50 protein-coding genes and 2 riboswitches (2 of these 52 cut by a window edge) are annotated in these 57,671 nt (G+C 64.0%); of the genes, 17 read left to right on the forward strand and 33 right to left on the reverse strand.

Going from position 1 to position 57,671, the window contains the following annotated elements:
• Both H6718_30930 and H6718_30935 read right to left on the reverse strand, forming a co-directional pair.
• On the reverse strand, window positions 1–966 hold the 5' portion of the coding sequence (locus tag H6718_30930) for an acyl-CoA dehydrogenase family protein (protein ID MCB9589870.1). It extends 237 nt beyond the left edge of the window; 966 of the gene's 1,203 nt are visible here — the first part of the coding sequence; its start codon is at window positions 964–966; the stop codon falls past the left edge of the window.
• 15 nt (window positions 967–981) lie between these two features.
• The gene (locus H6718_30935; protein MCB9589871.1) at window positions 982–2,283 is read right to left on the reverse strand and encodes an acyl-CoA dehydrogenase family protein; all 1,302 of its coding nucleotides are present in this window, start codon (window positions 2,281–2,283) and stop codon (window positions 982–984) included.
• A gap of 315 nt (window positions 2,284–2,598) precedes the next feature.
• Between H6718_30935 and H6718_30940 the strand changes: the two genes are divergently transcribed.
• Together H6718_30940 and H6718_30945 are read left to right on the forward strand one after the other, a co-directional pair.
• Window positions 2,599–3,546, forward strand: a complete 948-nt coding sequence (locus H6718_30940; protein ID MCB9589872.1) for a hypothetical protein — start codon at window positions 2,599–2,601, stop codon at window positions 3,544–3,546.
• A gap of 198 nt (window positions 3,547–3,744) precedes the next feature.
• Window positions 3,745–4,266 (forward strand): AgmX/PglI C-terminal domain-containing protein, encoded by a 522-nt coding sequence (locus H6718_30945; protein MCB9589873.1) that lies wholly within the window; start codon window positions 3,745–3,747, stop codon window positions 4,264–4,266.
• On the opposite strand, the gene H6718_30950 is transcribed toward H6718_30945, so the two are convergent.
• The 6 genes from H6718_30950 to H6718_30975 are packed head-to-tail and all read right to left on the reverse strand — an operon-like array spanning window position 4,267 to window position 13,114.
• A complete protein-coding gene (locus H6718_30950; protein MCB9589874.1) occupies window positions 4,267–5,253 on the reverse strand; it encodes a protein kinase in 987 nt (328 codons plus the stop codon).
• Window positions 5,254–5,263: 10 nt separating this feature from the next.
• Window positions 5,264–7,288, reverse strand: a complete 2,025-nt coding sequence (locus tag H6718_30955; protein ID MCB9589875.1) for a protein meaA — start codon at window positions 7,286–7,288, stop codon at window positions 5,264–5,266.
• 19 nt (window positions 7,289–7,307) lie between these two features.
• A complete protein-coding gene (gene meaB, locus H6718_30960; protein ID MCB9589876.1) occupies window positions 7,308–8,321 on the reverse strand; it encodes a methylmalonyl Co-A mutase-associated GTPase MeaB in 1,014 nt (337 codons plus the stop codon).
• A gap of 5 nt (window positions 8,322–8,326) precedes the next feature.
• Window positions 8,327–10,513: a methylmalonyl-CoA mutase gene (scpA, locus tag H6718_30965; GenBank protein MCB9589877.1), complete on the reverse strand. Its 2,187-nt coding sequence runs from the start codon at window positions 10,511–10,513 to the stop codon at window positions 8,327–8,329.
• Between the two features lie 20 nt (window positions 10,514–10,533).
• The gene (locus tag H6718_30970; GenBank protein ID MCB9589878.1) at window positions 10,534–12,645 is read right to left on the reverse strand and encodes an acyl-CoA mutase large subunit family protein; all 2,112 of its coding nucleotides are present in this window, start codon (window positions 12,643–12,645) and stop codon (window positions 10,534–10,536) included.
• Entirely contained in the window at window positions 12,638–13,114 is a 477-nt protein-coding gene (locus H6718_30975; protein MCB9589879.1) for an acyl-CoA thioesterase, read from the reverse strand. The genes H6718_30970 and H6718_30975 overlap by 8 nt, the downstream gene beginning before the upstream one ends.
• A 131-nt stretch (window positions 13,115–13,245) precedes the next feature.
• Here H6718_30975 and H6718_30980 point away from each other — a divergent pair, with 131 nt between their 5' ends.
• The 5 genes from H6718_30980 to H6718_31000 all read left to right on the forward strand — a co-directional run bounded on the left by H6718_30980 (window position 13,246) and on the right by H6718_31000 (window position 21,085).
• Window positions 13,246–14,697, forward strand: coding sequence for a DUF2083 domain-containing protein (locus tag H6718_30980; protein MCB9589880.1), 1,452 nt, complete (start codon window positions 13,246–13,248; stop codon window positions 14,695–14,697).
• Between the two features lie 19 nt (window positions 14,698–14,716).
• Window positions 14,717–15,002, forward strand: a riboswitch (cobalamin riboswitch).
• A gap of 204 nt (window positions 15,003–15,206) precedes the next feature.
• On the forward strand, window positions 15,207–17,636 hold the full coding sequence (locus H6718_30985; protein MCB9589881.1) for a ribonucleoside-diphosphate reductase subunit alpha: 2,430 nt from the start codon (window positions 15,207–15,209) through the stop codon (window positions 17,634–17,636).
• Entirely contained in the window at window positions 17,633–18,700 is a 1,068-nt protein-coding gene (locus H6718_30990; protein ID MCB9589882.1) for a ribonucleotide-diphosphate reductase subunit beta, read from the forward strand. The genes H6718_30985 and H6718_30990 overlap by 4 nt, the downstream gene beginning before the upstream one ends.
• A gap of 84 nt (window positions 18,701–18,784) precedes the next feature.
• Window positions 18,785–18,999, forward strand: a riboswitch (cobalamin riboswitch).
• A 46-nt stretch (window positions 19,000–19,045) separates the two neighbouring features.
• Window positions 19,046–20,326: a hypothetical protein gene (locus H6718_30995; protein ID MCB9589883.1), complete on the forward strand. Its 1,281-nt coding sequence runs from the start codon at window positions 19,046–19,048 to the stop codon at window positions 20,324–20,326.
• A gap of 6 nt (window positions 20,327–20,332) precedes the next feature.
• The gene (locus H6718_31000) at window positions 20,333–21,085 is read left to right on the forward strand and encodes a pseudouridylate synthase (protein MCB9589884.1); all 753 of its coding nucleotides are present in this window, start codon (window positions 20,333–20,335) and stop codon (window positions 21,083–21,085) included.
• On the opposite strand, the gene H6718_31005 is transcribed toward H6718_31000, so the two are convergent.
• The 5 genes from H6718_31005 to nhaD all read right to left on the reverse strand — a co-directional run bounded on the left by H6718_31005 (window position 21,039) and on the right by nhaD (window position 26,189).
• Window positions 21,039–22,199: a di-heme enzyme gene (locus tag H6718_31005; GenBank protein ID MCB9589885.1), complete on the reverse strand. Its 1,161-nt coding sequence runs from the start codon at window positions 22,197–22,199 to the stop codon at window positions 21,039–21,041. The two genes, H6718_31000 and H6718_31005, sit on opposite strands and share 47 nt — an antisense overlap.
• A complete protein-coding gene (locus H6718_31010; protein ID MCB9589886.1) occupies window positions 22,196–23,161 on the reverse strand; it encodes a metallo-mystery pair system four-Cys motif protein in 966 nt (321 codons plus the stop codon). Before H6718_31010 ends, H6718_31005 begins: the two co-directional genes overlap by 4 nt.
• A gap of 246 nt (window positions 23,162–23,407) precedes the next feature.
• Entirely contained in the window at window positions 23,408–23,737 is a 330-nt protein-coding gene (locus H6718_31015) for a hypothetical protein (GenBank protein ID MCB9589887.1), read from the reverse strand.
• A gap of 271 nt (window positions 23,738–24,008) precedes the next feature.
• A complete protein-coding gene (locus H6718_31020) occupies window positions 24,009–24,746 on the reverse strand; it encodes a YdcF family protein (protein ID MCB9589888.1) in 738 nt (245 codons plus the stop codon).
• 51 nt (window positions 24,747–24,797) lie between these two features.
• Window positions 24,798–26,189, reverse strand: coding sequence for a sodium:proton antiporter NhaD (gene nhaD, locus H6718_31025; protein MCB9589889.1), 1,392 nt, complete (start codon window positions 26,187–26,189; stop codon window positions 24,798–24,800).
• Window positions 26,190–26,369: 180 nt separating this feature from the next.
• On the opposite strand from nhaD, the gene H6718_31030 reads away from it, so the two are divergent.
• The gene (locus tag H6718_31030) at window positions 26,370–27,233 is read left to right on the forward strand and encodes a hypothetical protein (GenBank protein MCB9589890.1); all 864 of its coding nucleotides are present in this window, start codon (window positions 26,370–26,372) and stop codon (window positions 27,231–27,233) included.
• On the opposite strand, the gene H6718_31035 is transcribed toward H6718_31030, so the two are convergent.
• Both H6718_31035 and H6718_31040 read right to left on the reverse strand, forming a co-directional pair.
• On the reverse strand, window positions 27,234–28,901 hold the full coding sequence (locus H6718_31035) for a hypothetical protein (protein MCB9589891.1): 1,668 nt from the start codon (window positions 28,899–28,901) through the stop codon (window positions 27,234–27,236).
• A gap of 68 nt (window positions 28,902–28,969) precedes the next feature.
• Window positions 28,970–31,084 carry a glycoside hydrolase family 3 C-terminal domain-containing protein gene (locus H6718_31040; GenBank protein ID MCB9589892.1) on the reverse strand — a complete coding sequence of 705 codons (2,115 nt, stop codon included), beginning with the start codon at window positions 31,082–31,084 and terminating at the stop codon, window positions 28,970–28,972.
• A gap of 76 nt (window positions 31,085–31,160) precedes the next feature.
• On the opposite strand from H6718_31040, the gene H6718_31045 reads away from it, so the two are divergent.
• From H6718_31045 to H6718_31070, 6 genes are all read left to right on the forward strand, one after another.
• Window positions 31,161–31,730 (forward strand): methyltransferase domain-containing protein, encoded by a 570-nt coding sequence (locus tag H6718_31045; GenBank protein MCB9589893.1) that lies wholly within the window; start codon window positions 31,161–31,163, stop codon window positions 31,728–31,730.
• Between the two features lie 51 nt (window positions 31,731–31,781).
• On the forward strand, window positions 31,782–33,983 hold the full coding sequence (locus H6718_31050) for a low temperature requirement protein A (protein ID MCB9589894.1): 2,202 nt from the start codon (window positions 31,782–31,784) through the stop codon (window positions 33,981–33,983).
• Between the two features lie 155 nt (window positions 33,984–34,138).
• On the forward strand, window positions 34,139–34,864 hold the full coding sequence (locus tag H6718_31055) for a CBS domain-containing protein (protein MCB9589895.1): 726 nt from the start codon (window positions 34,139–34,141) through the stop codon (window positions 34,862–34,864).
• Window positions 34,833–37,523 carry a cation-translocating P-type ATPase gene (locus H6718_31060; GenBank protein ID MCB9589896.1) on the forward strand — a complete coding sequence of 897 codons (2,691 nt, stop codon included), beginning with the start codon at window positions 34,833–34,835 and terminating at the stop codon, window positions 37,521–37,523. Before H6718_31055 ends, H6718_31060 begins: the two co-directional genes overlap by 32 nt.
• Window positions 37,524–37,590: 67 nt before the next feature.
• Window positions 37,591–38,886 carry an acetyl-CoA hydrolase/transferase family protein gene (locus H6718_31065; protein MCB9589897.1) on the forward strand — a complete coding sequence of 432 codons (1,296 nt, stop codon included), beginning with the start codon at window positions 37,591–37,593 and terminating at the stop codon, window positions 38,884–38,886.
• Window positions 38,887–38,970: 84 nt separating this feature from the next.
• Window positions 38,971–39,444: a universal stress protein gene (locus H6718_31070; protein ID MCB9589898.1), complete on the forward strand. Its 474-nt coding sequence runs from the start codon at window positions 38,971–38,973 to the stop codon at window positions 39,442–39,444.
• Between the two features lie 15 nt (window positions 39,445–39,459).
• Here H6718_31070 and H6718_31075 read toward each other — a convergent pair whose 3' ends face one another.
• Window positions 39,460–40,710, reverse strand: coding sequence for a hypothetical protein (locus tag H6718_31075; protein MCB9589899.1), 1,251 nt, complete (start codon window positions 40,708–40,710; stop codon window positions 39,460–39,462).
• A gap of 72 nt (window positions 40,711–40,782) precedes the next feature.
• Window positions 40,783–41,193, reverse strand: a complete 411-nt coding sequence (locus H6718_31080; GenBank protein ID MCB9589900.1) for a CBS domain-containing protein — start codon at window positions 41,191–41,193, stop codon at window positions 40,783–40,785.
• 265 nt (window positions 41,194–41,458) lie between these two features.
• Between H6718_31080 and H6718_31085 the strand changes: the two genes are divergently transcribed.
• The gene (locus H6718_31085; protein MCB9589901.1) at window positions 41,459–41,929 is read left to right on the forward strand and encodes a universal stress protein; all 471 of its coding nucleotides are present in this window, start codon (window positions 41,459–41,461) and stop codon (window positions 41,927–41,929) included.
• Window positions 41,930–41,937: 8 nt separating this feature from the next.
• Window positions 41,938–42,360, forward strand: coding sequence for a CBS domain-containing protein (locus tag H6718_31090; protein MCB9589902.1), 423 nt, complete (start codon window positions 41,938–41,940; stop codon window positions 42,358–42,360).
• Window positions 42,361–42,364: 4 nt separating this feature from the next.
• On the opposite strand, the gene H6718_31095 is transcribed toward H6718_31090, so the two are convergent.
• The 16 genes from H6718_31095 to H6718_31170 form a co-directional block, all read right to left on the reverse strand.
• Window positions 42,365–43,090, reverse strand: coding sequence for a CBS domain-containing protein (locus tag H6718_31095; protein ID MCB9589903.1), 726 nt, complete (start codon window positions 43,088–43,090; stop codon window positions 42,365–42,367).
• Between the two features lie 239 nt (window positions 43,091–43,329).
• Window positions 43,330–43,893 (reverse strand): adenylyl-sulfate kinase, encoded by a 564-nt coding sequence (locus H6718_31100; protein MCB9589904.1) that lies wholly within the window; start codon window positions 43,891–43,893, stop codon window positions 43,330–43,332.
• The gene (locus tag H6718_31105; protein MCB9589905.1) at window positions 43,890–45,002 is read right to left on the reverse strand and encodes a phosphotransferase; all 1,113 of its coding nucleotides are present in this window, start codon (window positions 45,000–45,002) and stop codon (window positions 43,890–43,892) included. Before H6718_31105 ends, H6718_31100 begins: the two co-directional genes overlap by 4 nt.
• An 8-nt stretch (window positions 45,003–45,010) precedes the next feature.
• Window positions 45,011–45,586 carry a hypothetical protein gene (locus H6718_31110; protein ID MCB9589906.1) on the reverse strand — a complete coding sequence of 192 codons (576 nt, stop codon included), beginning with the start codon at window positions 45,584–45,586 and terminating at the stop codon, window positions 45,011–45,013.
• The gene (locus tag H6718_31115; GenBank protein ID MCB9589907.1) at window positions 45,583–46,044 is read right to left on the reverse strand and encodes a universal stress protein; all 462 of its coding nucleotides are present in this window, start codon (window positions 46,042–46,044) and stop codon (window positions 45,583–45,585) included. The genes H6718_31110 and H6718_31115 overlap by 4 nt, the downstream gene beginning before the upstream one ends.
• A 52-nt stretch (window positions 46,045–46,096) precedes the next feature.
• Complete coding sequence (gene ccoS / locus H6718_31120) at window positions 46,097–46,240, reverse strand: cbb3-type cytochrome oxidase assembly protein CcoS (protein MCB9589908.1); 144 nt, start codon at window positions 46,238–46,240, stop codon at window positions 46,097–46,099.
• Window positions 46,237–48,768 carry a heavy metal translocating P-type ATPase gene (locus H6718_31125; GenBank protein MCB9589909.1) on the reverse strand — a complete coding sequence of 844 codons (2,532 nt, stop codon included), beginning with the start codon at window positions 48,766–48,768 and terminating at the stop codon, window positions 46,237–46,239. Before H6718_31125 ends, ccoS begins: the two co-directional genes overlap by 4 nt.
• Complete coding sequence (locus H6718_31130) at window positions 48,758–49,534, reverse strand: sulfite exporter TauE/SafE family protein (GenBank protein MCB9589910.1); 777 nt, start codon at window positions 49,532–49,534, stop codon at window positions 48,758–48,760. The genes H6718_31125 and H6718_31130 overlap by 11 nt, the downstream gene beginning before the upstream one ends.
• A 19-nt stretch (window positions 49,535–49,553) precedes the next feature.
• Complete coding sequence (locus H6718_31135; protein MCB9589911.1) at window positions 49,554–50,129, reverse strand: FixH family protein; 576 nt, start codon at window positions 50,127–50,129, stop codon at window positions 49,554–49,556.
• A complete protein-coding gene (gene ccoG / locus H6718_31140; GenBank protein ID MCB9589912.1) occupies window positions 50,126–51,490 on the reverse strand; it encodes a cytochrome c oxidase accessory protein CcoG in 1,365 nt (454 codons plus the stop codon). The genes H6718_31135 and ccoG overlap by 4 nt, the downstream gene beginning before the upstream one ends.
• Before the next feature lie 18 nt (window positions 51,491–51,508).
• Complete coding sequence (locus tag H6718_31145) at window positions 51,509–52,225, reverse strand: c-type cytochrome (GenBank protein ID MCB9589913.1); 717 nt, start codon at window positions 52,223–52,225, stop codon at window positions 51,509–51,511.
• Window positions 52,222–52,425: a cbb3-type cytochrome c oxidase subunit 3 gene (locus tag H6718_31150; GenBank protein ID MCB9589914.1), complete on the reverse strand. Its 204-nt coding sequence runs from the start codon at window positions 52,423–52,425 to the stop codon at window positions 52,222–52,224. The genes H6718_31145 and H6718_31150 overlap by 4 nt, the downstream gene beginning before the upstream one ends.
• A 1-nt stretch (window position 52,426) precedes the next feature.
• The gene (gene ccoN, locus H6718_31155) at window positions 52,427–54,697 is read right to left on the reverse strand and encodes a cytochrome-c oxidase, cbb3-type subunit I (protein MCB9589915.1); all 2,271 of its coding nucleotides are present in this window, start codon (window positions 54,695–54,697) and stop codon (window positions 52,427–52,429) included.
• 579 nt (window positions 54,698–55,276) lie between these two features.
• Window positions 55,277–55,726 (reverse strand): OsmC family protein, encoded by a 450-nt coding sequence (locus H6718_31160; GenBank protein MCB9589916.1) that lies wholly within the window; start codon window positions 55,724–55,726, stop codon window positions 55,277–55,279.
• Window positions 55,726–56,073, reverse strand: coding sequence for a ribosome-associated translation inhibitor RaiA (locus tag H6718_31165; GenBank protein MCB9589917.1), 348 nt, complete (start codon window positions 56,071–56,073; stop codon window positions 55,726–55,728). The genes H6718_31160 and H6718_31165 overlap by 1 nt, the downstream gene beginning before the upstream one ends.
• Complete coding sequence (locus H6718_31170) at window positions 56,027–57,010, reverse strand: acyl-CoA desaturase (protein ID MCB9589918.1); 984 nt, start codon at window positions 57,008–57,010, stop codon at window positions 56,027–56,029. The genes H6718_31165 and H6718_31170 overlap by 47 nt, the downstream gene beginning before the upstream one ends.
• 284 nt (window positions 57,011–57,294) lie before the next feature.
• Between H6718_31170 and H6718_31175 the strand changes: the two genes are divergently transcribed.
• Window positions 57,295–57,671, forward strand: partial view of a ferritin-like domain-containing protein gene (locus H6718_31175; GenBank protein MCB9589919.1) — the beginning only. It continues 601 nt past the right edge of the window; only the first 377 of its 978 coding nucleotides appear in the window; it begins with the start codon at window positions 57,295–57,297; its stop codon lies off the right edge, out of view.

Raw genomic sequence — 57,671 nt, forward strand, 5'->3', positions numbered from 1 at the left:
GTTGTCCGCCATCCACGCTGCGCGCAGGGTGAGCAGCCGCGCGGCCTCCCATTCTGCTTCCATGCGGCAAAGCTCTGCCTCGGCTGCGCTACGCGACCAAATGGAGCCGCGGTAGGTCTGCTTGATGCCTTCTTGCTTCAGGATGTCGCGGGTCAGCTCCAGCGCGGCGCGCGCCACACCGATCGCCATGCCCGCCACCACCGGTCGCGTGTTGTCGAAGGTCTGCATGACCCCGGCAAAGCTCTTCTGGGTGTCGATCTCCGGGCTCCCCAGGATGTTCTCGAAGGGGATGCGGCAATCCGTGAAGGCGATGGTCGCGGTGTCTGAGGCGCGAATACCGAGCTTGTGCTCCAGGCGCAGCACCTGCATGCCCGGCGTGCCCTTGGGCACGATGAACGACTTGATCGCCGCGCGCCCGAGGCTCGCATCTAGCGTCGCCCAAACAACGACGCTGTCACAGCGTTCCCCTGCGGTAACGAAGATCTTCTCGCCGTTTAGCACCCACTCGTCACCGTCACGCACCGCCGTCGTGCGGATCGCGCCAGAGTCGGAGCCAGCTCCAGGCTCCGTGATCGCCATCGCAGCCCAGGTGCCGTTGAACTTGGCTTTCTGCTCTGGGGTGGCAACCGCCGCGATAGCGGAGTTGCCCAATCCCTGACGCGGGATCGACAGCGCCAGGCCAACGTCGCCCCAGCAGAGCTCGGTGAGACCAAGCACCGTCGCCATATTGGCGCCGTTTTTGACCCCAGCATCGCCGGTTTGCTTACGCGAGAGTTCGCCGGCGCCGGCACCCACACCTCCTGCGGAGTTCATGCCGTCCATCGCCGCAGCGAGCAGATCGAGCTCCTTGGGGTAAGCATGCTCCGCCAGGTCGTACTTGCGAGAGATCGGGCGAAACACGAAGTTTGCCACCTGGGTGGCTTGTTCGACGAGAGGCTTCAGCTTCTTCGGTACTTCTAGGTTCAACATCTCAGAGCCTCCTCACACGTAGAGTGCGCCCTCGAGCACACCGATGCCTCGAAGCTGCCGATACCAAAGCTCGACCGGGTGCTCCTTGACGAAACCGTGACCACCCAGGAGCTGCACACCGTCGCTGCCGATCTTCATGCCCTTTTCGCTCGCCTGGAGTCGAGCCAGATAAGCCTCGCGAGTAAAGCTCAAGCCATTTTCCGCGCGGCTAGCGGCGCGTTGCATCAAGAGCCGCATACCGTCGAGTTCGAGCGCCATGTCGGCGATCAAGAACGCAACGGACTGACGATTCGTGATCGGCTCGCCGAAGGCAAAGCGCTCATTGCAGTAAGGGATCACGTAGTCGAGCACCGATTGACCGCAGCCCACCGCCATCGCGGACCAGCCGATGCGCGCGCGATCGATCACCTCGGAGTAGCGGAACGCGACCTGGTCTCCGCCGATCCGCGCCTCACGTGACACGCGCACGTCTTTTAGCTCGAGCCGCGCCAGGTCTGCAGCGCGAAGCCCCATGCAGTGGTCCTCGAAGATCTCGAGGCCCTTCGCATCGCGCTCGACGATGAACAGCTCCGGTTCCCCAGAGTCGCTGAGCGCCGCAACCAGGAACAACTCAGCCCGACTTCCAAGCGGCACCAGCGTCTTCACGCCATTGAGCACGTAGCCGCCGTCAGTGCGCTGCGCACGGGTACGCAGGCGATACGCATCGAACAGCGGTGTCGGCTCACTCACAGCGAGCGCTGAGCCAACGAAGCCAGCCTCGGCCAGTGGCGAGAGGTACTTAGACTGCTGGGCCGCTGTGCCGAAGTCGACCAACAGGTTCACGACCGCAAGCGGCGCGAGCACCGCGAGCGCGATCCCCATATCACCGTACGCCAGGTCTTCCATCACCAGGGCGTTGGAGACCGGCGAGCGTTCCGTGCCGGCGCCGCCGAGACTCTCCGGCAACGCCATCAATGTCAGACCGAGATCCATGGACTCATCGAGCAGTTCCTGAGGCGTGCTGCACTTGTCATCGGAGGAGCGCGCTGCGGGGCGCATCACGTCCTCTGCGAAACGACGCAGCGTGTCCCGCGTCATCTGCTGCTCGTCCGTGATGTTCAGATCGAACAACGCCGGCTTGCTCGCCGGGCGGTCGAGGCGCGACGGCTGCACCAGCTTCAACACTGGCTTGAAGCGCTGCCCGGCATTCTGTGCCGCACGGAAACCTACCCGCGCTCCGTTCTCCACCAGACGCGTCGCCTGGGGCCGCAAGCCCCAGCGGTCGATCCACTCGGCTCCACCGAGCTCTCCAAGGAAACGCAATCCGCGCCCCATGGCCATACTTGCAACGTTCTTCATGATCTTCTCCTGCGGTGGGCGCCCGAGCCCCGGGTCGCCCCCGACTTCACGCAGTCTAGTTACTGCGACTGATGGGTGTATACATCATGTATACATGCCGAGCCAGGACATTCAGCCCACGGGCCGGTCGCTCGAAAAACACACCTAGTTTCCACAGCTTACCACTCGCGCTTTGGACCTAGCCTGCACGGGTCAGGCGGCACCCACGAGTTTTTGAGCACTTACGAAGCCGCCGCTCGGTCTGCAGACTGGTCCACGCCAATAGCCACGCAGAAACGAGAGAGGCGACCCATGCAGTTCGTTTTCCCGACGCCGCAAGAAGCCGAGCCTGGTATCCGCGCCCTGAAGACCGTGCTCGAGAGCGACGGCCGCTTGTCGATCGTCGAGCGCCAGCTCCTCGAGGCAGGCAAGCGCAACATCCTCAAGCAGGACTTCGACTTGGACGCACTCAAGCCGATCACGCCGGAGGCTCTCCGCACGGCAATCGAGCGCCCGGAGATCCGAAGACAGCTCGTCACGGCGATGGTGGTCGCGAGCCTAGCGAGCGGGGAAGCCAACGAGCACCAGCTGAAGGCCGTCGAAGACTTCGCGCAGGCGCTCGCGGTCGATCTTCACGAGATCGAGCAGCTGCGCAAGTACGTGAAACACGAGTACGCGCTCCTGCGTCTAGACGTGCTGCGGCATATGTACATCGGCGACAGCATCGGGCAGCTGTACGAGCAGCAAGGGGCCATCGGCATCCTGAAAACCCTTGGCACCTTGCGAGGCGCGCTCGAGAACAAGGAAACCGCAGCCAAGTATCAGGCCTTCGAGAAGCTCCCCAAGGGCACCCTTGGACGCGAGTACTTCGACCACTGTCGGGAGCGCGGCTTCGCACTGCCGGGCGAGCGCTACTCCGCACCAGAGATGATCTTGCCCCACGACCTCTCGCACATCCTGGGCGACTACGACACGGATCCCAAGGGCGAGCTGCAGGTGGCGGCATTCACCGCCGGTTACCGCAAGGAACAGACCGCCAGCATCCTGGTGTTCGTGCTCTGCCAGTTCGACCTCGGCATCCGCATGGTGCCCCAAGCTCAGCCTGAAGTCGGCGAGCTAGACATCGACGCCTTTCTCAAGGCATTTCTGCGCGGAACTCAGTGCAACACGGACTTCTTCGACCACTGGGATCACTGGGCCGTCATCGACCGCCCCGTGGCAGAGCTTCGCGAGGAGTACAACATTCTGCCGAAGGCTTGAGCGTTCGAAGCCTTTCGCAGGTTTCCCGCGGCTATCCGCCGTGGGTTCTTGCTTGCTTGGGGGAGAGGTGCACCGCACAGCCCGAATCAGGGCGAACACGTGCCGCACAGCCGTGGAAGCAACCGCGATCATTCCGCACGGCACTCAATTCAGTAGGCACGACTGGAGTCGCTCGCGCACCTTCGATAACCTCGCCCCATGTTGAAGCAGCGCTGGGGCCTAATGGGATTGATGCTCGTCGCTTGCGGGGGAGCACCACCCGCTGAGGCGCCACCGTCGGAACCCCTGCCTGTAGAAGCACCGCCAGCTACCCCTGAATCCGCAGCTGCCGAAACCGCTGAAGCGCCCCCACCAGAGGGGCCCACAGCAGAGCCAGCGAGCAGTGAAGCCCCCAAGTTCGACACTCAGATCCGTTTGGGCGCCGTGACCGTGGTCGGCGACACCAACAAGGATGCAATCACTGAGGCCATCAAGAGCCATCTCAGCGAGGTCGACAGCTGCTACCAGTCCGCCTTGAGCGCCAACCCGAACCTGAGCGGGCGCATCACGCTCAAGGTAGACGTCCCGGCTAGCGGTGCCCCCTTCTTGATCGCTGGTCCGCAGAGCGACATCGAGGACGATAGCCTGATTGAGTGCGTGTCTCAGGCGGTGCTCGAGATGCCTCTCGTCGAGCATGCACCCGGCTCCAAGCTGAGCATCCCGATCGTGCTGATGAAGTAGCTAGCAGCGGGCAAGGGCTGCGATGAAGCGCTCTCCGAACGCCGTCTGCGCCTGATCGTAGCCTTTCGATTCCTCGAGGAACTGTTCGGCGCCGCCGAGGGAGTCCTCGAGGTAGCGCTTGCCCTGACGCCCCCACTCGCGCTCCACCCAGCGGCGGTAGAAGTAGGCTTCGCGATCGTGGTTGCGCTGCGCGGCGCTCGCCAGATCGCTACCGGACCCCAGCGCCACCACCCGCTGGTGTACGTGCGCAGCGAGGTCATCCAATCCCTCCCCGCTCGTACAACTGGTGCGGAAGATCTCCACCCGGTCCCCGTCGAACGGCCGCGCGAGCTGCAGGCTGGCCTTCAGCGAGTGGTAAGCCTTGCGCGCGGCCTGCTTTGCGTCGCTCTTGTTGAGGATCACCGTGTCAGGGATCTCCATCACCCCGGCCTTGAGGAACTGGACCTCGTCGCCGCCAAGGGGCGTCATCACGAGGTACACGCGATCCGCCAGGAAACGAATATCTACCTCGCTCTGCCCTACCCCAACCGTCTCCACGAAGATGCAGTCGTAGAGGTGCATGAGCAAGCGACACACGTCGAAGCTCGCGGGGCTGAGGCCACCGAGCTGGGTCTGGGAGGCCTGAGAGCGGAAATAGAAGCGTCCCTCCCGGCTATCCACCCTCACCCGCGTGCGATCCCCGAGCAACGCACCGCCCGATATATGGCTCGACGGATCCACCGCCAACACCGCAACCCGGAGCTCCGGGTCCGACGCCAAGAGGCGCCGCGCAAGCTCGCCAAGCAGCGTGCTCTTTCCGGCGCCTGGTGTGCCGGTGATCCCAATGAAGACACCGCGCTTGCGATGCTCCGCTGCGAGCAGCTCACTCAGCACCTGAGCTCGCCGCTCGCGCGCCGCCGGACGCTGATCTTCAAACTCGCTCACCAGCATGGACACGCCCAAGCGGTCCAGACGGGTGAGCAAGTCGGTGGGACTTTGAGACCTCAAGCGTTGTCTCTCACTCGGCCGCGGCAGCCGGGCTCTCGATCAGGCTGAAGATGCGCTCCATGATGTCGATCAGCTCGTAGTCCTTGGGCGTGAACACCGCGCGGATGCCGATCTGAGCGAGCCGCTCGAAGTCCCCCTGCGGGATGATCCCGCCGAAGATCACCTGGATGCGCTCCCGCGCGCCCGCTTCATCGAGTAACTTCATCAACTGCTCCGCAAGCTCGACGTGTGAGCCGCTGAGCACCGAAGCGCCGATCACATCGGCGCTCTCCTCGATGGCGCTGGTCACGATCTCATCCGGGCGCAGACGGATCCCGGAGTAGACCACGTCGAACCCGACATGCCGCGCGGAAACTGCGATCATCTCAGCGCCGTTCGAGTGCCCATCGAGGCCCGGCTTGCCGACGACGATGCGGGGACGACGACCGCGCTCATCGGTGAAGCGCTGGATGCGCTTGCGCAACGCCTCGACGCGCTCACCCTCGAGTCCGAGGCGCTGGCCTTCGATGCCGGTCACCGGACGGTACTCACCGAACACTTCACGCAAGGCGCCTGCCCATTCGCCGGTCGTCACGCGAGCCAAGGCGCACTCGACACTGGCTTCCATCATGTTGGCTCCGCTCTTTGCCGCCGCCTTGAGGCTCAAGAGCGCTGCCTTCGCGCGCTCAGCGTCACGCTTGCCGCGCACCGCCTTCAGCGCCTCGAGGGTCTCCTTCACACTCTCGCCGTCGATCTTGAACAGACCGCCATCGTCACCGCTGACCAGTGGAGACTCGATGCCCTCTTGCCACTTGTTGACGCCAACGACCGTGATCTCATTCTTCGCGATCCGCGACACACGCTCCGCCATCGAGCGCACCAAGGAGGTCTTCATGTAACCGCTCTCGATGGCCGAGCGCACACCGCCCATGCCGTCGATCTTCTCGATCTCCGCGCGCGCCAGGGCCTTCAGGTCCTCCACCTTGCTCTGGACCACGGGGCTGCCATCGAACAGATCAGGGTACTCGAGCAAGTCCGTCTCGTAGGCCAGGATCTGCTGGAGCCGCAGCGACCACTGCTGGTCCCAGGGTCTCGGCAGGCTCAGGGCCTCGTTCCAGGCGGGCAGCTGGAGCGCACGGCAGCGCGCGTTGCGGCTCAAGGTCACACCCAGTGTTTCCAGGAGGATACGCCAGGCGTTGTTTTCGGGTTGGTTCTCTGTGAGCCCGAGCGAGTTGACCTGCACGCCATAGCGAAAGCGTCGGAACTTGGGGTTCTTCACCCCATAGCGTTGCTCGGTGATCTCATCCCAGAGCTCGCCGAACGCGCGCATCTTGCACATCTCTTCGATGAAGCGGATGCCTGAGTTGACGAAGAAGCTGATACGCCCGGTAGCGCGCTCGAACTGTTCGTGGCTGAAGTGACCACGCTGCTTCAGCGAATCGAGGATGCCGATGGCCGTGGAGAGAGCAAACGCCAGCTCCTGCGCGGGAGTCGCTCCTGCCTCTTGCAGGTGATACGAGCAGACGTTCGAGGCGTTCCAGTTGGGGATCCGCTCGAGGCAGTACTCGTACATCTCGGAGATGATGCGCAAGCTCTGTTCCGGGGGGAAAATGTAGGTGCCTCGCGCCAGATACTCCTTGATGATGTCGTTCTGGGTGGTGCCCATCAACTTGGCTTCGTCTTCACCTCGCTCACGCGCCAGGGCGACGTACAGCGCCAGCAGCCACATCGAAGTGCCGTTGATGGTCATCGACGTATTCATCTGCTCGAGGGGGATCCCTTCGAAGAGCAGATGAAAATCATCCAGCGAGTTGATCGGCACGCCGACCTTGCCCACTTCGGGCAAGGCGATCGGGTCGTCGGAGTCGTAGCCGCACTGCGTGGGCAGGTCGAACGCGATGGAGAGGCCCGTCTGGCCTTTCTCGAGATTGCTCCGATACAGCTCGTTCGAGGCGCGGGCGCTGGTGTGCCCAGCATAGGTTCGGAAGATCCACGGGCGATCCCGAGTGGCTTCGCCGTCTTGATCCGTCAGCTGATGCAGCTTCTTCTCCGCCATGATTGCCTCTCCTTGTTGATCACACCGGGTCGAGTCCGAAAGCTCTCAGTACTCGCTCGGCGGCCACAGTTGGGGTCAAGGTGCCCTCTCGGATGCCGCTTTCGACTTCGCTCCGCAGGGCCTTGACCCGGGGGTGTTCGTGCAGCGCGCGCTTCACCCGATCGTCCACCATGGACCACATCCAACGCAGGAGCTGATCCTTGCGCTTGTGATCCAGCTGACCGTTGTCGGTCATGGTCTTTCGGTGACGCTCGATCTCACTCCACAGCTCATCAAGCCCAGCGCCCGTGAGTCCGCTAACGGTCAGCACCGGCGGACTCCAGTCCGCGTCTTTGGGATGCATGATGCGGAGCGCGGCGCGATAGTCGCGCGCGGCCATTTGAGCGCGTTGCTGGTTGTCGCCGTCTGACTTGTTCACGGCGATCAAATCAGCGAGCTCCAGCACGCCCTTCTTGATGCCCTGGAGCTCGTCACCCGCGCCGGGGAGCATCAACACCAGGAAGAAGTCGACCATCTCCGCGACGACGGTCTCGCTCTGCCCAACTCCGACGGTCTCCACCAGCACGACGTCAAAACCCGCGGCTTCACACAACAGCAACGTCTCGCGCGTCGTACGCGTGACACCGCCCAGTGCCTGCCCGGCCGGAGAAGGCCGAATGAACGCCTTGTCCAGCATGCTTAGGCGCTGCATGCGGGTCTTATCCCCGAGGATACTCCCGCCGCTGCGACCGCTGGTCGGGTCCACCGCGAGCACCGCAACAGACAGCCCCGACTCCACCAGCTTGCAGCCGAGCGCCTCGATGAAGGTGCTCTTACCGACGCCGGGCACCCCCGTGATCCCCACGCGGCGCGCGCCCCCGGTGTGAGGCAGGAGCCGGCCAAGCACCTCTTGAGCGAGCTTCTGATGCTCGCTCTTGCGGCTCTCGATCAAGGTGATCGCCCGCGCGAAGCGCGAGAGGTCGCGCTCCAGCACGCCGTTCACGTAGCCGTCTAGATCGAGCTCCGGGCGGCGCTTGGGAGTGGCGACGCTCATAGGTATCAGCTGACTTCTTCGTAGCCCAGGGCGGCGTTCAGCTTGTGCAAGAGCTCAACGGCAGCTTCGGAAATCACGGTTCCGGGAGGAAATATCGCTGCAGCGCCAGCGTCGCGCAGCGCCTGGAAGTCCTGGGGTGGGATCACGCCGCCAACGACGATCAGGATATCGCCACGTCCGAGCTTCTCCAGCTCGGAGCGCAGTTCCGGCACGAGGGTGAGGTGCCCAGCAGCAAGAGAGCTCGCGCCGACGACGTGAACGTCGTTCTCGATCGCTTGCCTCGCGACTTCAGCCGGCGTCTGGAAAAGCGGTCCGATGTCGACGTCGAAGCCAAGATCGGCGAAGGCCGTCGCGATCACCTTCTGGCCACGATCGTGACCGTCCTGGCCCATCTTCGCGACCAAGATACGCGGCCGCCGACCCTCTTTGGCTTCGAAGGCGTCGACCAACGCACTGACCTTGCCCATGGCGTCGCTGCTCTGGCTCACTTCGCTCTTGTATACCCCACTGATGGCGCGGATCTCCGCGGTGTGACGACCCCAGGCTTGCTCGAGCGCCAGGCTGATTTCACCCACGCTTGCGCGCGCTCGAGCGGCGTTCAGCGCCAGCTCGAGCAGGTTGCCCTCGCCGCTCTCTGCGGCCTGCGTCAGCGCCTTCAAGCAGCCCTGGAGCTTGCCCTCGTCGCGCCCGGCGCGTAACCGCCCGAGCTTGTTGATCTGCGCAGCGCGCACGGCGCTGTTGTCGACCTTGAGCACTTCGACCTGGTCCTGCGTTTCCGGGCGGTACTTATTTACGCCGACCAGGGTCTGCGTGCCGGCATCCAGCCGTGCTTGAGTCCGTGCGGCGGCTTCCTCGATGCGCATCTTCGGGATGCCCGCTTCGATGGCCTTGGCCATGCCTCCGCTCTGCTCGACCTCCTGGATGTGCTGCCAGGCACGCTTAGCCAAATCGTAGGTGAGGCGCTCCACGTAGTAGCTGCCGCCCCAGGGGTCGATCACCTTGGTGGTGCCCGATTCCTGCTGCAGGAAGAGCTGAGTGTTACGCGCGATGCGTGCGCTGAAGTCCGTCGGCAACGCGAGCGCCTCGTCGAGCGCGTTGGTGTGCAAGCTCTGAGTGTGCCCCTGAGTCGCGGCCATCGCTTCGAGGCAGGTGCGCGTGACGTTGTTGAACACGTCCTGCGCCGACAAGCTCCAGCCAGAGGTCTGGCTATGGGTACGCAGGCTAAGGCTCTTGTCGCTCTTCGGCGCAAACTGCTTCACCAGCTTCGCCCACAAGAGGCGCGCCGCGCGCAGCTTCGCCACCTCCATGAAGAAGTTCATGCCGATTGCCCAGAAGAAGGACAAGCGCGGCGCGAACGCGTCCACCTTCAGCCCTGCTTCGATGCCGGCACGGATGTATTCGACACCGTCGGCGAGGGTGTAGGCCAGCTCGAGATCCGCCGTCGCCCCGGCCTCCTGCATGTGATAGCCGGAGATGCTGATGCTATTGAACTTCGGCATCCGCGAGGAAGTAAACGCGAAGATGTCGCTGATGATGCGCATCGACGGCTTCGGCGGGTAGATGTAGGTGTTGCGGACCATGAACTCCTTCAGAATGTCGTTCTGAATGGTCCCGCTGAGCTTCTCCGGGCTCACTCCCTGCTCTTCAGCCGCGAGGATGTAGAGCGCCATGATCGGCAGCACGGCGCCGTTCATCGTCATCGACACGCTCATTTGATCGAGGGGGATGCCACCAAACAGCACCTCCATGTCGAGGATCGAGTCGATCGCCACGCCGGCCATACCGACGTCGCCCGCAACCCGGGGATGATCCGAGTCGTACCCACGATGGGTCGCGAGGTCGAACGCCACGCTGAGGCCCTTCTGGCCCGCTGCGAGGTTGCGTCGATAGAAGGCGTTGGAGTCCTCTGCCGTGGAGAAGCCCGCGTACTGGCGCACGGTCCATGGGCGGTTCACGTACATCGTCGGGTACGGCCCGCGCAGGAACGGAGGCGCACCGGGCCAGGTGTCCAGGAAGTCGAGCCCCGCTAGATCGGCCGCGGTGTAGAGCGGCTTGACGTCGATGCCCTCGGGCGTGTGCCAATCGAGAGTGGAAGTCCCTGCTCCGCCAAGCGCACGCTTCGCCGCCTCCGACCAAGCCGTAAAGGCTGAACCTTGATTCCCCGCGGCAGAGCCTTCAGGGTTGAGCGGCAGCTGAGAGAAATCAGGGAGCTTCACGACTTGCCTCCAATCAGCGCGTACGCCGCGTTGAGCTTTTCCAGTACGTCTGCGCCAACGAAGATGAAGTCGTCGACCTGAGCGCCGTCCACACCTTGGGTGTAGTCGCGTTTCTGCGCCTTGGGGTGGCCCGCTAGATACACCCACTTACAGCCGGCGCCGTGGAGCGCCTTGGCGAAGCTCTCGGCGTGCTGTTCGTAGAGCGCGTCGCTCGAACACAGCACCGCGATGCTCGCCTGGCTCTGCTTGAAGGCGCCTGCGCAGGCGTCCGCGTCTAGCAGTTGAGCCTCGGTTTGCTTGTCCGCGCTGAGCAGCGCTTCGATACCGCCCGCCTCGAAGAAGTTCTTGCTGAAGCTCGCGCGCGCCGTGTGCTCTGCGATGGGGCCGATGCACGCAAGGAACACGCGCGGTCGGGCACCGCTGGCCTTCAGGGCCGCGTCGCTCTTGTCACGTAGCTCTTCGAATGTTGAAGCGAAGCGATGCCGGGGGAGCTGGGGGAGCTTCGTCAGTTGAGTGCTCAGCGCGCTCGCCAGTTGCCCCAGGGTGGCCCCTTGCGTCGCTGCATCGAGCCAGCCCCTCACCCCCAAATTCGTGGGGACTTGAAGATCCTTGCGCTCTAGGCGGGCGATGGCGGCTTGGTTGAGCGCTGCCCAGTCGAGCTCTCGCACCTTCACGGGCTTCTCGGCGAGGTTCGGGAACTCGCTCACGCCGGTGATGGCGTCTTTGCGCTTGCCAATGTTGGCGTCCCGCGCTGCGCGAGTGCCAGCGAGGCGCTCTGCCAAGCTACCGCTCTTGGCAAAGGAGAGCAGCCCACCCGCCGCTTCGATCTCCTGAAAGAGTTTCCATGCGGCATTTGCTAGCTCGTCCGTGAGATGCTCCATGGCGAACGAACCGCCCGCGGGGTCGAGCACCTGCGCCAGGTGTGCCTCCTCGAGTAAGACCAGCTGCGTGTTGCGGGCCACGCGCCGCGCAAACTCGTCAGGGAGGCCCAGGGCGGCGGTGTAGGGCAGCAGGGTGACGCTGGATGCACCAGCAACGGCTGCGCTGAAGCCTGCCATGGTGGCGCGTAGCAAGTTGACCCAAGGATCGCGCTGGGTGACGCATGCGTAAGCCATGCGCGCGCCGAGTTGGATCCCCGGGGTAACATCGCTGCTCCCCGCCGCTTCGGCGAACGCCTCACTCACCCGCGCCCAGAGGCGCCGCATGGCGCGCAGCTTGGCAATGTCTTCCAGCTGACGAGGCCCCACGGAGAGCTCGAACCGCAGCTGGCCCAAGGCGGCGGGGAGCGGCAGGCCGGCGCCGAGGAGCGCCTTCACGTAGGTCACGCCGCTGGCGAGCGCACAGGCAAGCTCTTGAGCCTCGCTCGCGCCAGCCTCCACGAAGGGGCGAGTCGACGCCGTGAGCGCGATAACCTTCGGGTAGTGCTCGGCGCAGTGCTTTGCCAAGCTGGCTGCTTGCTCCAGGGCCTCCTCCGGCGAGGTCGCAAGCCAGCCTTCGCTGAGCAACGCAGCCAGTGGATCCGCACCCAGCTCGCCGCGGACCTCCGCGGGGTTACATCCCCGCTGCTCGATCAGCGCCAGATAAAGACTTGCGGCGCTGGCGAAGCTTGGCCCCGCGTCGAGTGCCACGGTGCAGAGCTCCAGTTGCACACCATCCAGGGCGCGCTCCAGATCCGCGAGGCAAGAGATGCTCACCCCTTCGATACCGACGTCCGCGCCGTGCACATCGGGGTCGAGCCCGGCGCGTCCCGCGCGATCCCAACATAGCTCCAAAGACGTCGCTCCGCGCTCGAGCTCGTCCAAGGCGACGCGATTCAGCTCCGCCAGGTCGCCTTCCATCAGACACTGGCGGATGTCCCAGCCACCGGTTGTGTTGCCGAGCGGGGTCGCCCCTCGCACGAAGGGGGGCGCACCGGGGACGCCGCGGCTCGCCTCGTCTACGGGTGCGTTGGCTCTCGCGTAGATCGGCGCCAGCAGGATGCCGTCGTAGGTCCGGCTCTGCAGTCGGTCGAGCGCTTGCCCTTTCAGGCTCGCCTCAGCCAACGCCCGCCACTCACTCTCGGTCAGCGCGGGGAACTCGCTGGCCAGGGAAAGCTCGGTGTCACTCATGGTCGTCTCTCACTCGATTCTGGGCGCGCGTTCCAGGTGCCGCGTGCGGGGCGCTGCATACCACCTCTGGCTCTCGATCGCCACGCTCAGCGCCTGAGGCGCCGTCCTCCGCTTTAATTCCGCGCGGTAGTAGCGGGGTCGGTTTGCCCGCTTCATCCAAGGCGACCAGTACGAAGCGCCCCCGAGTAGCCAGCCAGCGCTCGCCAGACAGCAAATTCTCGGCGATCAGCTGCACGTCGACTGACACGGAGGTGCGCCCAGTAGCGATCACTTCGGCGGTCGCCTCCACCAGATGTCCAACGCGCACCGGCGCTCGAAAGTCGCAGCCGTCGCTGCGGGCCGTGACCACCCGACGCCTCGAGTAGCGCGAAGCAGCGACGAAAGCCGCCTTGTCCATCAGCGCCAACGCCTCACCACCAAACAGGCAGCCCTCGTGGTTGGCCTGCTCCGGGAACACGATGTTTGCCAGGGTCACGCTGGCGCCTTCGACGACGGGCACTGTAAAGAATTCGCACCGGATGGTTCGAAGGAAAAGCGCTGAAAGCGCCAAACTTTGCGATGCATGGTTTGCAAATTTGCGAAGCTTGCTAATCTCCAATGATGTCGAAGCTCTTCGTTGGCCCTCGCTTGCGCCGCCTCCGCGAAGAGCGCGGGCTGACCCAAGCCGCCATGGCCGCGAAGCTGGGGATCAGCCCGAGCTACCTGAACCAACTCGAGCACAACCAGCGTCCCCTGAGCGTCAGCGTGCTGCTGTCACTCAGCGGAACCTTCGGTATCGATCCTCAGGATTTTTCGGGGGAGGAAGAGGCGCGAATGGTCGCGGAGCTCAGGGACGCGCTCGCGAACCTGCCCCCCGCTGCGCAACCGAGCGACTCCGAGCTGCGCGCCTTGGCCGGTGATCATCCCGGCATCGCCCGCGCCTTCGTCGCGCTCTCTTTCCGTTACCGCGAGGCAATACAGCGCGCCGACATCCTGATCAGCCGCGTGCAGAATCGCGACCAGGTGCCACCACCCGAGCTGACGACCCCCTACGAGGCGGTGCGCGACTTCTTCTACGCCAAGCAGAACTACATCGCCGAGCTCGAGACCGCCGCCGAGGACCTCGCCGGCGAGGAAGAGCTCCGACCAGGAGATGTGCTGGACGCGCTGGTCGCGCGGCTGCGCAAGCGCCATGGCGCGAAAGTAGTGATCCAGCGCGAGCGCGGTCCGAGAGCGGCGCGGATTCGTCACTTCGATCGCAGCACCGGGACGCTCGCGCTCCCAGCGCACCTCACGACGGGTCAGCAAGCGTTTCAGGTCGCAACTCAGCTGGCCTTTCTGGAGCTCAGTACGTTGCTCGATACCTTGGCTGCGTCGCCCGGCCTCGAGGATCCCGGCACCCAGGGCCTTGCGCGCATCGGCCTCGCCCACTACTTCGCGGGCGCGCTGTTGTGTCCGTACGATCGCTTCTTGGAGTCCGCCGAAGAGCTGGCCTACGACATCGAGCGCCTAGGCGAGGCCTTTGATGTCAGCTTCGAGACGACTTGCCACCGCCTGAGCACGCTTCAGCGACGCGACCGACGAGGTGTTCCGTTCTTTTTCGTGCGCGTGGATCGCGCCGGAAACATTTCCAAGCGGCAATCCGCAACGGACTTCCACTTCTCTCGCAGCGGAGGCACGTGTCCGCTGTGGGCCGTGTACGAAGCCTTCGCTCAGCCGACACGCACGCTGACGCAGCTCGCGCAGATGCCCGACGGCCGCGTCTACCTCTGGATCGCACGCCGAGTGGGCCACGCACAGGTCGGCTTCGGTGCACCGACCAAGGAGTTCGCCGTTGCCGTGGGGTGTGACGTGCAGCACGCGCACCGCCTGGTGTACTCCCGTGGGCTCGATCTGAACGACCTTGGGACCGCGACGCCGATCGGTGTCGGCTGCAAGGTGTGCGAGCGAACCGAGTGCGCCCAGCGAGCCTTTCCTCTGCTCGGCCGCCCCCTGGCCATCGACGCGGACAGCCAGCCGTTCGCTCCCTATCCGTTCAGGGCCGCTGATCGGCGCACCCCAACATCTCGTTGACAACGTTGAGCATTCCCCAATATGTTGCGCTCATGTTGGTCCTGGGCATTTGCTCAGGCTAAGAGGGAATCCGGCGTCGTGTTTCACGGCGGCAAGCCGGAGCTGCCCCGCAGCGGTAAACGAGAACGAACTCGACCACAGCACTGATCACTGGGTGAACCAGGCGCCGCTCTGAAGAGAGCAGGCGCGCCCTGGCGAGCCCCACGATTGGGAAGCGGTCGACAGTAGGTCAGAGCCACCCGGCTCTCATCGGCGAAGGCCGAAGCTCGTAAGCCCGAAGACCTGCCAGCATCCGACACACAGCAACAGCGTGTCGGTTCCCGGCGCCCCGAGGGAGGGCGAGTCGGAGACTCAAGGGTCACTCGCTTGTAAGCGGGTGAGGTCCGGTGGCTGCGGTTTGTGCAGCGAACACCACGCTTCGTTGACCCGATGACGAACCACTCGCAGTTCCTCGGCAGCGCTCACCAAACGAAGCAGCGGGCAGGCCCCGCTCTTTGGAGGAACAGAGCATGTCAGGCAACGCAGCGTACAGCGACAACACCACGCCCATGCGCGTCACCAAGCGCAACGGCACTTCGGAACCGGTTGACCTCAACAAGATCGTGCGCGCGGTCACGCGCTGCTCGAGCGGGCTCCCCGGAGTGGACCCGATGCGCATCGCCACCAAGACCATCAGCGGTTTGTACGACGGGGCGACGACAGAAGAGCTGGACCAGCTCTCTATCCGCACGGCAGCGTCATTGATGCTCGAGGAGCCCCAGTACTCCAAGCTCGCGGCGCGCCTGCTAGCTGCCTTGGTCGACAAGGAGGTGCGCGCCCTCCGCGTACAGTCCTTCTCACAGTCGATCGCGCTTGGAGTCAAGCTGGGTCTGATCGGTGAGCGCGTGGCGGCGTTCGTGTCTGAAAACGCTCGCAAGCTGGATGACGCGGTGGAAGCCAAACGCGACGAGCTGTTCGAGTTCTTCGGCATGCGGACGCTGTACGATCGCTACCTGTTGCGTCACCCGACTGAGCGCGACGTACTGGAGAACGCTCAGTACTTCTTCATGCGGATCGCCTGTGCGCTGAGCACGAGCGTGCCTGAGGCCATCGAGCTGTATGCGTTGTTTTCTCGCCTGGAGTACCTGCCGAGCTCGCCCACCTTGTTCAATGCCGGGACGCGCCACGAGCAGCTCTCGAGCTGCTTTCTCCTCGATTCTCCGCAGGATCACCTGACTGATATCTACCGGCGCTACGCCGATGTCGCGCAGCTCTCGAAGTTCTCCGGAGGCATTGGCCTCGCCTACCACCGCGTGCGCTCTCGTGGCTCCCTCATCGAGAGCACGAACGGTCACTCGAACGGCATCGTACCCTGGCTGAAGACCCTGGACGCGTCCGTTGCCGCGGTGAATCAAGGCGGCAAACGCAAGGGCGCCTGCTGCGTGTACCTCGAGACCTGGCACGCAGACATCGAAGAGTTCCTGGAGCTCCGAGACAACACCGGCGACGAGGCGCGTCGCACTCACAACTTGAACCTCGCCAACTGGGTGAGCGATCTCTTCATGCGGCGAGTGGAGCAGGACGAGAGCTGGAGCCTGTTCGACCCGAAGACAGTGCCCCACTTGCCCGACCTCTACGGCGAAGAGTTCGAGCGGGCCTACGTCGCTGCGGAGCTTGCGGGGCTCGCGATCAAACAGCTGCCAGCGCGCCAGCTCTACACCCGCATGCTGCGCACCCTCGCGCAAACCGGCAACGGCTGGATGACCTTCAAGGACAAATGCAATCGCGCGTGTAACCAGACGGCGCTGTCTGGCCGAGTGGTGCACCTCTCGAATCTGTGCACGGAGATCATCGAGGTCACGAGCGACGATGAGACCGCGGTGTGCAACCTCGGCTCGCTGAACCTCGCGCGTCACCTGAAAGACACCGACGCCGGCAAGCTCGCCTTCGACTTCGAGAAGCTCGAGCGCAGCATTCGCATTGCCGTGCGGCAGCTGGATCGCGTCATCGACCTCAACTACTACCCAATCCCCAAGGCGCGCGTCTCGAACTTGCGCTGGCGCCCCGTGGGACTCGGACTGATGGGTCTCCAAGATGTGTTCTTCGCCCTTGGTCTGGCGTTCGATAGCGAAGAGGCGCAGGCGCTCTCCCGTCGCATCTCGGAGACCATCTACTTCCAGGCGCTGACCACCTCGAACGCGCTGGCGCGGGAATACGGCGCGCACCCAACCTTTCGCGAGACCCGCGCCGCAAGCGGCGAGCTCCAGTTCGACGCCTGGGGGCTGAGCGACACGGAGCTCAGCTCGCCGGACGCCTGGCGCGAATTACGACGCAGCATCCAGGCCCACGGCCTCAGAAACTCACTCCTCGTAGCCATCGCGCCAACGGCCACCATCGCGTCCATCGCCGGTTGTTATGAGTGCATCGAGCCCCAGGTATCCAACCTGTTCAAGCGCGAGACCCTGAGCGGCGACTTCCTTCAGGTGAACCGCTACCTCGTGGAAGACTTGAAGCGCATCGGCGCATGGACCGACGCGACTCGCGCCGGGCTCAAGCTTTCAGAGGGCTCCATCCAATCCCTGGACGTCCCGAGCGACATCAAGCTGCGTTACCGCACGGCATGGGAACTCCCGATGCGCGCCCTGATCGACATGGCTGCGGAGCGCGGCGCGTTCATTGATCAGAGCCAGTCACTCAACCTATTCGTGGAGAGCCCGAACATCGGTCGTCTGTCTTCGATGTACTTCTACGCTTGGAAGCGCGGCATCAAGACGACCTACTATCTACGCTCCCGCCCAGCGACGCGCATCGCCAAGGCGACCGTGGATGAAGGCACCGCGGATCCTCGCGGAGAGCGAGGCTGGACCCCAGCACCGCCAGCGGTAGAAGCGCAAGATGCTGAAGCAGGCGCCGTCGCGTGTTCCCTGGAGAACCCAGAGACCTGCGAGGCCTGCCAATGAGCCGCGATACTTCCATTGCCCGAAACTCTGCCGCTGTGCTCGAGGTGCGGCGCCCAGCGCGGCTCCTCGATCCGGGCCTGTGCCTCACGTTGCGGCCCATGGGCTATCCAAAGTTCTTCGAGATGTATCGCGACGCCATCAAGAACACCTGGACCGTGGAGGAGGTCGACTTCTCCACGGACCTCGCTGACTTGAGTGGTAAGCTCAGCGCAGGGGAGCGGCACTTGATCGAGCGCCTGGTGGCCTTCTTTGCGACGGGTGATTCCATCGTCGCGAACAACCTGGTGCTGAACCTGTATCGCCATATCAACGCGCCGGAGGCGCGCATGTACCTCTCGCGCCAGCTTTACGAGGAGGCGCTCCATGTGCAGTTCTATCTCACGTTGCTGGATACCTATGTGCCATCACCAGAGGCGCGAACCCGAGCATTTTCTGCCGTGGAAAATATCCCATCGATCCGCGCCAAAGCGGAGTTCTGCCTGAAGTGGCTCGAGACCACGAGCGAACTCCCGCGGCTCAGCACACACAGCGAGCGCCGGCAGTTCCTGCTCAATTTGATCTGCTTCGCGGCTTGCGTTGAAGGTCTGTTCTTCTTCGCCGCGTTTGCCTACGTCTACTTTCTGCGCTCGAAGGGTCTGCTCCACGGCCTCGCCGGTGGGACCAACTGGGTGTTCCGCGACGAGAGCGCCCACATGGCGTTCGCGTTCGAAGTCGTCGCTCAGGTGCGCCGCGAGGAGCCCGAGCTCTTCGACGATCAGCTGGCAGCAGAGGTGAGTCAGATGCTGGAGGAAGCGATCGCGTGCGAGCTGCAGTTCGCCGAAGATTTGTTGACGGGCGCCTCGGGAGTCGCCGGCATGACCACGACGGACATGCGGGCCTACCTCGAGTATTGTGCGGACCAACGTCTCGCCCAGCTCGGCCTGCCGAAGCGCTTCTTCAGCCGGAACCCGTTCCCCTTCATGGACCTGCAAGACGTTCAGGAGGTGACGAACTTTTTCGAGCGCCGCGTCTCCGCCTATCAAGTCGGGGTTACGGGCGAGGTCGAGCTAGACGCTGCTTTCTAGCTGCTCCGCGCGGAGCGTCGCGGCACGACTGGCCTTGGGGCGCGTTTCGTGGTTCTGTTCCCGCCTCTGAAGCGCCCCAAGCTGCAATTCGGCAGTCGGGGGAGTGCCCAGTTCGCTGGGCACTCAAGGGAAGCTGGTGACTCGGCCACGAGCCGAGGAGTCCAGCGCGGAGCCGCCGCCGTAACTCCAAGTACGAAGACTCAAAGAAGCCACTGGCAGCTCGCCCCACGCGAGCACCGGGAAGGCGAGTCAGAGTGAGAGGAGAAGCCGGAAGACCTGCTCGGAGCATCCCGCGAAACGCGAGATGAAACCCCATCGAAGCGCGCGCTCGCTTCCGGAGGTTCCGTGTACAAGTATCTTCCGCAAACGCTCCTTCCGTTCCTCTTCACTCTAGCTGCCTGCGGCGTTCCCGAGCCTCCCGGTTCTACTGGAGGCGTAGACACCCAGGAGACCGAGTGCGGTCGCGGCCTCTTGGTGATTGGTTCCGACTATCAGTCGACGAACGTCTCACTGTTAGATCCCCAAGGCAACGTGCTCAGTAGCTCGTTCATCTCGTCGGCTAGTTCGGGGGTGAGGCTCAACGCTCCACTGAGCGGCGACGTCGTTGCGCCGAGCACGCGCTCAGTAGGCGACCGCGCTGTGCTGCTCGATCGCTACCCCACCGCCGTCATCACCTGGATCGATCTGCAAACCGCCAAGGTCACGGCGCAGCTCGGCATTGGCACGGGCTTCAGCGCGAACCCCCACGACTACGTGGAGCTGAGCCCGGAGCTCGCGGTGGTCAGCCGGTTCGAGCCGAACCCCAACGCAGGCAAGGAAGCCTTCGATGAAGGCAATGACCTCTTGCTCATCGATCCGTCCAAGCCTGCGATCATCGGACGCATCGACCTGACGAGCGCGCTAGGTGCGAACGGCGCTGGCTACTTCCCGCGCCCCGACAAGTTGCGCGTCGTCGGCGATCAACTGTACGTGCTCGCCAGCGCCTACTCCGCCGACTTCAGCGACAGCCTCGAGTCCCGCATCGTGCGCGTCGACCTGCCGAGTCAGAGCGTCGGGGAAGTGCTGACGCTGAAAGGCCTGCATGGCTGCGCCGGGTTGGCTCTATCACCAAGCCAAACAGAGCTCGCCGTGAGTTGTTCTGGGCCGTTTGGGGGTGACGCGATCATCCCTGAAGGCAGCGGCCTCGCGCTGGTGAACATCGACGGCGAGCTCAGCCTCACGCGCAGCATCCCCGCCGGGGAAATCGCGACGGACCCACTGGCCTACTCCCTCGACTACGTCTCCGACGACACGCTGCTCTTCACCACCTTCGGGCGCTTCGATCCCGGCGGCTCGGCACGGCCCGATCGACTGATGCAGCTGAACTTGAACGACTCGAGCACCGAGGAGTTGCTGACGTCTGCCTCGGATCCCTTCACCCTGGGCGATGTGCGCTGCAACGCCGCCTGCGGCAGCTGCTTCCTTACGGATGCGGGTCGCGGCGGAGTGGTGCATCGGTTTGGCTTCGAGGTGGAGAGCGCCGGAGCCCAGCAGCGCCTCGTGCGCCAGGGTCCGCTGACGCTCCAGGCCTCCACCAAGCCCGACAGTCAAATTGGCTTGCCACCGCGCTACCTCGGCGCATTCTGAAGCCTGATGGACGAAGCGAGCACCTGGACACCCCAGTCGCTGCAGGTGCTCGCCGAGGACGAACACTGGGTCGTCATCGACAAGCCATCGGGCCTGTTGGTGCATCCCGGCTGGGCCAAGGAGAAGCCAACCGCGCTTCATTTGGTGCGCGATCGTGTCGGGTGTCATGTGTACCCCGCGCATCGCTTGGATCGCGCGACCAGCGGCGTGCTCGTCTTCGCGAAATCACCCGAGAGCGCGTCCTGCCTGGGTCAAGCCTTCGCAGAGGGTCAGATCAAGAAGCGCTACCTCGCGCTGGTGCGCGGCGAACCGAAGGATCAGCTGATCGATCATCCGCTTCCACGGGGGGAGGACAAGGCCGGGCCGCGCGTCGCCGCGCGCACGCTAGTGCGGCGCCTCAGTAGCGCCACGCTCGAGTGCGAGTTGAACGGCTATCCGGTGCGCTACTCGCTGGTGGAAGCGCTGCCCGAGACAGGCAGGTTGCACCAGATCCGCAGGCACCTGAAGCACGCAGGGCACCCCATCCTGGGGGACGTGCGCTACGGCAAGGGGGACCACAATCGACTGTGCCGCGACCGATTCGGGCTGCACCGACTCGCGTTGCACGCAGCCGACCTGTGGCTCCCTCACCCCCAAACTCGAGTGATCGAACACTTCTCCGCGAAGCTACCGGAGGACCTTGGCTCACCACTCGAGAAGCTAGGCATGAACCTTACGGCGATTCCTCCAGGAAAGGATCCGCGAGCTTCGGGTTCGTGAGCAACGACTCGTCAGTGAGCGCGTTGAGGAAGGCGATCACGTCTTGGATCTCCTGCTCGTTGATCTCGAAGCCTCGCACCAGGCCTGATTTGAGCGGGCTGAGGCGGCCGTCCCCCGCATACGGGCCGCTCTCCGTCACGGTTCCGCCGCGGGAGTAGTGCAAGATCACATCGCGCAGCGTCGGCAAGCTGCCGTCGTGCATGTATGGCGCGGTGAGCGCGACGTTGCGCAAGCTCGACGGGCGAAACATGCCGCGGTCTTTCGGGTTCAGCGTCAGCTCGTAGAGGCCTTGATCGTAGCTCGGGTAGCTACCATCACCTCCGACGTTGTAGAGCCCGTTGTTGAAGAAGGGGTACTGGATGGTGCCGGGCGTGGTGTTGGCGTCGTGGTACGACACGCTGAACAACACGCCGTGGTGGCAGTGAAAGCACTCGAGGCGCTCGCCATTGAACAACGACAAGCCTCGCCGCTGGCTCTCATCGAGAGCGCTCTCGTCACCGTTCTTGTAGCGATCGTAGGCAGAGTCGCCGCTGATGATCGTGCGAACGAAGCTCGCGAGGGCCATCACGACTTTGTTCACCGTCGCACCCGACTCGCTCCTGGGGAAGGCCGCCGTGAAGAGTTCCTGATAGCGCGCATCCCCATCGAAGCGCGCGAGCACCTCATCCACATTGCCGTCGCTCACCCCCAGCTCCACTGGATTATCCGCACGGATAGGCACAGGGATCTGGTCTTCCAGGCTCAAGAGGCCGTTGTTCGACCACGTAAGGGTGCTGTGGTAACCGACGTTGGCGAGGCCGGGGCTGTTGCGATTGAGCGTCTGCCCCGTGGAGCCTTGGGGCAGTCGCAACCCGTCGGCAAAAGCTAGCTCCTGGTGATGGCAGCTCGAGCAGCTCTGCGTCTGATTGCCCGAGAGCCGCTTGTCGTAGAACAGGAAGCGGCCGAGCTTTATCTTCTCTGCGGTGAGCGGGTTCGACTCGGGGATCGCCGGTAGCTCGAAGCGTGGAGGCAGGTCGAGGAGTTCGCGCACGCTGGCGCCGCTGTCGTTCTTGTCGTCGCTCGAGCACCCAGCGAACGCCGAAGCGACCAGCAGCGCAGCAGCGACGCGCCTCATTTCATTCCGAACACGGTGTTGAGCTTGGAGTCAGCGACCCCGGTATCAAGACTCAGCCCGAGCTTCGGGAAGATCGCAGCGCAGTCCGTCTGCGACGGCATCGAGTGGCACGCGACTCCCGGGCCTTCCCCGATCACTTCCTTCGTCTCGCTGTCCAGGATCGGTACGCGGAAATCCTGCCCTTCGAACACCTTGCGCACGTCGATGGTCACGACCGACGAATCGAGGTTGAAGTCACCGAGGCCCACACCGGGCGTGTTGACGAAGCTGCAGCTATCGCGATCCGAGAGCGCGCTGCCGCCCATGGGACCGCAGTCGCGGCTACCGACGTGGACATACGCATCGCCATTGCCATCGCTCGCCTCCACCGCCGCATTGAGCACGAAGTGGCGGTAGCCCGAAGCCCAGTTCCAGTACATCTCGTTGAGGGGGGAGGGCGCGCTCTCCTCGGTGTTGACGGCGATCACCTCCTTCATCAGCTGCTGAGGAACGCCCACATCGAAGACGACGCTGCTCACCTTTTCGGGGAACGTCAGGCCCGTGATCGCGCTGTTGGTGCGCGCCGTACCTTCGGCGAACGCGACCGAAGAGCTCGTACAGCTCCCCTCGGTGTTGCCGGTCAAGTCGATGAGCACGACTGAGCCGGAGTCGCTGACGTACTGAAACTCGTTCTCGTCGAGCTCCATTTCCACGGGGTCTCCCGCCTCGGTGTAGAAGCGGATGTTACTCACGTAGAAACGTAGGTCGCTGACACCAACCTTCACGTCGCCCGTGGTTCCGAGTCCAGACATCTGGTCCGTGCAACCAACCGGTTGATCACCATCCACTGCGGCGAAGCTGAGGGCGAAGGCAGACTGCGCGGGAGCGGCCTCGCCGTCGTCGTCACTCCCGCAGCCCGCGAGGAGCAGAGCGGAAGCAGCCAGGAGGGGGAGAGTAACGGAGGGTGTAACACGATTTTTCATAGGCGTGTCACCAGGGTATACTGGGGTCCAAGGTTTGGTCGAGCGGCAGTTTGTCGCGACGCGCGCGGGCCCCATCGCGGCGCTGACGCCACGCTGGCTTTTCCCCGAGGAAGTCACAGGCTCGGCTCGCCAACGGCGGAAGCGTGCGAAATCTTTTCGGAGGAGAAATCCGAGTCGATACGGAGCGGCGTACTGCAAACCCATGAAAATGGGCTCCCCTCGCCTTCGCCGCTCCGTCGCGGCTGACTACTCGCCGACGGCGGGCTTCAGCACCGGGTAGCGAACCGGGCGCGGACCGGCGGGGCGCACAGCGCACTTGCTAATGCTTGGACCAACCAGGCCAGGCATGCTGCCGAGCAGCGCGAAGAACTCGTCGCGAGCTGCGCCGGTGAGGCGCTCGGAGCAGAGCCGAGCGACGTGGGGGTTGCGACGCGCTTGTCGCACCATTTGAGCCACGCGCGGGGTGACCTGGGTGGAACAACGAGAGCAGAGCTCGTTGTCGAGGTGACGGGTGGCCAGGCAAACCGAACAACGGCCAACCTGCGCGAGTGGGGTGTTGGGGTCGAATGCAGCCATGCAGGGCTCCTGACACGCTCGAAGGGCCTCGGCCAAAACTTCGACTTTGTTAAGGATTTTGCCGTCGGCCCTTAACTTCAATAAGTCCCCAACATGTTGGGGTATGGATCTCGCTCACCCCTAGATGCACGACACGCGAGCGATACATTCCTGCGCGGAAAGAATTTTCCACCTGGACTTAGTCTGACCCCTAGCCGCGAGGAAATGACTTGCGTGCGCGCTGTAATTCTCGGAGGGCAGCTCAGGAAAGCACCCACACCGAGCCTGCGCGCTACGTCCGGAGCAAGCCCAGTGCCTCGTGAATCACCAGATCCATACGCCACAGCGCATCGCTCGAGGGCAGCACCTTCCAGCTCAACGCCGACTCGTAGGCAACGGGGAAGGGCGTCACCTGAAGTCCTTCCTCACGGAAATAAGCTTCGGCGCGCTTCATATGGGTCGCGCTGGTCACCAGCACCACCTGCTTGACCTCTGGGTGTCCGTCCAAGATGCGCTTGCTGTTCTTGGCGTTGTCCCGCGTCGAGTGCGCATCAGGATCGAAGAGGATGCGATCCCGTGGCACGCCGAGCTCTACCAAGAGGTCCGCCATGCCATCCACGTACTCCTGATGGATCCCCGTCACGACCACCCAGCGAAAGCCGTGTTCGCGATAGGCGCGCGCCGCTCCGATCAGCCGTCCCTGGGTCACGCCATCCAGCGTCTCCGCGTCAGGCACCCAGGAGTACACGTTGCGTGAGCCGCCGGAGAGCACGACCAAGGCTCGCTCATCGGCCGGTGCGTGCAACGCCTGTCCCAAATTCACTGGTGGTGGCTGCAGACGGCGCAAGCACAGGCTCGCCATCCAAGGGCTGCTCATCAGCCACAGCGACGCCACACCGCACCACGCGGCAACCAGCGCGATACGCTGCGCCTTGGCCGACTGCTTCCAAGAAGCGCGCGTCAGCCAGGTGAGCGGGACAATTCCCAGCACCAGGCCAAGCAGCAGCGGATCGAAGAGGCGGGACAGCACCCGTGGAAGCTTACATACGGCGCGCGGCAATCAAGGCCGCGCTACGTCAGCCTAAAAGGTCGAGCTGTTGATCACCAAGTGGAGCCCAATCGCCACGGCGTACCCAAGCGCGATCACCGGCGTCCACTTGAGGTGTGCGGAGAACGTATAGGCGCCGCGGCTCTGACCCATCAGAGCGACGCCCGCAGCGGAGCCGACGCTCAGCAAGCTGCCGCCGATGCCGGCGGTGAGCGTGACCAAGAGCCACTGCCCGATGCTCATCTCCGGATGCATGGAGAGCACCGCAAACATCACAGGGATGTTGTCGATCACGGAGCTCAAGACGCCAACTCCCACGTTCGCCTTGGTGGCGCCGAGGCTGTGGTACATGAACCCGCTCATCACGTCGAGGTAGCCCATCAGGCTCAGGGCCCCGACGCACATCACGACGCCATAGAAGAAAATCAGCGTGTCCCACTCGGAGCGCGCGAGGTGACCGTAGACGTCGAAGGGCATGAAGGAGCCCATCTCCTGGTTGGCCTTCACCTCGTCTTCGCTCATCTGGTACTTGTTCGCGATGTACTCGGTCTTGTAGCTCCGCTTCAGGTAGTGCCCAAAGAAGCCGAGGTACGCCATGCCTGCGAGCATGCCCATCACGGGAGGCAGGTGGAATGCCGAGTGGAAAACCACCGCGGTGATGATGGTGAGGATGAACAGTCCGACGATGCGCAGCGCACCGCGCTTCATCATCACGTCTTCACCCGTGGCCTCAGGCACGCGGTTTGGCACGGTGAAGCTCATGATCGCCGCGGGCAGCACCCAGCTGACGAGGGACGGCGGGAACAGGCGGAAGAAGTCGTAGATATGTACAACGCCCTTCTGCCAGACCATCAACGTCGTGATGTCGCCGAACGGGCTGAACGCGCCACCCGCGTTGGCCGCGACGACGATGTTCGTGCAGGCGGTCGCCACGAAGCGCCTGTCGTCGCCCGCAACCGCGAGCACCACCGCACACATCAAGAGGGCGGTGGTCAGGTTGTCCGCGATGGGCGAAATACAAAACGACAGCGCGCCTGTGAGCCAGAAGCCTTTCCGCAGGGTAAATTTGCGACGAGACATCCAGGAGCGCAACGCGTCGAACACCCGCCGCTCTTCCATCGCGTTGACGTAGGTCATCGCGACCATCAGAAAGAGCATCAGCTCGGCGTATTCGAGCAGGTTGTGTCGCGCGGCTTCTTCAACGACCTCTGGCTTGCCGTGGCCGTGGTAAGCGATCGCCGTCAGCACCCACATGATCGCCGCAGCAGCGAGCACTGGCTTGCTCTTCAAGAGGTGCGTGCGCTCCTCGAAGACGACGAGGAGGTAGCCGATGACGAACACCGCCAGGCCCACGTAGCCCGCCCAGTGGGTGGTGAGGTTCAGACGATCCGCGGCGTCCACCGACGCCAGAAGTAAGCCAGACATAGAGAGCGCCAACACAACGGGCCGCTCTAGGCGCGGCCAAGCGCGGCGGGCGTATCACATCGCGAGGCGCTTGGGAGGGCCGCGATGGATGCGAGCCGTGGGAGGTTTGCGGGGGTGAGGATGATTTGGTACGCACCGCTGCTTACTGAGAGCGCGGGGGCGCGCTCACGAGGGACCGACATGAAGCGATTTGCAGCAGTATTCTCAGCGGTTTGTGGCCTTGCTCTGGTTCAAGGTTGTAGCTCGGACGACGACAACGGCGGGAGCGGTGGTAACGCCGGCAGCGCCGGGACCGCTGGCACTGGCGCTCAAGGTGGAACTGGGGCGCAAGGCGGCACGGGCGCTCAGGGCGGAACCGGAGCGCAGGGCGGTACGGGAGCGCAGGGTGGAACCGGAGCCCAGGGCGGCACGGGAGCGCAGGGCGGAAGCGCGGGCGTCGGCGGCAGCGCGGGCGCGAGTGGTAGCGCAGGGACCGGCGGCAGCGCGGGCGCGAGCGGAAGCGCGGGTGCTGGCGGAACTGCGGGTGGAACCGCGGGGAGCGCTGGGACCTCGGGCGGAACGGCGGGCGCTGGCGGCGCCGGCGGCACCTCCGGAGGCACGGGTGGAACTGGGGGCGCGACGATCATCCCGGGGGAGACGTGCACGGACGCGCCGGATCTCACTGCTGGTGGCACCGTGATGGGCGACACGACGAGTGCGCTCCAGAATAGCATCAACCCTGGCGGTCGCCCCAACTGCCCGATTGGTCTCACCAGCGGGAAAGAGCATGTCTTCAGGCTCAGCCCGAGCGTGCTTACTCAGTACCTCGCAGTCGTCACCCCCGGAGTCACATCTCAGTATGACCCGTCGCTTTACGTGCTCAAAGGATGCTCTGATATGGACGGGTGCATTGCTGGCACTGTGCTCAACGGTGCCGGCGAAGCCGAGACACTCGACTTCATCGTTGGCGGAGGCGAGACAGCGTATCTCATCGTGGATGGCGAATCGACAAGCGCTCCTTTCGTTTCCGAGGGGAGCTATACCTTGACCGTGTCAATCCAATAGCTAACGCCCCAGCTTGAGAACATAGAATCGTTCGGGTCCCGTCTGAACTTGCCCCGCCCCGAGGTCGATCACCGGAACCGTTGTTGTCCCAGTCAACACGCTTTCGCCATCCGCGGTTGCCGAGACTCCCAGCACGAATCCGCGCGGACCTCCCACCGCGCGATGCCAGAGAAGCTGACCGGCACTGCCAAGGCGCTCAAGGACGCCAACATCAGGGCCAATTGACTCTCCACCAATATCCGCAGTGCTCGTTGTGAGAGTCCCGACGATCGCACCACCCGTAGAATCAACGCTGAGCTTGGTGGGTAGACGACCAGGAAGGGCGACTAGCCACTGTACCGCTGGGTTCAACTGAGGAATGAGGCGAACCACAAAGCCAGTCGGCTCCGTGGTGGGTGGGAGCGGTCGGTTGGCTATGACCACTGTCCCCGTATAGTATCCGCCGATTGCGATGACTCCTGCCGAGTCGACCGAAATGTCCTCCACTTGCACCACCGCGCCCGCTCCTCCGAAAAGGGTGGAGGCCACGTACTGCCCGTCTGGGTCTAACTTGACGAAGTATCCATCACGGAACTGCGGGGTCCGATTGCCCGCCCCGAAATCGATCACGTCCTGAGCCGTGCCGACAACAATCACGTTCCCCAAGGCATCTACAACGACGCCTCTCGCAAAGTCCTCATGCGGACCCGAGAAGTTTCGAGCCCACAAAGCGTTGCCATCGGGAGCGAACTTGACGACGAACGGGTCGTACGCATCGGATACAATAAGTGTGTCGGCCCCATAGGTCGTCGTTGCGTTTAGTCGACCACAGACAACGATGTTGCCGGAAGGGTCCGCTGCGAGAGCGACGTATTGGGGACCGGTACTTAGCTGGAATGAATTTGATACGATGCCGGAGGAGTCGATGCTTGCAACGAAGTAGCCAGTGGCGAGCTGGCCGGCCCCAAGGTTCACAGGAGCTCCTACATACCCGAGGATGTATGTTGTCCCATTCGGTGCAACCGAGATATCAATGATGGTGTCATCCTCGGAAGAAGCGATCGGCGTCACCCAATCAACGTCCCCGGAGGGTTGGATCGAGGCAACAAACGCATCTTCCTTGGCACTGGTAGGTACTAGAAACGGGCCCGACGCGATTTCGCCCTCGTACACTGCCGCCACAACCACCCCACCATCTCCGCGAGCGGACTGGACTGGCTTGGTTCCACCACTCGCCAGCCCCCAAATCCCGCACTCGAACCCATCACAGTTTTCGTCCTTGTCGGGAACGGAGCAGTCTTCAACTGACGGGAGCACCTCATTCGTGCACGCGCCCCACGTACCGTCGTTTCCGCACTTTTGAGTTCCTTCAACACAGATCCCCTTGTTGAGGGTTGCTGGTTCCCCGGTGTAGCAACTCTGGGTAGCCATCGGGGCGCACTCGGGACTGCCTCCCGCCCCGCCGCTGGTTCCGCCCGCGGAACTCCCGCCGCCACCCGCGCCCGCACCTCCGACAGACGAACCTCCCACGCCACCGGAGTTCCCGCCAAGTCCGCCCGCCGCACCGACGCCAGAAGTTCCACCCGTGCCATCTGCAGCTTTGAACTCGTCGAGGCCAATGAGGCTGGAGCAGGCAGTACCCAAAAGACTAGCAACACCCAGTGCCAGTGCCGTGCGACCTTGAAGCATCAGACCTGTCTACCTCGCGCGGGGCGGACGCAAGAGCGCTTCGTGCTGCCGTACGGTCGGGTGGCGGGTCACTTCACTTTGAAGCTGCCATTGAGCTTCAAATCTCGTGAACTGAAGCCGACGTCGACTTGATAGTCCAAGTCTTCCAGTACCCAGCCTGCGCTCGCTGTGTCCCAGTAGCGCAGGCTTTCTTTCGGGAACTGCAGCTCCACTTGCACTGACTGCCCCGCAGGGACTTCCACGCGCTGGAAGGCTTTCAGCTCACGCTGGGCGCGCTCCACGGCTGAACCTGGGTACCCGACGTACGCCTGGATCACCTGTGCGGCGTCCACGCTGCCGGTGTTCTTCAAGCTGACGGTCAGCGCGACCGCACCCGGGTTGGTCGATACCTGGAGGTCGCTCAGCTCGAAGCTCGAGTAGCTCAGGCCGTATCCGAACGGATATTGCACCTCGAGTCCGTCGTGATCCAGCTGACGGTAGCCGTGGAAGTAGCCGTAGTCGACGCTGAGGGCCTGGTTATCGAAGGGCACCAGGTCTTGCTCCTTGAGGGGAACACTCAGGGGCAGCTTGCCGCTCGGGCTGAAGTCGCCCCACAGCATTTCCGCCAGGGCGGTGCCGCCGTTCATGCCGCCGTACCAGGCCATGACGAGCCCATCGACTTGGGCAACCCACGGCGCGACCGTGATCGCGGAGCCGCCTTCCAGGACCACGATGGTGGTCTCTACCAGCTCACTCACGCGGGTGATCAACGCCTGGTGCTCCGCGGACAGCCCTAGTGTCTCGCGATCGCCACCGGGGCGCCCGGGGATCGACTCCCCTTCGTCTTCCTTGGTGAGGCCCACGACCACGATCGCGATCTTTGGCGCGCCAAGCGCCGTTTCGTCCTCCGTGGTGAGCACATCGTGATCGATGTGGAGCGGCGCGCCTTCGAGCCGCGCGGAAATACCTGCGAGGGGCGTCACGACATCCAAGGGGTCGTTGTTGCTGCTCCCGGCGTCCCCGAGGTTGATGGCGTCGCTCAAGCTGCCGATCACAGCGACCTCTCCGGGAGTGGGGTTCTTGAGCGGTAGCGCGGCGTTCTTGTTCTCGAGCAGCACCAGGCTCTGGCGGGCGACCTGCAGCGCGAGCGCGCGGTGCTCTGGGCTGGCGACGACGCTCTCTGGGACTTGCTTCGGCTGATCGAGCTTGAACGTCAGCTTGGTGCGCAAGATGCGGCGCACGGCTTCATCCACCAGCTTGGCGTCGAGGCTTCCGTCGTTGACGCCATCGATCAGTTGCTTGCCATAGATGTTGTCCTTGGGCATCTCGATGTCGAGACCGGCTTGCAAGGAGGGCGCCGTGTAGTGAGTGCCGAACACCCAGTCGCTCTCCACGAAGTATTTATAGCCCCAGTCGTCGCGTAAGATTTCGGTGAGCAGGTGGCGATTTTCCGCGCAGTATTCCTGATTGAGCTTGTTGTAGGCGCTCATCACGCTGCCGACGTTGGCTTCCTTCACCGCGGCTTCGAAGTGCGGGAGGTAGATCTCTCGTAGCGTGCGCTCGCCCATATTCGCGGACACTTCGAAGCGCGACTCCTCGATGCTGTTGGCTGCGAAGTGCTTGGCGCTCGCTAACACGTGCTGCTGCACGCCCTGGATGAAGGCGACCCCCATGCGGCCGAGGTGGTGCACGTCTTCGCCGTAGGTCTCTTGAGCGCGACCCCAGGCAGGGTGACGCAAGATGTTGATTGTCGGTGCGAGCAGCACGTTGGCGCCGCGAGCGGCGGTCTCCGCGCCCATGGCTTCACCCACCCGGTACTCAAGCTCGATGTCCCAAGTCGCGCCCCGCGCCATGCCAACGGGGAACGTCGTGGTTTGCCCCACCGCGACGCCGCGCGGACCATCTACCATGCGGAAACCAGGGATCCCCAGGCGCTCGTTGTCCGCCGTCGGATACACCTTGTCGGCGGCGAAGAGCACCGTGCCGTGCATCTGCGCGACCTTCTCTTCAAGGCTCATCTGACCGAGCCAGTCGTTGACTCGAGACTCGATGGCGGGATCTAGCCCCGTGTCGTCCGGCTGCTTCACGACTTCTGCATCCTCTCCACAGCTGGCGAGCAAGACAGCGCCCAGGAAGCCTCCAATCAGCGACCTCGAAACGCGCCTCACCCCCAAACCCACTGCGTGCGTATCCCAGCGCCCCATACGCCTGAGCGTAAAGGAACACTTGAGTGACGGCTGAGCTAACTGCGCCAAGCGCAACTTGGTGTATGCGGAAGGGATGGACGACCGGGAGCGCTGGAACCAACGGTATGCCGACGGCAGCCACACCGGCGGCACGCCCCACAGCTGGGCGCTGGAGTGCGCGGATGCCTTGCCCAAGCGCGGGCGCGCGCTCGATCTGGCTGGGGGAGCGGGCGCTCTGGCGCTGTGGCTAGCGACGCGCGGACTCAGCGTCACGCTGGCGGACGTCTCCGATCGCGGGCTCGAGCTCGCCAGTCAGCGAGCGGCCGAGGCGGAGGTGAGTTTGCGCTGCGAACGCATCGACCTGACGGACCCGGTGGAGCGGGAGCGCCTAGGGAGCGGTTGGGACCTGGTCACGTGCACGAACTACTTTCAGGCCGAGCTGTTCCCGTGGATCGCCGAGGTGCTAGCGCCCCAGGGCTTGTGCTTGTTTGCCCAACCGACGCTGAAAAATCTCGAACGCCATGCCCGGCCGAGTGCGCGTTTCCTTGTCGATCCACTGAGCCTCGATGCGTGGCTCGGTGGCCTGCAGGTCCTGGAACGTTACGAGGGCTGGACAGCAAGCGGGACCCACGAGCTGCGTTTGCTCGCCCGCAGGTCGCACTGACCGACCAATCAGCGACTTCCCAACGGATCGCTCGCTGAGTAGAGGCAAGCGATGCAGAACCGCTGGTTCCACCCGCCCCACCTCCATAGCCCGGCCCCCGGGCGGGAGCGCCGCGTGGGTTGGCTCGAGCTGTTCTACGACCTGATCTACGTCGCGCTGATCATCCAGCTCGGGAACCTGCTGAGCGAGCACGTTGGCTGGACGGGAACCGCGGCGTTTGCCGGGTTGTTCGTGCCTGTCTGGTTCACGTGGACTGGGTTCACCTTCTACTCGAATCGCTTCATCGTCGACGACTTCGTGCACCGCGCGCTCGTCTTCTTGCAGATGTTCGCGATTGGCGGCGTCGCGGTGAGCGTCGCGGGACTTTTCCGCGGAGAATTTTTCGCGTTCTCGTGCTTCTACGCCCTAGCGCGCTTCGTCGTCGTCGCGCTCTACTATCGAGTCTACAAGCACGTCCCAGTCGCGCGCGCATTGGCCCGGCGTTATGTGATCGGGTTCAGCGTCGGTGCGTTGTTGTGGTTGAGCGCCGCCTTCATCCCTTGGCCATGGGTGCTACCCGTGTGGGGCGTGGCAATGCTGCTCGACCTGAACACCGTCCTGAGTCACGTCTCGCGCACCCTCACGGCGCAGCACCCTCCCGACACCGCACACGCGACGGAGCGCTACGGCTTGCTCACCATCATCGTGCTCGGGGAGTCCTTCGTGAAGGTGCTGAGCGCAGTCAGCTCCGACGGCTTGCATCGCACCACGTTCTTGATGTGCGGCTGCGTGCTGTTCATCTGCTGCAGCCTCTGGTGGATCTACTTCGACGACGTCGCGGGCTCACGCATCAAGCCAGGGCGGCTCACGCCGTTCTTCTGGATCTACTCGCACCTGCCGCTGACCATGGCGATCACCGCGGTGGGCGTCGCCGCAAAGAAGGCAGTATTCTTCGAGCCCCATTTGGTGGCGCCGACGAAGTATCGCTGGTTCCTTTGCGGCACGCTGGCGTTCGCGCTGTTCTGGGTCGCAGTGATCGACAGCATCACCGAGCGGCGCCAAGCAGAGCTTAGCGACCGCACGCGGGTGAACACGCGCTTCGCCGCCGCCTTTTTCGTGTTGCTGCTGGCCCCCATGGGCGCGGTGATGCCTGGCTGGGGCTTCGTGGGCCTGGTTACCGCCGCCATGTTCTTGCAAGTCCTGATCGACTTGGCGATGGCTCCCGAGGCCGATCCGGAAGCCGCACACCACGAGCACCCGGAACTTTTCCACGCAGAAACTAAACTGACTGCGACGCCGGACAAGCCGAGCGGCAGCTTCACCCTGAGGCGGCGCACGGCAGGGGACGCGATTCGTCGTGGCACGCCAAACGCCTTACGCAAGGACGTGTACTTCTACCTGATGGAGGGCAGCTGGACGCGCTTCTTCATCGTCGTGGTCGTCGCCTACCTGTTCATCAACGTGGTGTTCGCCGGGCTCTTCCTGCTCGAGCCCTCATCGGTGAGCAACATGCAGACGGGCAGCTTCCTCGAAGCCTTCGCGTTCAGCGTGCAGACCATGTCGACGATTGGCTACGGCGGGATGGCTCCTGCCACGCCCTATGGCCACGCGCTGGTAACCATTGAAGCGTTCATCGGCCTGATGGGCGTCGCCCTCGCCACTGGCCTCCTGTTCGCCAAGGTTTCGCGCCCTGTCTCCAGCGTGCTCTTCAGCAAGGTGATGGTCGTCACCACGCGCCACGGCCGCCCCAACTTACATTTCCGCCTGGGAAATGCACGAGGTAACGACATCGCGGAGGCGTCGATTCGTGTCTCCGTCGCGAAGGACGAGGTCAGCGCTGAGGGGCACCGGCTACGCCGGCTCTACGATTTGAAGCTCGAGCGCAACACGAGCCCGATGTTCGTGCTGAGCTGGTCGGTTTTCCACGTGATCGACGAGGAGAGCCCGCTCTTCGGCCTCACCAACCAGCAGCTACTCGACCAAGACGTGAGCGTGATCGCGAGCATGATGGGACACGACAGCACGTACGCCCAGAGCACCCACGCGCGCCACGTGTACGCGCCCGAAGACTTTCGCTTTGGGGAACACTTCGTCGACGTGATCAGCCGCATGGACGATGGCCGACTGCTCGTCGACTACACCCACTTCCACGATACGGTGGCAGACGCTCCGCCGGGCGAAACCATCCGGCCTACCGAAGCGGAGAACCTGGACAGCGCCGAGGCCAGCGCGGAGTCCGCTCCAAGCACAGACACCGACGACGACTCCGAGTAAAAAGCTCGCAACGCCTGCGCCCGATTCAGAGCTGCCGCAAAGCTTTCGAGCGTTCGTCGCGACCCCAGCGCAACTCGCCTGCAACAACACGTGTTCGCAGCGCAAGAACGCGAAAATCCCGGCTCAGTCGGCGTGGTTTGTGAAAGGATTCCGGCATGGCTGTCACGGTGGATGAAGTGATGAATCGGGAGGTGTTCAGCGTGAAGCCGAACGCCACCCTGAACGATGCTGCCAGCTTGCTCGAGCGGCATCACATCTCAGGTGCGCCCGTTCTGGATGCGGAGGGAGTGCCCGTCGGCATGATCTCGCTGCGCGATCTGGCCCCGCCCGCGTCAACGCTGGTGGAAGAGCGCATGAGCCGTCCAGTGATGGCAGTGCCCAGTGGGGCAACCCTCGAGTCAGCCGCGTTGCTGCTCTCGGATCTCGACCTGCATCGCGCCATCGTGGTGGACGACGATGGCAAGCTGATCGGCATCGTCACCAGCTTGGACTTGCTGCGTGGCTTGCTGGGTCTGCCAGCACCCCACCCCCACGAGCAACCTCCGGTGGACGACGTGACGGGCCTGGTGTGGAGTGATGATCTACAGCTCAACCCTGGCTTACCAGAGAAGCTGCCTCAGGGACCCGGCCTGCTTGCGCTGGTTCACGGCGGAAAGGGCCGCCCTGAACGAGTCGTTTGGGCCGAAGCCGCCACGGGGATCCGAGGGCGTGTGGCACATCTGCTGCAGAAGACCGAGCACATCACGCCGCACTTGCTGCCGGCGCTGGAGGCTGGTGAGCTGCGCCTGCGCTACGCTGCGAGCGAGGACACCGCTCGCCGCATGACCGGCCTGCGCAAGTTGCTGCTCGATGCCCGAAACAAAGCCCGCCAACCCAGCTAGCCGTGAGGCGTCGCAGCGCGGCGCTTGGAGCCTTGGTGCGGAACAAGCACTTGCGGAGCTGGAGAGTCGCGAAGCGGGGCTAACCGACAGCGAAGTCAGCGCACGCCGCGAACGCTACGGCCTAAACCAGCTCGCGAGCGCCCCGAAGAAGAGCCTGCTCGCTCGCCTCGCCGCGCAGTTCACGGATGTCACCGTGCTCGCGCTGATCGTCGCGGCGATCATCGCCGTGGTGCTCGGCCAGCTGGAAGCGGGTCTCACGCCGCTGGAACAATTCGGCGACGCGATCGCCATCGCGGTGATCGTGATCTTGAACGCCTTGATCGGCCTCGTTCAAGAGAGCCGCGCGGAAAGAGCGCTGGAGGCACTCGCCGGGCGCGCGGCCCCGGTGGCGCGGGTGCGGCGAGACGGCCACGAGCTCGACGTGCCCGCGGTGGAGCTGGTGCCCGGAGACATCATCGCCCTCGAGGAGGGATCGCGCGTGCCCGCAGACGCTCGCCTGATTGAAGCCCACGGCCTCGCGACCAACGAATCCGCCCTGACGGGCGAGTCGCTGCCCGTCGACAAATCAGCCGACCGCATCCTCCCGGAAGCAACAGACCTCGCGGACCGTACGAACTGTCTCTACCTCGGCACGTTCGTCACCCGAGGCAAGGGGCACGCCGTGGTGATGGCGACGGGCATGGACTCCGCCCTCGGTGAAATCGCCCGCTTGCTCGAGAGCGTGGAGGCACCGGAGACGCCGTTGCAGCGCGACCTGCGCCGCTTTGGCATTCAGATCGTGCTTGTTTGCTTGGCGCTGGGTGTGCTGGTGTTCGTCGTCACCTTCCTGCAAGGTCAAGGCAGCCTGCGAGTGCTTCTGCTGACGGCAGTGAGCCTGGCGGTGGCGGCCATTCCCGAAGGCTTGCCGGCGGTAACCACCATCGTGTTGGCGCTTGGGGTGCAACGCATGGCTCGCCGCGAAGCGCTGGTGCGCAAGCTGCCAGCGGTGGAGACCCTCGGCAGCGCCGACTTCATCTGCACCGACAAAACCGGCACGTTGACCCAGAACCGCATGGCCGTGCGCCGGGTCACGAACCTCGAGCACGAGCACACCCTGGAAGAGAGCCCTGACGCAACATTGCCGGATGAAGCAGCCGAGAGCTTCGCCCGGCTGATCTTGGCCGCGCGCTACACGCCTGCCGCACGGATACACAATGGACACGTGGTCGGCGACCCGACGGACGCGGCGCTGCTCAGCTTTCACCTGAAGCACGTGGAAGAGCCCGCCCCCACCAGCAAACGAGAGCTGCCCTTCGACGCCGACCGCAAGCTCGCCAGCGCCGTGGTCGAGCTAGATGGGCCGCGGCTGTTCGTGCATGGCGCCGCGGAGGCGGTGCTCGGGCGCACCACGAGGCTGTGGCGGGCTGGCGAGAAGTGCGGCTTGGAGAGCGCGGACAAGCAGCGCTTGAGCGAGGTGCAGAGCGAGTGGGGCAAAGCCGGGCTGCGTGTGCTCGCTCTGGCCGAGCGCTCCCTCAAGGCCGATGCCGGAGCGAGCGACGACCAACTCGAGCAAGGCTTGTGTCTCCTCGGCTTGGTGGGCCTCAGCGATCCGCCGCGCCCAGAGGTACGCGCCGCGATCGAAAAAGCAGCACGCGCCGGAGTCCGCACGGTGATGATCACGGGGGACCACCCAGTGACCGCTCAAGCCATCGCGCGCGAGGTCGGGATCGGGGGAGAGGCGCCCCAGGTGCTACCGGGGTCCGAACTCGAGCAACTGACGGACGAGGAGTTACAAAGCCGCGCGGAATCGGTGTCAGTCGTCGCCCGCGCCACCGCAGCTCACAAGCTGCGCTTCGTCGAGGCGCTGCAAAAGCGTGGACACATCGTCGCGATGACGGGAGACGGCGTAAACGACGCGCCGGCGCTGCGTGCGGCGTCGATCGGCGTTGCCATGGGGCAATCAGGGACTGACGTCGCGCGTGAAGCGGGCGACCTGGTACTAGCCGATGACAACTACACGACGATTGTCGCCGCGATCGAAGAGGGGCGCACAATCTTCGCGAATATCCGACGCTTCATCTTGTTCTTGCTCAGCATCAATGCCGGGCTAGTGTTGGCCGTGCTCGTGGCCGCGTTGATTGGCTGGCCACCGCTCCTCACCCCCACCCAAATCCTATGGATCAATTTGGTGACGAACGGCTTGCCCGCGCTCGCGTTGGGGGCCGAGCCTGCCCACGGCGAACCCATGTTGAGGGGCCCGCGGGATCCTTCCGCGCCGCTCCTGAGCTGGCAGGATTTCGCCTGGATCCTCGGCTACGGCGCCTTCATGGCGGTGCTTGGGCTCGGGGCCTACTGGTATCTCCGCGAGGATGCACACCAGGCGCGCAGCGTGGCCTTCTTGGTGCTGTCGGTAGGTCCGCTGCTCCACGCGCTGAACTGCCGCCACCCGACGCGTTCCGTGTTTCAGCTAGGTGTCTTCACGAACCCGAAGCTGTGGGCCGCCATCGCGATCGGCCTCGTGCTTCAAGCGCTTGCGCTCTACACCCCAGGGCTGACCAAGGTGTTCTCGGCGTCGCCGCTATCCGGCTCGGCGCTTGGCTGGGGTCTCGGCGTTTGCCTCTTGTTCTGGGTCGGCGGCGAGCTCCAGAAGGCTGTCGCTCGACTGCGCAGCAACGACTAGCGAGCGCTCCCCTCCCCCCCAAACTCCGGCCCAAACTCTGGTTGGGCGCTGGAGAACAGAAAGCGTGATGAACGACTACAGTTCGAAACTGGTCAGCGTCGAGACGGCGATCAAACGCATTCCTCCAGGAGCGCGGATCTTGATCGCGTCCGGCGCGGCGGAGCCCCTTGGGCTGGTGGACGGTCTGGTGAGCCACGGCGATCACCTGGCCGGAAACGAGATTGTCCACTTGCTGACCCTTGGACCAGCGCCCTACGTTGCTCAGGGGCTCGAGCGCCGCTTCCGCCACAAGGCGTTCTTCATCGGCGCCAACGTGCGCGCCGCGGTGCAAGAGGGACGCGCGGATTTCATGCCGGTGTTCCTATCGGAGATCCCCCGCTTGATCCGTGAGGGACACGTGCCGATCCAAGTGGCGCTGATTCAGGTGAGCCCGCCGGATCGCCATGGCTTCGTCAGCCTGGGTGTCTCCGTGGACATCGTGCACGCCGGAGTGGATGCCGCCGATTTAATCCTCGCGGAAGTGAACCCGAATATGCCTCGGGCGCTTGGCGACTCCTTCATTCACATGAGCCGTATCCACGCGCTCGTTGCGACGGAAGCGCCGCTACTGGAGCTGGAAGCGAATCCTCAGAACGAGGTGTGCCAGGAGATTGGGCGCAACGTCGCCAAGTTGATCCCCGACGGCAGCACGATTCAGGTCGGTATCGGCAGCATCCCCGACGCCGTTTGCGCGGCGCTGCACAGCCACCACGACCTGGGCGTGCACACCGAGATGTTCTCGGACGGAATGATGCGCCTCGCCGAAGCAGGCGTCGTCACTGGCCGCCGCAAGACGCGCTTGCCCGGCAAGATGGTGACGTCCTTCGTGATGGGCTCGCGCAAGCTCTACGACTGGTTGCATGACAACCCTCAGGTGGAGATGCGCGGCAGCGACTACACCAACGACCCGTTCGTTATCGCCGCGAACGACAGCATGATCGCGATCAACTCGGCGCTAGCCGTGGACCTCACGGGTCAAGTCGCCGCAGACACCCTCGCCGGGCGCTTCTTCAGCGGCATCGGCGGTCAAGTCGACTTCATCCGTGGGGCCGCGCGCAGCCGGGGCGGCAAGCCGATCATCGCTCTGCCTGCCACGGCCAAGGGCGGCACGGTGAGCCGGATTCAAACGACGTTGGAACAAGGCGCAGGCATCGTGACCAGCCGGGGCGACGTGAACTACGTCGCTACGGAGTTCGGGGTCGCGCAGCTTTGGGGTAAGACGATTCGCGAGCGCACAGAAGCGTTGATCGGCATTGCCCACCCGGATTTTCGTGCCGAACTCTGGAGCGGCGCGAAGGCGCGGCGCTACGTCTTTGCGAGCTGAGCCGCAGGCAACGAGAGGAAGCGCCAATCGGGGCTATTCAAGAGGCCGCCGGTAGCGGTAGACCAAGGGACGGAGAGACGACTGATGAACGTTCGCAAGATGCTGGTCGCAGTGGACTATTCCCCGTGCTCGAAGAACGCCGTCGAATACGCGCTCTTCCTCGCCGCGAAGTTCGGCGCCCGGGTCGATCTGATGCACGCCTGGGATCGCCCGTACTACGCGCGCGAACACGAGATCGTGCTGGGCAAGGACTCCGGCAACCCGAAGACGCTCACCCAGGTGCTCGAAGAGACGGCTCTCGAAGAGATGAAGAGCTTCATGGCGACCATCGACGTGCCCGAAGGCGTCGAGGTGCACCACCGCGTTTGCTCCGGGCACGTGGCAACCGTGGTGCTCGAAGCCGCCGCCCAGGACGGCTACGATCTGCTCGTCACGGGCACCCACGGCCGCACAGGCTTCAAGCATATGTTGCTCGGAAGCGTCGCGGAGCGGCTGGTCCGTCTCTCCCCGGTGCCCGTGATCACCGTGCCACCGCCGGCTGCCGAAAAGACCAAGTAGACGGACGCTCTTTCCTTACGGAACGAACACCGTACGCGGATCAATCTGGGTGGGCTTCAGGGTCCACCAGGGAGCTGCGCCGACAGCAGAGCCTTCTTGGAATATCCGAACGGATTCTCCGTCTGTCGCCACGCTGAGCTGGGGTGACCCTCCGTTCCAGATTGAGACACGCGCATGGGGAGGGAGTGCTCCCGCGGACCTCTCTCCGCCTGCGGCTACGGCGAAGGCCTGACCCGTATCCTCGGGGTACTCCTGAACATGAAGCGCAAGCGTGGGCGCCGAAGTTCCTTCTGGCGCCACCAACCGGAGCTGTTCTCCGAGGTTCGCGCTGGGATAGAGCCACATCACTGCGTGCACTCGGAACGCTTGCCCGGCAATGCGCACGACGTCGCCCGGACGCGTCTCACTGAATCGGCGCACCCGATGAGCGCGTGTGAAGAGCAACACGCAGAGCGCGATCGCCCCAGGCAACCCTGCGAGGGGCAACAACAACAACAGGACTGGAAACCACACGCCGCTGAGGTCGCCAAGAACCGCGGCACCAAGCGGCAGGAAAATCGGGCCCAACGCAGAGAGCTTGGCTGCGCTGAACACCGCGCTGTCCGCCCGATTTGCTGCGGCGTGCTCCGCGACTCTGAGCTCCCCGAGCTGGTCGAGCAGCGTCCCCACTTGGACGCGCAGCGCGCTGCCGTCGATCAGGTTGGATGCACCACAGTAGCGGCACACTCGCACCGATCCTGCCGAGCCGAGTCCCCCACCACACAGTCGACAGCGAGGTGCGCCGCCCTGAAGTGGCGGCAGGGCACGAGGCGGCGTGCTGCTCTTGCGAAAGCGGACGAACGCCCAGCACAGAATGCTCGCGCTCAGCGCGGCGCCGAGGAGCAACGCGAACATCGCCCACGTCGCTCCAGGAGAATCGGGAGCCCCGCCCAGCAGCGCGTCGACGACGCCAACCCCATCAGGCAGCGTGGACGCCGAGATGAAGAACGCCGCACCTCCGAGGACCAACCAACTGCCCCCAGAAGAGGCGAGGCCGAGGACGACCATCGTCTCGGCTTCCAGACGTTGGAACAGCAAGCGTCGATGCTCGTGTACCGCGACGCGACCCACCAGCAGAGCCGCCTCCGCAACGCGCTGAGCTTCGGCTGGGGGTAGCGGGGCGGTCGAACGACAGTGATGACACGCGGAGAGCGCAGCCCCCAAGACGATCTGCTGCGCAGCACCACAGTGTTGACACTGGGCTACGAACCCTTCCCCCTGAACCATCGACGGATCATCGTCGGCGAAGGGTGACGCTGACAACTTAAAGCAGCCAGCGCCGGATCGATGCAGCGAATCTCAGCTGAGGTGCTTCGCCGCCTCGCGCAGTCCGTCCTCGAGCCCAGGGCTGCCGAGCTGATCCGCAAGGATACGCAGCGCGTCGGTGGTGGTGAACACACCGACGAGCTTCGAGCCCTCCATCACCACGGCCGCGCCGTATTTGTTGTCCGCCATGGTGCGCGCAACGGACGCGAGCGAGTCACTGGGCGCGACCTGGAACGGCTCCGCGGTCATGGCCTCCTCGACCTTCACCTTCTCAGGGTCGATGTCGGGCAGCGTCTGCACCAAATGAATGTCTCGCTGGCTGAGCAACCCCACCAGCTTTCCACCGTGCAACACCGGCAGGTGGCGGATGTGGAGCTTGCGCATCTGGTCCGCTGCCGCGGCCAGGCTTTGCTCCTGACCGATGGAATGCGGCTGAGCGGTCATGAACTCGGAGATGGGGGCCTTCGCGTGGGCAGTCATACGCAAACCTTAAGCGAGCGCCGTGCCAGCCGTTTCAAGCTAGAAAAGCCGGGTTCCGGCGATCGGAGCCGGAGGATTTGCGAAATTCTCGCGGCGGGAGATCTCTAGCCGCACGCGTTGCGCTTCAGCGCGCCTCACGGGCCGGGGACCGCGAGCGCAGCGGACGCGTCATCCTAAGAAAAGCGCTGCAAAGCAGCGCTCGCAGAGCAGCCATTGCGTGGCGCAGCTGATGCAAGCAGCCTTAGCCATCATGAGTAGTGAGCTGTTCCCCATCGTTGTTCCGGTCGACTTCTCAGACGCTTCTTGGGTCGCGCTCGAGCGCGCACTCAAGCTGGCGAACAGCGCGAGTGCCGTCCACGTCGTCCACGTGTTGCGGCCGCTGTCCGCGATGGAACCCGGCGTCGCCTGGGGCACGATCGATGACGGAACACGCGAGCAAGCTGCGAAGGAGCGCTTGGCTCGAGAGCTGAAAGAGCGCGGCCACGAAGGCGTCGAAGCAAAGGTGCTGTTCGGTGAGCCGGCGCGGCGCGTCGCCGACTACGCCGAGGAGCAGGGCGCACCGATGGTCGTCGTGAGTGCGTTTGGCCACAGCGGCATCATGCGCGTGTTGCTCGGCTCCGTAGCAGAGCGCGTGGTGCGCCTCAGCAAATGCGATGTGCTCGTGGTGCGCCCCAACCCTGGAACGGCGACGGCACTGTGAGCGACGCCATGGTTGATTCGCGCAGCGTCGCTGATGTGATGACCAAGGATCCCGAGACGGTGGATCCCAATGATCAGCTCTTGAACGCCGAGCAGCTCATGAACAACCACCGCTTCCGGCACTTGCCGGTGGTGGATGAAGATGGGCTGCTCGTCGGGGTGCTCTCTCAGCGCGACCTGTTCCATAGCGCGCTCCTGAAGTGCGCCGGTTTCGGCCAGCACGGCATCGACAAGCTGCTCGACATGTTCCTGGTCAAGGAGGCGATGAAGACGGACATCGTCAGCATCACGCCCGACGCGCCGCTGAGCGCCGCGGCAGAGCTGATGCTCGAGCGCAAGCTCGGCTGCCTGCCGGTGCTCGACGGCGATCGCCTGGTCGGTATCCTTACGGAATCAGACTTCGTGCGCCTGGCCGCGGCCCTCGACGACTAGCTCGCTAGCGCGGCTTCTGCCAGCCCGCCATGCGCGCCTGAAGAGCATCCAAAGCGCGCTGGCGCTCGTCTGGCTCAGGGACGCCCACCGCCTGAAAGCGCAGCGCTTGGTGGTGAGTGTCCAATAGGCGCGCGAGCCGCCGATCGGTCTGCGGGATGCTCATCAGCTCATACAAGCGGGAGCGCACGTTGTTCACTGCTTCCGCCCAGAGCGCGGTCTCTGCTTGGCCCACGCCACCAACAGACAGCACGAACACTCCGGCTGCACTCGGCGCGACCTCGATGTTCTTCTCGTCGAGGGGCAGCGCGTCGTTGAACGATAGCCCTGTCTCGCGATCGAGGTGAGGAAACGCCGCAGGGTGAGCCGGAGGCATCCCCACCAGCGCCCGCATCAGGTCCCAGGCGCTGACCATACCGATCACGTGCTCCTCTTCGTCGCACACGACCAAGCGGTGGACCCGCGCCTCTGCCATTTGCCGCGCGGCATCGCTGATGTTCATCTTCGGCGCGATGCTGAGCACGGGTGCGGACATGCAGTCCGCCACGTTGCTCGCGCTCTTCGCCACCAAGTCTGGGTACGAAACGATCCCCAGCGGGTGCCCAGCTTCATCCACCACCGGCGCGCCAGAAATCCCCAGCGCAGTGAAGTAAGTCAGCGCTTCGGCGGTGCGATCCTCGGGGTGCAAACTGAACAGCTCCCCGTTCATGATCTCCCCCACAGTCTTCGACATGGTTTGCCTCCCTTCGCCTCTCAGCCTGCAAGCAATGGTCCAATCGCCGCCGCTTTTGCGCGAATTCAGCCCAACCAGGAGATTTTCGAGATTTTCCGCCTAGATTTGTCAACGGACAGGTCACGAACGCGCAACGGAACGCGCACTCCCCTCGCGCAGCCGCTAAACACCGCAGCCTTTGCGGGTTCGCTGTTCGCATTTCTTTCTTTTTTTGGGGGGGAGGTCAGCCAGGTGCCAGCTCAGTCAGCCGCAAAGCCCCGCAGCACCAGCTGCACCAAACGCTGATGCGCGGCGCCGTCCTTACCCCCGGCCGCGACCACATCCGGGTGCTCCGGCACGTCGAAATGCTTGCCGATGCCCGGCAACGCATCCACTTCACCCCGCCGGCTCATGGCGTAGAGGCCCTTCGAGTCTCTGGCTTCGCACACCTCGAGCGGCGCATCGACGAACACCTCGATGAAGCGCGGCGCGAGCTCCCGAGCGTGCTGCCGAAACTCCGCCTTGTGAGCTGTCGCGGGCACCAGCACCAGGAAGCCTTGTTCAGCAAGCATCGCGGCCAGCCCCGCGAGGCTTGCGTAGAAATCAGCTCGAGACTGTTCGTCGTAGCCCGGCGCCGGCTTGAGCCGCGCGCGCACGGCATCGCCATCCAAGATCAATGTCGGCCCGCAGTGCGCGCTCAAGAGATCGCGGACACAGCGTGCAAACCTGGACTTGCCAGCGCTCGGCCGCCCCGTGATCCAAATCACGCAAGCACGCGCACTCGTCGCGTCACTGCTACGCGACGCCGCACCGCCGCTACTCACGGGTGCTCCATGAAGACGCCTTCGGCGAAAGCTGGATCGAAGCGCGGCGCAGCCAGCGCTTGCTCGACCAGGCTTAGCAATGCGTCGCGATGAGCGGGATCCAAGCCTGGATACCAAGCTGGGTTCGCCAGCACCAAGCCGCGCCAAGCCAAGAATGGCGCCACCACGTCGAGCAGCTGAGCGTCTCCCGAACGCTCTTGGTACCGCTCCCAGAACCCGTACCAGAGCTCTCGGAGTGCACCCTTCCAGGCGCCGCGGTGACCAAGCGCGAAGAACACGAAGTTGATGGCGAGGCAGCTCACGTCGTCCGCCGGATCGCCCACCGAACCTCGACTGGTGTCAAGCAGGCGCGGGCTATCGCTCTCGTCGATGATGATGTTGAACGGGTGGAAATCGCCGTGGGTACGCCGATTGCGCGACTCACCTGTCTTGAGCCGCCAGCGCCAGGCGACCGCTGCCTGCTCGATACGCTGCAAGCGCTCTGCTCGCACCTGACCGTCCCTGGGGAAGCCATCGATGATGCCGAAGATCCCCTCGCCGCTGCCTACCAAGTCGCGGATCGCGCGCTGATAAGCAACCGGCGCATCAATTTTTTCCCCATGGATATCAATCAGTGTATCCACCAGGCGTTCGACCAGTAAGCGATCGCGCGCCTCGAGACTTCCACGCGCCGCGATGTTACGCAGCTCATCGGCGTACACATGGCCGGGTACGAAGTCGCTGAGTAGATAGAACTCCCCGGTGTCTCTCAAGGAGACCAACGCATCGCCCGACTTCGCAATGGCGCCGACATCACACGCGCCGGCGTGATGGGGCACGAGCGCGAACGTGTCATACGCCAGGAGCATCTCCAGGGCGCGATCGGAGCGCCGATCGTGCCCGAAGGCATTCGGGGCGGCGGTGTGAAAGACCAAGCGACGCTCCTCTCCCCCAACCAAACCCACGTCCAGCAAGAGCGGCTTGCCGTAGCCCAGGCCCTTGGTGGTTTCAGCGTCGTCGCTACCTTCGTCCACGCCGAAGCGCGAAACTTTGAGCAAGCGCGCGCCAGGCCACAGCGCCTCGAGCATGCCCTGCAGGGCGCGCCTCTGATCTGCGTTCTCTTGCTTCATGACTCAACTCATATCGCAAGTAGCACCCCAACGACACCCGAGAGCGCACTCATCGACAGCCCTAGACGCTTCAGATTCTGTGGCCCAAGGCGCTGAAGCACCAAGAGCAGCAAGCCGGCGCTCGCCACCACCAACGCTGCACGTTCATTCCACCCGGAAATACTCAAGACTCCAAGCAGCATCCCGGCTGGAAGCCCAACACCGAGGCATTCGAACAGTGTGGCTTTCACGCGTGCCCGACGGCGCTGCAGCGCCGCGCGTACCACCAGCGCGCCCGCGACGTTCAAGCTCAGCCACACCAAGCTGAACGCGAGCATGTTGAGCATCGAGTCCCCGCCAGCCCACAGCACGGGGACGCCCACCGCGCTGAGCGCCGTCGTCGACGCCAGTTGCCAGGAGCCATGGCCACGCACCTGCCGGCTCAGCAAGCCGCCGACGAGCGGTGCGACGACCAGCACCAAGACCGCCACCAGTGGCGCCCACCCCGCCGCGCGCACGCGCAACAGCGCCGACGCGGTGATCAGCGCCAACATCACCCAAAAACCGTGCTCCCGCGGCAAACGATAGCCGCGAGCGCGCTTCACGGAGCGTCCTGGGTGGTGGCTTCTTTGAAGGTGAATACCGGGATGGGTGAGCCACGCACCACCCGCTCCGCCACGCTGCCCATCAACAAATGGGCGAGGCCCGTACGGCCCCGGGTGCCCATCACGATCATCTCGTAGGCACCAGTCCTCGCTTCCTCGAGGATTCGCTCTACCGGGTGCCCTTCGAGCACCGAGTAGTTCACGCCTACGGCGACGTCCGCATGCGCTTCGGCGAATTCATCCAGCCCGCGGGTCGCCTGATCCCGCGCGATCTCACTGAGGGGCCGCTGGTTGCCCGCGTAGAGGAAGAAGCCAGGATCGGCGCTCACCTCACTGGGTTGGTAGATGTGAAACACCTGTACCGTCACCCCGAGGCGCGTGGCGAGGTCCACCGCGGCAAGGAAGGCGTGCTCGGAGCACTCCGAAAAATCCACCGGACACAGCAGCTTTCGAGTCATTTCGCTTCACCTGCAAAGGGGAGATATCAAACAACCGCGCGAGACTTGCGCCTCACTTGTCGTCGTCGAAGAGAATGCGCACCGGCGGCGTGTCCAGATCGTCGAACTGACCCTTACGTGTAGCCCAGATAAACGCCACGACGAACAGCGCACCGAACAGGATCGCCAGCGGAATCAGCAGATACAGCACGCTCATGTCTTGAAGCTCCTACTGCGGAACGAGCTAGTCACGACGGTCAGTGAGCTGAGCGGCATCAAGAGCGCCGCGATCAGCGGGTTCAACACTCCTGCAAGAGCAAGAGTTGCACCAACCGCGTTGTAGACCAACGAGAAAACCAAGTTCCGGCGCACCACACCGAGGCTGCGTCGCGAGCCTTCGATCAGCCGCCAGACCGGCGTGAGTCCTGGCCGCGTGGCGAACACATCTGCGGCCTGCAGACTTGCCTCAGCGCCGCCGTGAACCGCCACGCCCACGCTCGCAGCGGACAGCGCCGCGGCGTCGTTGACGCCATCACCCACCATCACCACCGGTCGCTCTTTCACCCACTGCTCGACGTACTCGAGCTTTTGTTCGGGCGTCACGCCGCCGAGCGCCAGGACGAACTCAACACCCGTCTGGCGCACCAGCGCCTCGACCGTCGCCGGGTGATCGCCCGACAGCACAGCCAAATCGTAGCCCAGATCCACCAAGCGCAGGAGCGTGTCCTGCGCGTCGGGGCGTAGCGGATCGCCGAGACCCAGCAGCAACTCGACTCGACCGTCCACCGTAAGCAGTACCGGCGTGCGACCATGACGCGCGAGCTCCTCAGCGCCCTCACTCGCCCATTCCGCGAGGCAACCGACACCTTGGACATTGCCAATCCGCACCTCGTGGCCGTCGATCTCCGCGAACAAGCCGGCGCCGAGGCGCTCCCGAGCGCGCACGCCGGCAAGGCGCTTGGCTTCAGCTAGTTGTTCGGGGGAGAGGCGCTCCTCCAAGCCACTGACCAACGCGCGCGCGATCACATGTGCGGACTGGCGCTCCATGGCGAGCACCCACGGCAGGTAGCGCTCATCGCCGCGCACGTCTTCCAGCACCAGCTTGCCGAGCGTCAGTGTTCCGGTTTTATCGAAGACGACACGGCCGGGCTTCTGCAGGCGCTCGAGCACGTCGCCTCCCTTGATCAAGAGGCCGCTCTGCGCCGCGCGGCCGAGGGCCGCACCGACTGCCAGGGGAGTAGCCATGCCCAGCGCGCAGGGACAGGTGACGATGAGCAGCGCCACCGCGTGCTCGATGGCTTGCGTGGGCCCGTGGCTCCACCAGCTCAGCAGTGTGAGGCTCGCGAGCACGAGCACCGCTATCACGAAGAAGCCTGACCACCGATCCGCCAAGAGCACGATGGGCGCACGGCGGCTCTGCGCCTCTTCCACGCGCTCCATGAGCTGGCCCATGCGGGTCGCGTGCCCTGTGCGCTCGGCACGCACAATCAACCGCGAGGAAACGTTGACAGTACCGGCATGCACGACCGCCCCCGCCTCGACCAGCTCCGGGCGCGACTCACCGGTCAACCACGCGCGGTCGACTTCGGAGGCGCCGTCCACCACGAGCCCATCGACCGGAACCCGATCGCCGGCCCGCACTTCCACCAGCGCGCCGAGCTCGAGGGCCTCGAGGGGCACTTCCCGCACTCGGTAGTGTTCTGACGTGGCGCCGCTCGAGACGAGCCCGCCGTCCTCGGCGGTGACACCTTCGACCAACCGCGCGGAAGCAGGCGCCATCGCGTACAGGAGCTCCGCCGCGCGCGTGGCACGCCGTTGATGCCGGCGCTGCACCCAACGACCGACCAACAGCAAGAAGATCAGCGCGGTGACCGAGTCGAAGTAGATCTCTCCGGTTCCGCGCAGGGTGTTGTAAGCACCCCAGCCGAAGCCCGTGAAGATACCGATGGTGATCGGCAGGTCCATGTGCGGCGCGCGGGCGCGCAAGGCGTAAAAGGCGCCCTTGTAGAACAGCGCAGCCGCCCACAACACCGCGGGCAAGGTGAGCAAGAAGCTGCCCCAGCGAAACAATGCCTCGTACTCCGCAGCCATGCCCTGAAACAGGCCACCATAGAGCGCCGCTGCCATCAGCATCACGTTGCCCGCACAGGCGCCGGCGACGGCGATGCGGATCAGGAGCTTGCGGTCCTCTTTCTTGTCGAGCTCCGCGCGTTGATCGGCCTGGGGCGGATGCGGTGGGTAGCCGAGGCGATCGATAGCCTCAGCCACCGCAGATAGCCCTACCTGCTCTGGATCCCAACGCAGCGCGACGAGGTTCTTGCCGAGATCGAGGCGTGACTCGAGCACTCCAGGCACCAGGCGCGGCAGCTTCTCCACGAGCCAGACGCACGCAGCACAGTGCACGCCCTCGAGCAGGAAGCGCACACTCAGCGTGCCATCGGGCTCATTGCGCACGTAGAGTTCGTGGAACTTCGCCTCGTCAAAATGCGTGTAGGAGCGGCCGCTCGCGAGCGCTGGCCCTACCGCAGTCCCGTCAGCGCGGCGGTAGTCGTAGTACGCGGTGAGCCCGTTCTGGTGCAGCACGTCATAGACCGTACGGCAGCCGTGACAGCAGAACTGATGCTCCTGTTCGCTCTCGATCAGCCCCGCGGGCACTACCAGGCCGCAGTGTGCACACAGAGTCGCTTCCGCAGGGCAAGTGGTGCCGCTGGCACCACCGACGAAGGGGCGCACATCAGTCGTCATGGTGGCAGCACGGCGCCTCGCCCTCGGGAGCGGCAGCGCCCAGATGAGCCTTTTGATCCATCTGCATGGTCGCGGTGCGGACCACTTGGTCCAAACGCAAGCGCCCGAGCACCGAGGCCGTCCCGATGATCACGAGCAGCGCCGCCGACAGCGCCGGGATGTGTCGCCGCAAGCGATGTCCCAGGCGTTGGACACCAACACCCAGCCCCAACATCACCGGCAACGTTCCGGACCAAAACGCAACCATGACGAGTGCCCCCCACACCGGAGAGGCCGTGCCTGCCGCAGCGACCGCGAAGGCATACAGCCAACCGCACGGAAGCAACGTGGAGGAGAACCCGAGCACGAACGCGCGCACGGTTGGCGGCTTGCTGCGGGCAGCGGTCGCCACCTGGCTGAGGCGCCGGCTCAATCCAGCCGGCAGCCGCCCCAGGAGCTTTGACTTGGGGAGTTTCACGCCAGCGACCCCGAACAGCAACACCGCGCCCCACCCCAGCATCACCACCCCGGCGACGACGGCAGCAATCCGACCGAAACCGAGCGCTGTACTCGCGACGTTCGTCACTGAACCCAGCAGCCCAGCGAACGCGCCGACGATGGCATACGTTAGAAGGCGCCCGAGGTTGTACGCGACGTGGGCGACGCTTCGTTGCCGCTCGGAAGTGTCCCCTCCGGCATAGAAGGCCACGAAGCCACCACACATACCGGCACAGTGCAGGCTACCGAGCACACTTGCTGCGACGACCGAGAGCAATACGTGGATCACCTCACTCCTCCTCGGCCGCTCAGCGGGGCAGCACCATTCCGAGGACAGCGGGTTTGCAGTCGACACACCCGACCGCGCTCAGGATGTCCTGCCGTTCCACTTGGGTGTAGCGCTGCTCGCCGCGGGCGACGTCGAAGCGAAACTCCCAGAGTCCGCGTCTGATCACCGGCATGCGAATCACGTAGCTACCCGCTTCCCGCTGCAGCGTCTGCCGGAAGCGATGATCGGACTTCGCGTTGGGGAACGCCACGACCTGGACGTCGGCGTCCGAGATGAGCGCGCCGCGCTTGTCCAGCACCATCACGTGTAAGTCGGCTTGCCCCGCGCCCACCGGCTTGACGACCAGCTTCAATCTCCAGCCGAGCTGTTGGTTCGCGCGCTCCTGGGCCATGTGGTCATCCCAGTTGACTGCCTTCTTGTAGTAGTCCTCCTCGACCGCGGCGCCGCCGTCTTTCAGGGCGTTGGAGACCAAGACGACTTGAGCGGTGATCACCAGCCCGAGGAGCGCGACCGGCATCAAGGGCCACAGGTTCCTCTGCTTTTTCCCCAAGGATTCGCTCTCGGACTCGTCCACGGCTGTCTCTTGCTCGTTCATTTCTCACCTCCCGGCCCTAGTAGCTTGTAAGGGAACGTGCGCTCGAAGCCCTTCCCATCGCTGATCTTGAAGTCGACGTCTCGCTTGCCCCCCACGAAGAGGCCCTCCGGGGCGACCACGAAGATCGTGGTCTCTCGGCGTTTGCCGCCCGGGATGACTAGCGGATTCTCAGGGGCGATCAGCTTCGCCCCCTCCGCGCCCAATAGCTTCACATCATAGGAGCGATCCTCGCTCCCACGGTTCTCGATCTTGATCCTGATTTGGTTGCGAACCCCTGACGAGTCGACCACGTAGGGCGCTGAGAGCCCCCGCAGTATCGTAACGTCAGCTTCTGTCGTGCGGCCACCCGTGAAGACCAACAAACCTACCAGCAATGCCATCACGGCTGGATACGCGAACGCTCGGGGCCTGAGCCTCCCCTTCGCGCGTCCTTCGAGTGTTCGCTGAGAGGCGTAGCGGATCAGGCCTCGAGGGCGGCCAACCTTGTCCATGACGGTGTCACACGCGTCCACGCACTGGGCGCACGCGATGCACTCCATCTGTAGCCCGTTGCGGATGTCGATTCCCGTCGGACACGTGATCACACACGCACCACAGTCGACGCAGTCACCCGTGGTCTGCCCCTTCTTGCCGCGCGGTTCGCCTCGCTTCTCGTCGTAGCCGACGATGAGCGAGTCCTTGTCCAAGAGCACGGACTGAAAGCGAGCATAGGGACAGGCGACCGTGCACATCTGCTCCCGGAAGTACCCAAAATCGACGAAGACGAGCACCGCAGTCACCGCCATCACCAGGAATCCGGTAGGGTGCGCCATCGGCCCTTCCATCACCCACGTGCCGAGTCGCCGGACGCCGACGAAGTAGGCGAGGAACACGTTCGCGACCAGCACGCTGAGCAGCGCGAACACGACCCACTTTAATACCCTACGGAAACCCCCTCCGTGCTTGTCGAGCTTGAGCTGACCCGAACGACCACCCTCGATCCATTGCTCGATCGGTCGAAACAGGAACTCCATGTAGACCGTCTGAGGGCATGCGTAGCCGCACCACACCCGACCGAGCATCGCGGTGAGCCAGAACACGCCCACGAAGATCGCGAGCAGAAGCAACATCAAGAGCACGCCGTCCGTCGCTAGAAAGGTGCGCCCGAAGAGGTGAAACTGACGCGCGGGGACGTCCAGCAGGATGATCGGGTGACCCCCCATGTCGATGAAGGGCACGATCACGAACAGCAGTATCAGTGCCCAGCCGATGACCGCCCTCAGCGTCCAGTATCGACCTGGAGAACGACGCGGCCGGACCCACAGCCGTGTGCCGTCTTCGTTCAGGGTGGGGAGGACTCTCCCGGGTGCGTCTCCGGCCATTGCTCGCTCCTAGTGGGTCTAGTTCGCTGACGGTGCCGCAGAAGGCGCAGCATCCGTCGGTGCGGCGGGTGCGGCGCTGTCGGTGGGAGCCACGGGCGACGCAGAAGGTGCATCCGTTGCGGCGCCGCGTGCTACCGACGCGGCCATGTCCACCTTCTCACCCTCGGGAGGTTTGCCCGGGACGTTCGTACCTCGAAGGCTGCCCACATAGGCAACGACCTTGCGCAGCTCGATGGGAGTCAGCTGACGTCCCCAGGCGGGCATACCCTTGGCGGGAACGCCCTCGTCCACGGTCTTGTAGATGTCCATCAGCGTACCCTTGCCGTGGATCCAAGAATCGTCGGTCAGGTTCGGACCGATCAGGCCCTGCCCTTTATCCGCGTGGCACTGCTCGCAGCGAGCTTTGAAGACCGCCTGGGTGTCACCCATCATGGGCTTGTTCTCCATCAGCTTCGCCAGGCCCTCTTCGGACACGGCGTCTCCCATCGCCATCTTGGCTTCGGCTTCCCGCGCCTCCTTCAGCTCGTCCACATAGGCCTGGGCCACCGAGGTGCCCTTGGCGCCGACGTGGAAGTGGAAGAAATAGAACAACGCGAACCAGAAGCTGCCCCAGAACATCCACACCCACCATTTGGGCATGGGGTTATCGTACTCACGAATCCCATCGTACTCATGCTCCAGCAGCTCGTCGGTGACACCGCCGGGAGCTGATCGTTTGGAATCGCCGGTGCTCATCGTTCTTCTCCTGCTGCGTCGCGAGGGGTGCGCACCAACTCGTCGTCCAGGGGCATGAGGCGCGCGGCTTCGTACTCGCTCTGGTGCTTCTTGCTGTAGACGCGGAACACCACGGCAATGAAGACGGCAAAGAAGATCAACAGGCCAATTTCCGCGTAGCTAGTGAGCCCCATGTTGCTCATGATTTCGCTGAGTTTCATGTCACTGGGCTCCTTGTGCGGAAGTGAGGGTGTCGTTCGGCGCGCCGGCCGCCGCGTTGGGAGCTCGTTGATCGCTCGCTGGTTGTGGGGCGGTCTTGATGTCGGTGCCGAGGCGCTGAAGATAGGCGATCAGAGCGACCACCTGCTTGTCACCCAGTCCCTTCGGGCCACCCTGGGAAGCGACCTCGTACGCGATTTCCTTCGCCTGCTCTCGCGCCTGGGCTTCTGCCTTGTTCACGGAGTCTCCGTACGGCACCCCGAGCATCACCATCACGTCCACCCGATGTTGGATCACGCTGAAATCGATCTCGTCGCGCAGCATCGACTCATATGCTGGCATGATCGACTGGGGCGTCGTGCTGCGCGGGTCCTCCATGTGGCGCACGTGCCAGAGGTGCGGGTACTTGCCACCGACGCGGTGAAGGTCAGGGCCGATGCGCCGTGAACCCCACTGGAAGGGGTGATCGTAGACGAACTCCCCGGGCTTCGAGTACTCGCCGTAGCGCTCCGTTTCCGCGCGCATTGGCCGCACCATCTGCGAGTGACAGTTGTAACACCCCTCTTCAATATACAGATCCCGTCCATACAGCTCGAGGGGCGTGTAGGGCTTGACCGAGGCGATGGTGGGCACGTTCGACTTGATGAGGAACGTCGGGATGATCTCGAAGAGCGACGCGATGGCCACGGCCACGGTGACCAGCACCGTGAATTTGGCAGGCTTCCGCTCCCAGACACGGTGCCAAGCTGCCTGAGTGAAGTAGTTCAGTTTATGAGCGAACTCGAGCACCGGCGCGTGAGGCGGAATCACCAGCTTCGGCGAGGGTCCTTCGTACTCTCCGACGAGGGCCGGAGCCTCTTGCACGGGCTCCTCATACTTCTCGGGCCGGGTCTTCCAGGTCATGACCAGGTTCACCAAGCACATCACCACGCCAGCGACGAACATCAGACCACCCAGCGCCCGCACCCAGTACATGGGCAGCACGCGGACGACGCTCTCGATGAAATCCGGGTAGGCGAGACGCCCGGTCTCGTCGAAGGCGCGCCACATCAGTCCTTGGGTCACCCCCGCGGCGTAGATCGCGATGATGTAGAACAGGATCCCCAGGGTACCGATCCAGAAGTGATACTCCGCGAGCTTCTTTGACCACAGCTTGGTCTGGAACAGGCGCGGGGCGAGCCAGTAGAGCATCCCGAAGGTCATGAAGCCGTTCCACCCCAGGGCGCCGCTGTGGACGTGGGCGATGGTCCAGTCGGTATAGTGGCTCAGCGTATTGACGCTCTTGATGCTGAGCATCGGGCCTTCGAACGTCGCCATGCCGTAGAACGTGATCCCCACCACGAAGAACTTGAGCACCGGGTCGCTCGCGACGCGGTTCCACGCGCCACGCAGCGTGAGCAGGCCGTTGATCATGCCGCCCCAGCTGGGCATCCACAGCATCACGCTGAACACCATGCCGAGGGTGCTCGCCCACTCGGGCAGCGCCGTGTAGTGCAGGTGATGGGGACCGGCCCAGATGTAGATGAACACCAAGGACCAGAAGTGGAGGATCGACAGCTTGTAGCTGAAGACGGGCCGTTCAGCCGCCTTCGGCATGAAGTAGTACATCAGGCCGAGGAAGGGCGTCGTCAGGAAGAACGCCACCGCGTTGTGGCCGTACCACCACTGCATGAAGGCATCTTGAACGCCGGCGTAGATCGAGTAGCTCTTGAACAGCCCGGCAGGGATCACCAGGTTGTTGAAGATGTGCAGGATCGCCACCGTGATGATCGTCGCGATGTAGAACCAAATCGCGACGTACAGATGGCGCTCGCGGCGCTTGGCGATGGTGCCGAAGAAGTTGATCGCGAACACGACCCAAACGACGGCGATCGCAATGTCGATCGGCCACTCGAGCTCTGCATACTCTTTGCTCTGAGTGATCCCGAACGGCAGCGTAAGCGCGGCGGAGACGATGATCGCCTGCCAGCCCCAGAAGTGGAACTGGCTCAGCTTGTCGCTGAACATGCGCGCTTTGAGGAGCCTCTGCGACGAGTAGTAAACCGCCGCAAAGATGGCGTTACCAGCGAAGGCGAAGATCGCCGCGTTGGTGTGGAGAGGACGCAAACGACCAAAAGTCAGCCACGGGAGACCCGCGTTCAGCTCGGGCATCACGAGCTGGAGGGCGAGAGTCAGCCCAGCGAGCGTCGCGACCAAACCCCAGATGATGCAGGCGAAGGCAAACTTGCGGACGATTGCGTCATCGTACGTAAAACGTTCGACACGAGTGGTCATTACGCGGGGGCGTGTTCAAGATGCGCGCCAAGGGCGAGGACCTGCGGCACTTGGCCGCAAGCTCCGGAGGGAAGCCGCGCTATTTGCGGAGTTTCACGCAGCGGATTTCCAGCCCTTGGCTTGCTGACCCTGAAAGCCAGGGTTTAGAGCCCTAGAATTCGCGCAGATAGTGCCGGGCACGCGCCGTCCAGCGAACGACCTGCGGCGCGGGGCATTTCGCTCACCCCAAACCAGCAATTCCTCGAGGAAAAGGTCAAGGTTTTGACGCTCCGACGGAGCCTCTTGGCGGACCCGCTGGACCGGGACAGCGCTTGGCGCCAGCAAAACCTTCCGAATCCCTCTGCGGACAACCGGAAACCGCGCCGCACGTGCATCGACACCCGCGTCGGATGCTGCGCATTCGGTCAATCCACCGGCGCAACGCCTTCGCGCAGAACCTGCCGTCCCCCGAGGACGCCACGAAGGATTCGCCCGTCGTAACTCTGACAACTCCAAATCTTGTCGCAGCGAAAAAACCAACGGCCACCAGCCCTTCGAGGGCGGTGGCCGTTTCCTGGTGGATCTAGCTAGCCGAAACCGTCAGGCAGCGGCGGTATCCGCTACCTGGATTTCTGTCACCAGCTTCGTCTCGCAGCGCAGCGAGCGGCTGATCAGGCAGTGCTTCTCAGACTTCTCGAGCAAGCGCTCCGCGCGCTCGGCCAGCCCTAGATCCGCGACGGTGAGACGCACCTTGAGGCTGATCTCGCTGAAGCGGATCTCCCGCTCGACCTTATCTAGCGTCCCGCTCGCCTCGCAGCTCAGGTCCAGCCACTCGAACTTGCTAGCGGTGGCGATGGCACGAAACGTCAGGATGAAGCAGTCGGCGACGGCTGCGACCAGCATCGTCTCCGGAGACCATAGGTCCCCCGGCCCTCCAAAGGCCGTGGGACCCGCGCTGTCCAAGTCTGGGACACCCGGCGACGTGACACGCACGAGGCCGTCTGCCCGCCCGCTTGCGGCAGCTTGGTAAGTGTGGGGAAACGGCTCCATCAAACCGCTCGAGCCCGCTGGTGACCGCGCACCTTGGTCACGTGCTCGTCCACCTGACGGACGCCGGCCTCGAATGCGTCGCGCATCGCCACGTACACGTCCTCATGGCCGTGGTTCTTACCGTTGTCGCGATTGATGTGGAACTCGTGCCCAGAGACATGGAGCTCCAGGGAAACGGTGTAGATGCGCCCTTTGTGATGATGGTTGTGCGGCGAATCGACGACCACGTGCACATCCGTCACGAACTCTTTGTAGCGATCGAGCTTCTGGGCCTTTTCGCGGATGCGGGCCTCAATCGCGTCAGAGTGCGACAGGTTGCGAAACGTGATTCGTAGCGGAACGCTCATGGATACGACCTCCTTCGGTAGTACCCAAAGCACCTTCCGTGCCGCTCTTGTTCCGCGACACCGAATCGCGCTCTCCCACGTCCTTCACCAGGTTGCTGGTGAGCACCTTCTCTGGTGGCTTCCGCAAATCCTTCACCAGGCCGAACCACGACAGCACAACTAGCGTGTAGTAGCTGATGTCGATCTCCCACCAGAAGAAGCCCTGGTTGGCGCTGCCCTGGTAGTAGTGGTGGTTGTTGTGCCACCCCTCGCCGAGGGTGATGAGCGCTAGCAGGAACGAGTTCTTGCTGGTGTCTGTCGTGGCGTAGCGCCGCTTGCCAAAGCGATGGGTCAGCGAGTTGATCGTGAAGGTGCCGTGATAAAGCAGCACGGTCGACAGAAAGAAGCCGGTAAACAGTGCGCTCGCACCGCCGAGCAGGAACACGCTCACCGCCAAGATCGTCGGCGGAACGAGGTAGTACTTATCGATCCAGCGGAGCTCCGGGTACTTCGCTAGGTCCTTCACCCGGTTCAGATCCGTGTCCTCGTACTTGCTGCACAGGATCCAACCCACATGCGCCCACCAGAAGCCGCGAGACGGCGGATGCACGTCTTGAGGCGTGTCCGAGTACTTGTGATGCACGCGGTGGTGAGACGCCCACCAGAGCGGTCCCTTTTGCGCGGCCGTCGCTCCACCAAACGCCAGCAGGAACTGCATGAAGCGCCCAACCTTGTAGCTCCGGTGGGAGAAGTAGCGGTGGTACGCGCCGGTGATGAAGAACATCCGCACCACGTAGAGCGCGATGCACAGCGCGAAGTCCCCCCAGTTGAAGCCGAAGTAGAAGATGCCGAGCGGCATCAAATGCATGATGGCGAACGGGATCGACTTCACCAGGTCGATGCGCTCGTTGGGCTCGAGCGTGGCACCCGCAGGCGTCACGGGGGAGGGCTGACTCATACGAAGATCTCTAGCGGCCGCTTGTCAGCGTTTCGTCAGGCCCGCATCACGCTTGGTGAATCCTTTCGCGGCGTTCCTGCGGCAATCCCGCAGCGACTTCGTAATGAGCGTCGCTGAGCCGCAAGCCATGCGGAGTTCCAAGCTCGCATCAGTCACGTTTCGTCGCGTCAGCAGACGTCGCGTTCCCCTCATTTCAAGCTGGATTTGGGGGTGAGGAGCGCAATCTTGGCCTTGCGCCCGGTTTTTGCAGTTCCGTCTTCGCCAAATCAACCGCGAGGTGACGCATGAACCGCCCCCTGCAACTCGACACGCTAGAAGCGAAGCTGCCTATCAGCTTCAACTGGACCTACGAGCATGACCGACCGCAGCTGAATCGCCTGTATCGCAAGGCGCTCGTTTCCCAGTGGAATGGCGAAACGGATCTCGATTGGAGCATCGACGTCGACCTCGAAGCGCAGAACATCCCCGAGTTCATGCACCCGCTGTTTGGTTCGTCGCTGTACGACAAGCTGACGGACACGGAGAAAAAGCGCCTGCAAGCCGAGCTCACCGCGTGGACCCAGTCCCAGTTCCTGCACGGGGAACAAGGCGCCATGTTGGCCGCGGCTCAGTTGGTCGACTGTGTGCCGGACACCGACAGCAAGCTCTACGCAGCGACTCA

This window comes from Polyangiaceae bacterium (assembly GCA_020633205.1).
In the GTDB taxonomy this organism is placed as follows: Bacteria; Myxococcota_A; Polyangia; order Polyangiales; family Polyangiaceae; genus JAHBVY01.

Bases quoted from the DNA above. Each gene is read 5' to 3' on its own strand.
- H6718_30945 (MCB9589873.1), top strand. From the start codon at position 3,745: ATGTTGAAGCAGCGCTGGGGCCTAATGGGATTGATGCTCGTCGCTTGC.
- H6718_30980 (MCB9589880.1), top strand. From the start codon at position 13,246: ATGTCGAAGCTCTTCGTTGGCCCTCGCTTGCGCCGCCTCCGCGAAGAG.
- H6718_31040 (MCB9589892.1), bottom strand. From the start codon at position 31,084: ATGGGGCGCTGGGATACGCACGCAGTGGGTTTGGGGGTGAGGCGCGTT.
- H6718_31095 (MCB9589903.1), bottom strand. From the start codon at position 43,090: ATGTCGAAGACTGTGGGGGAGATCATGAACGGGGAGCTGTTCAGTTTG.
- H6718_31170 (MCB9589918.1), bottom strand. From the start codon at position 57,010: ATGAGTCAGCCCTCCCCCGTGACGCCTGCGGGTGCCACGCTCGAGCCC.
- H6718_31010 (MCB9589886.1), bottom strand. From the start codon at position 23,161: ATGAAAAATCGTGTTACACCCTCCGTTACTCTCCCCCTCCTGGCTGCT.
- H6718_31145 (MCB9589913.1), bottom strand. From the start codon at position 52,225: ATGAGCACCGGCGATTCCAAACGATCAGCTCCCGGCGGTGTCACCGAC.
- H6718_31150 (MCB9589914.1), bottom strand. From the start codon at position 52,425: ATGAAACTCAGCGAAATCATGAGCAACATGGGGCTCACTAGCTACGCG.
- H6718_31035 (MCB9589891.1), bottom strand. From the start codon at position 28,901: ATGCTTCAAGGTCGCACGGCACTGGCACTGGGTGTTGCTAGTCTTTTG.
- H6718_31055 (MCB9589895.1), top strand. From the start codon at position 34,139: ATGGCTGTCACGGTGGATGAAGTGATGAATCGGGAGGTGTTCAGCGTG.
- H6718_31005 (MCB9589885.1), bottom strand. From the start codon at position 22,199: ATGAGGCGCGTCGCTGCTGCGCTGCTGGTCGCTTCGGCGTTCGCTGGG.
- H6718_31065 (MCB9589897.1), top strand. From the start codon at position 37,591: ATGAACGACTACAGTTCGAAACTGGTCAGCGTCGAGACGGCGATCAAA.
- H6718_31090 (MCB9589902.1), top strand. From the start codon at position 41,938: ATGGTTGATTCGCGCAGCGTCGCTGATGTGATGACCAAGGATCCCGAG.
- ccoN (MCB9589915.1), bottom strand. From the start codon at position 54,697: ATGACCACTCGTGTCGAACGTTTTACGTACGATGACGCAATCGTCCGC.
- H6718_31160 (MCB9589916.1), bottom strand. From the start codon at position 55,726: ATGGAGCCGTTTCCCCACACTTACCAAGCTGCCGCAAGCGGGCGGGCA.
- nhaD (MCB9589889.1), bottom strand. From the start codon at position 26,189: ATGTCTGGCTTACTTCTGGCGTCGGTGGACGCCGCGGATCGTCTGAAC.
- H6718_31060 (MCB9589896.1), top strand. From the start codon at position 34,833: ATGCCCGAAACAAAGCCCGCCAACCCAGCTAGCCGTGAGGCGTCGCAG.
- H6718_31030 (MCB9589890.1), top strand. From the start codon at position 26,370: ATGAAGCGATTTGCAGCAGTATTCTCAGCGGTTTGTGGCCTTGCTCTG.
- H6718_31015 (MCB9589887.1), bottom strand. From the start codon at position 23,737: ATGGCTGCATTCGACCCCAACACCCCACTCGCGCAGGTTGGCCGTTGT.
- H6718_30990 (MCB9589882.1), top strand. From the start codon at position 17,633: ATGAGCCGCGATACTTCCATTGCCCGAAACTCTGCCGCTGTGCTCGAG.
- H6718_31070 (MCB9589898.1), top strand. From the start codon at position 38,971: ATGAACGTTCGCAAGATGCTGGTCGCAGTGGACTATTCCCCGTGCTCG.
- H6718_31115 (MCB9589907.1), bottom strand. From the start codon at position 46,044: ATGACTCGAAAGCTGCTGTGTCCGGTGGATTTTTCGGAGTGCTCCGAG.
- H6718_31135 (MCB9589911.1), bottom strand. From the start codon at position 50,129: ATGAACGAGCAAGAGACAGCCGTGGACGAGTCCGAGAGCGAATCCTTG.
- ccoS (MCB9589908.1), bottom strand. From the start codon at position 46,240: ATGAGCGTGCTGTATCTGCTGATTCCGCTGGCGATCCTGTTCGGTGCG.
- meaB (MCB9589876.1), bottom strand. From the start codon at position 8,321: ATGAGCGTCGCCACTCCCAAGCGCCGCCCGGAGCTCGATCTAGACGGC.
- H6718_30985 (MCB9589881.1), top strand. From the start codon at position 15,207: ATGTCAGGCAACGCAGCGTACAGCGACAACACCACGCCCATGCGCGTC.
- H6718_30955 (MCB9589875.1), bottom strand. From the start codon at position 7,288: ATGGCGGAGAAGAAGCTGCATCAGCTGACGGATCAAGACGGCGAAGCC.
- H6718_31165 (MCB9589917.1), bottom strand. From the start codon at position 56,073: ATGAGCGTTCCGCTACGAATCACGTTTCGCAACCTGTCGCACTCTGAC.
- H6718_31075 (MCB9589899.1), bottom strand. From the start codon at position 40,710: ATGGTTCAGGGGGAAGGGTTCGTAGCCCAGTGTCAACACTGTGGTGCT.
- H6718_30940 (MCB9589872.1), top strand. From the start codon at position 2,599: ATGCAGTTCGTTTTCCCGACGCCGCAAGAAGCCGAGCCTGGTATCCGC.
- H6718_31125 (MCB9589909.1), bottom strand. From the start codon at position 48,768: ATGACGACTGATGTGCGCCCCTTCGTCGGTGGTGCCAGCGGCACCACT.
- H6718_31050 (MCB9589894.1), top strand. From the start codon at position 31,782: ATGCAGAACCGCTGGTTCCACCCGCCCCACCTCCATAGCCCGGCCCCC.
- ccoG (MCB9589912.1), bottom strand. From the start codon at position 51,490: ATGGCCGGAGACGCACCCGGGAGAGTCCTCCCCACCCTGAACGAAGAC.
- H6718_31000 (MCB9589884.1), top strand. From the start codon at position 20,333: ATGGACGAAGCGAGCACCTGGACACCCCAGTCGCTGCAGGTGCTCGCC.
- H6718_31045 (MCB9589893.1), top strand. From the start codon at position 31,161: ATGGACGACCGGGAGCGCTGGAACCAACGGTATGCCGACGGCAGCCAC.
- H6718_30970 (MCB9589878.1), bottom strand. From the start codon at position 12,645: ATGAGTGACACCGAGCTTTCCCTGGCCAGCGAGTTCCCCGCGCTGACC.
- H6718_31080 (MCB9589900.1), bottom strand. From the start codon at position 41,193: ATGACCGCTCAGCCGCATTCCATCGGTCAGGAGCAAAGCCTGGCCGCG.
- H6718_31085 (MCB9589901.1), top strand. From the start codon at position 41,459: ATGCAAGCAGCCTTAGCCATCATGAGTAGTGAGCTGTTCCCCATCGTT.
- H6718_30935 (MCB9589871.1), bottom strand. From the start codon at position 2,283: ATGGGGCGCGGATTGCGTTTCCTTGGAGAGCTCGGTGGAGCCGAGTGG.
- H6718_31105 (MCB9589905.1), bottom strand. From the start codon at position 45,002: ATGAAGCAAGAGAACGCAGATCAGAGGCGCGCCCTGCAGGGCATGCTC.